Origin of the sequence: Dorea longicatena (assembly GCF_025150085.1) — a bacterium.
In the GTDB taxonomy this organism is placed as follows: Bacteria; Bacillota; Clostridia; order Lachnospirales; family Lachnospiraceae; genus Dorea_A; species Dorea_A longicatena.
Genome location: NZ_CP102280.1, coordinates 1,641,714 through 1,699,384 on the forward strand (window position 1 = coordinate 1,641,714; position 57,671 = coordinate 1,699,384).

At 42.6% G+C, this 57,671-nt stretch carries 59 protein-coding genes (2 of these 59 cut by a window edge); 5 read left to right on the forward strand and 54 right to left on the reverse strand.

From position 1 onward, the window contains the following. The 12 genes from NQ508_RS07760 to NQ508_RS07815 form a co-directional block, all read right to left on the reverse strand. Positions 1-353 carry the 5' end (the start) of an ABC transporter ATP-binding protein gene (locus NQ508_RS07760; RefSeq protein ID WP_130096282.1) on the reverse strand. 487 nt of this gene lie to the left of the window's left edge, so 353 of the gene's 840 nt are visible here — the first part of the coding sequence; the start codon lies at positions 351-353; the stop codon falls past the left edge of the window. Positions 354-449: 96 nt separating this feature from the next. Continuing rightward, positions 450-1,469, reverse strand: coding sequence for a sensor histidine kinase (locus tag NQ508_RS07765; RefSeq protein ID WP_006427592.1), 1,020 nt, complete (start codon positions 1,467-1,469; stop codon positions 450-452). Next, a complete protein-coding gene (locus NQ508_RS07770) occupies positions 1,466-2,152 on the reverse strand; it encodes a response regulator transcription factor (RefSeq protein ID WP_006427593.1) in 687 nt (228 codons plus the stop codon). Before NQ508_RS07770 ends, NQ508_RS07765 begins: the two co-directional genes overlap by 4 nt. A 128-nt stretch (positions 2,153-2,280) precedes the next feature. Beyond that, positions 2,281-3,819 (reverse strand): 2,3-bisphosphoglycerate-independent phosphoglycerate mutase, encoded by a 1,539-nt coding sequence (gene gpmI, locus NQ508_RS07775; protein ID WP_006427594.1) that lies wholly within the window; start codon positions 3,817-3,819, stop codon positions 2,281-2,283. A 95-nt stretch (positions 3,820-3,914) separates the two neighbouring features. Then, positions 3,915-4,664, reverse strand: a complete 750-nt coding sequence (gene tpiA, locus NQ508_RS07780; protein ID WP_006427595.1) for a triose-phosphate isomerase — start codon at positions 4,662-4,664, stop codon at positions 3,915-3,917. 19 nt (positions 4,665-4,683) lie between these two features. After that, the gene (locus NQ508_RS07785) at positions 4,684-5,877 is read right to left on the reverse strand and encodes a phosphoglycerate kinase (RefSeq protein ID WP_006427596.1); all 1,194 of its coding nucleotides are present in this window, start codon (positions 5,875-5,877) and stop codon (positions 4,684-4,686) included. A gap of 92 nt (positions 5,878-5,969) precedes the next feature. After that, a complete protein-coding gene (gene gap / locus NQ508_RS07790; RefSeq protein WP_006427597.1) occupies positions 5,970-6,983 on the reverse strand; it encodes a type I glyceraldehyde-3-phosphate dehydrogenase in 1,014 nt (337 codons plus the stop codon). Positions 6,984-7,133: 150 nt separating this feature from the next. Next, positions 7,134-7,970 (reverse strand): histidinol-phosphatase HisJ family protein, encoded by an 837-nt coding sequence (locus NQ508_RS07795; protein ID WP_006427598.1) that lies wholly within the window; start codon positions 7,968-7,970, stop codon positions 7,134-7,136. Between the two features lie 47 nt (positions 7,971-8,017). Further along, positions 8,018-9,103, reverse strand: a complete 1,086-nt coding sequence (mnmA, locus tag NQ508_RS07800) for a tRNA 2-thiouridine(34) synthase MnmA (protein ID WP_055181892.1) — start codon at positions 9,101-9,103, stop codon at positions 8,018-8,020. Positions 9,104-9,118: 15 nt separating this feature from the next. After that, on the reverse strand, positions 9,119-9,562 hold the full coding sequence (gene nifU / locus NQ508_RS07805; RefSeq protein WP_006427601.1) for a Fe-S cluster assembly scaffold protein NifU: 444 nt from the start codon (positions 9,560-9,562) through the stop codon (positions 9,119-9,121). A gap of 77 nt (positions 9,563-9,639) precedes the next feature. Further along, positions 9,640-10,836: a cysteine desulfurase NifS gene (nifS, locus tag NQ508_RS07810; RefSeq protein ID WP_006427602.1), complete on the reverse strand. Its 1,197-nt coding sequence runs from the start codon at positions 10,834-10,836 to the stop codon at positions 9,640-9,642. 66 nt (positions 10,837-10,902) lie between these two features. Further along, positions 10,903-11,367 carry an RrF2 family transcriptional regulator gene (locus NQ508_RS07815; RefSeq protein WP_006427604.1) on the reverse strand — a complete coding sequence of 155 codons (465 nt, stop codon included), beginning with the start codon at positions 11,365-11,367 and terminating at the stop codon, positions 10,903-10,905. A 205-nt stretch (positions 11,368-11,572) separates the two neighbouring features. On the opposite strand from NQ508_RS07815, the gene NQ508_RS14265 reads away from it, so the two are divergent. Beyond that, a complete protein-coding gene (locus tag NQ508_RS14265; RefSeq protein WP_242654735.1) occupies positions 11,573-12,829 on the forward strand; it encodes an oligosaccharide flippase family protein in 1,257 nt (418 codons plus the stop codon). Positions 12,830-12,930: 101 nt separating this feature from the next. On the opposite strand, the gene NQ508_RS07825 is transcribed toward NQ508_RS14265, so the two are convergent. From NQ508_RS07825 to NQ508_RS07875, 11 genes are all read right to left on the reverse strand, one after another. Beyond that, entirely contained in the window at positions 12,931-13,470 is a 540-nt protein-coding gene (locus NQ508_RS07825; protein WP_022414956.1) for a hypothetical protein, read from the reverse strand. A gap of 64 nt (positions 13,471-13,534) precedes the next feature. Beyond that, the gene (locus NQ508_RS07830) at positions 13,535-14,077 is read right to left on the reverse strand and encodes an NUDIX hydrolase (protein WP_006427608.1); all 543 of its coding nucleotides are present in this window, start codon (positions 14,075-14,077) and stop codon (positions 13,535-13,537) included. A gap of 199 nt (positions 14,078-14,276) precedes the next feature. Then, complete coding sequence (gene rny, locus NQ508_RS07835) at positions 14,277-15,830, reverse strand: ribonuclease Y (protein WP_044920031.1); 1,554 nt, start codon at positions 15,828-15,830, stop codon at positions 14,277-14,279. 83 nt (positions 15,831-15,913) lie between these two features. Further along, complete coding sequence (locus NQ508_RS07840; RefSeq protein WP_044920053.1) at positions 15,914-16,519, reverse strand: regulatory protein RecX; 606 nt, start codon at positions 16,517-16,519, stop codon at positions 15,914-15,916. A 6-nt stretch (positions 16,520-16,525) separates the two neighbouring features. Continuing rightward, a complete protein-coding gene (gene recA / locus NQ508_RS07845) occupies positions 16,526-17,587 on the reverse strand; it encodes a recombinase RecA (protein WP_006427613.1) in 1,062 nt (353 codons plus the stop codon). Positions 17,588-17,798: 211 nt separating this feature from the next. Continuing rightward, on the reverse strand, positions 17,799-19,193 hold the full coding sequence (locus tag NQ508_RS07850; protein ID WP_173818598.1) for a hypothetical protein: 1,395 nt from the start codon (positions 19,191-19,193) through the stop codon (positions 17,799-17,801). Between the two features lie 9 nt (positions 19,194-19,202). Further along, complete coding sequence (locus NQ508_RS07855) at positions 19,203-20,534, reverse strand: hypothetical protein (RefSeq protein WP_006427618.1); 1,332 nt, start codon at positions 20,532-20,534, stop codon at positions 19,203-19,205. 125 nt (positions 20,535-20,659) lie between these two features. Beyond that, positions 20,660-22,018: a D-alanyl-D-alanine carboxypeptidase family protein gene (locus NQ508_RS07860; RefSeq protein ID WP_006427620.1), complete on the reverse strand. Its 1,359-nt coding sequence runs from the start codon at positions 22,016-22,018 to the stop codon at positions 20,660-20,662. Positions 22,019-22,136: 118 nt separating this feature from the next. After that, entirely contained in the window at positions 22,137-22,715 is a 579-nt protein-coding gene (gene scpB / locus NQ508_RS07865) for an SMC-Scp complex subunit ScpB (RefSeq protein ID WP_006427622.1), read from the reverse strand. A gap of 10 nt (positions 22,716-22,725) precedes the next feature. Beyond that, positions 22,726-23,478, reverse strand: a complete 753-nt coding sequence (locus tag NQ508_RS07870) for a segregation and condensation protein A (protein WP_006427623.1) — start codon at positions 23,476-23,478, stop codon at positions 22,726-22,728. Positions 23,479-23,539: 61 nt separating this feature from the next. Further along, the gene (locus NQ508_RS07875; RefSeq protein ID WP_022415550.1) at positions 23,540-24,412 is read right to left on the reverse strand and encodes a metallophosphoesterase; all 873 of its coding nucleotides are present in this window, start codon (positions 24,410-24,412) and stop codon (positions 23,540-23,542) included. A gap of 117 nt (positions 24,413-24,529) precedes the next feature. Between NQ508_RS07875 and NQ508_RS07880 the strand changes: the two genes are divergently transcribed. Beyond that, positions 24,530-26,317 (forward strand): aminopeptidase P family N-terminal domain-containing protein, encoded by a 1,788-nt coding sequence (locus NQ508_RS07880; RefSeq protein WP_006427625.1) that lies wholly within the window; start codon positions 24,530-24,532, stop codon positions 26,315-26,317. A gap of 220 nt (positions 26,318-26,537) precedes the next feature. Here NQ508_RS07880 and NQ508_RS07885 read toward each other — a convergent pair whose 3' ends face one another. Continuing rightward, complete coding sequence (locus NQ508_RS07885) at positions 26,538-27,719, reverse strand: D-alanyl-D-alanine carboxypeptidase family protein (RefSeq protein ID WP_006427626.1); 1,182 nt, start codon at positions 27,717-27,719, stop codon at positions 26,538-26,540. Between the two features lie 173 nt (positions 27,720-27,892). On the opposite strand from NQ508_RS07885, the gene NQ508_RS07890 reads away from it, so the two are divergent. Next, a complete protein-coding gene (locus NQ508_RS07890) occupies positions 27,893-28,171 on the forward strand; it encodes a type II toxin-antitoxin system HicB family antitoxin (RefSeq protein ID WP_006427627.1) in 279 nt (92 codons plus the stop codon). A 139-nt stretch (positions 28,172-28,310) separates the two neighbouring features. After that, the gene (locus NQ508_RS07895; protein WP_006427628.1) at positions 28,311-28,517 is read left to right on the forward strand and encodes an alpha/beta-type small acid-soluble spore protein; all 207 of its coding nucleotides are present in this window, start codon (positions 28,311-28,313) and stop codon (positions 28,515-28,517) included. Between the two features lie 181 nt (positions 28,518-28,698). On the opposite strand, the gene recG is transcribed toward NQ508_RS07895, so the two are convergent. From recG to NQ508_RS07975, 16 genes are all read right to left on the reverse strand, one after another. Further along, positions 28,699-30,732, reverse strand: a complete 2,034-nt coding sequence (gene recG / locus NQ508_RS07900) for an ATP-dependent DNA helicase RecG (RefSeq protein WP_006427629.1) — start codon at positions 30,730-30,732, stop codon at positions 28,699-28,701. 190 nt (positions 30,733-30,922) lie between these two features. Further along, positions 30,923-32,605, reverse strand: a complete 1,683-nt coding sequence (locus NQ508_RS07905) for a DAK2 domain-containing protein (RefSeq protein ID WP_044920036.1) — start codon at positions 32,603-32,605, stop codon at positions 30,923-30,925. 28 nt (positions 32,606-32,633) lie between these two features. After that, on the reverse strand, positions 32,634-32,993 hold the full coding sequence (locus NQ508_RS07910) for an Asp23/Gls24 family envelope stress response protein (protein ID WP_022415555.1): 360 nt from the start codon (positions 32,991-32,993) through the stop codon (positions 32,634-32,636). 145 nt (positions 32,994-33,138) lie between these two features. Continuing rightward, positions 33,139-33,327, reverse strand: a complete 189-nt coding sequence (gene rpmB, locus NQ508_RS07915; RefSeq protein WP_022415556.1) for a 50S ribosomal protein L28 — start codon at positions 33,325-33,327, stop codon at positions 33,139-33,141. 120 nt (positions 33,328-33,447) lie between these two features. Further along, positions 33,448-33,585, reverse strand: coding sequence for a hypothetical protein (locus NQ508_RS07920; RefSeq protein WP_167528850.1), 138 nt, complete (start codon positions 33,583-33,585; stop codon positions 33,448-33,450). A 54-nt stretch (positions 33,586-33,639) separates the two neighbouring features. After that, complete coding sequence (locus NQ508_RS07925) at positions 33,640-34,029, reverse strand: GerW family sporulation protein (RefSeq protein WP_006427633.1); 390 nt, start codon at positions 34,027-34,029, stop codon at positions 33,640-33,642. Between the two features lie 80 nt (positions 34,030-34,109). Further along, positions 34,110-35,141, reverse strand: a complete 1,032-nt coding sequence (locus NQ508_RS07930; RefSeq protein WP_006427634.1) for a DUF2953 domain-containing protein — start codon at positions 35,139-35,141, stop codon at positions 34,110-34,112. Between the two features lies 1 nt (position 35,142). Beyond that, on the reverse strand, positions 35,143-35,466 hold the full coding sequence (locus NQ508_RS07935; protein ID WP_022415559.1) for a hypothetical protein: 324 nt from the start codon (positions 35,464-35,466) through the stop codon (positions 35,143-35,145). 72 nt (positions 35,467-35,538) lie between these two features. Next, positions 35,539-36,993 carry a peptidoglycan D,D-transpeptidase FtsI family protein gene (locus NQ508_RS07940; RefSeq protein WP_006427636.1) on the reverse strand — a complete coding sequence of 485 codons (1,455 nt, stop codon included), beginning with the start codon at positions 36,991-36,993 and terminating at the stop codon, positions 35,539-35,541. Next, a complete protein-coding gene (locus NQ508_RS07945) occupies positions 36,908-38,380 on the reverse strand; it encodes an FtsW/RodA/SpoVE family cell cycle protein (RefSeq protein WP_022415561.1) in 1,473 nt (490 codons plus the stop codon). Before NQ508_RS07945 ends, NQ508_RS07940 begins: the two co-directional genes overlap by 86 nt. An 8-nt stretch (positions 38,381-38,388) precedes the next feature. Continuing rightward, positions 38,389-40,536: a peptidase U32 family protein gene (locus tag NQ508_RS07950; protein ID WP_006427638.1), complete on the reverse strand. Its 2,148-nt coding sequence runs from the start codon at positions 40,534-40,536 to the stop codon at positions 38,389-38,391. A 79-nt stretch (positions 40,537-40,615) separates the two neighbouring features. Beyond that, complete coding sequence (locus tag NQ508_RS07955) at positions 40,616-41,023, reverse strand: cell division protein ZapA (RefSeq protein ID WP_006427639.1); 408 nt, start codon at positions 41,021-41,023, stop codon at positions 40,616-40,618. A 71-nt stretch (positions 41,024-41,094) separates the two neighbouring features. After that, entirely contained in the window at positions 41,095-42,096 is a 1,002-nt protein-coding gene (ruvB, locus tag NQ508_RS07960; RefSeq protein ID WP_044920037.1) for a Holliday junction branch migration DNA helicase RuvB, read from the reverse strand. Positions 42,097-42,112: 16 nt separating this feature from the next. Further along, the gene (gene ruvA / locus NQ508_RS07965; protein WP_006427641.1) at positions 42,113-42,727 is read right to left on the reverse strand and encodes a Holliday junction branch migration protein RuvA; all 615 of its coding nucleotides are present in this window, start codon (positions 42,725-42,727) and stop codon (positions 42,113-42,115) included. Between the two features lie 10 nt (positions 42,728-42,737). After that, positions 42,738-43,229 (reverse strand): Gx transporter family protein, encoded by a 492-nt coding sequence (locus tag NQ508_RS07970; protein WP_028085834.1) that lies wholly within the window; start codon positions 43,227-43,229, stop codon positions 42,738-42,740. 10 nt (positions 43,230-43,239) lie between these two features. Further along, a complete protein-coding gene (locus NQ508_RS07975; protein ID WP_022415565.1) occupies positions 43,240-43,605 on the reverse strand; it encodes a NusG domain II-containing protein in 366 nt (121 codons plus the stop codon). Between the two features lie 162 nt (positions 43,606-43,767). Between NQ508_RS07975 and NQ508_RS07980 the strand changes: the two genes are divergently transcribed. Beyond that, positions 43,768-44,769 carry an FAD:protein FMN transferase gene (locus NQ508_RS07980; RefSeq protein ID WP_259828543.1) on the forward strand — a complete coding sequence of 334 codons (1,002 nt, stop codon included), beginning with the start codon at positions 43,768-43,770 and terminating at the stop codon, positions 44,767-44,769. A 682-nt stretch (positions 44,770-45,451) separates the two neighbouring features. Here the strand turns inward: NQ508_RS07980 and NQ508_RS07985 are convergent. The 14 genes from NQ508_RS07985 to NQ508_RS08050 form a co-directional block, all read right to left on the reverse strand. Continuing rightward, positions 45,452-45,889: a hypothetical protein gene (locus NQ508_RS07985; RefSeq protein WP_006427347.1), complete on the reverse strand. Its 438-nt coding sequence runs from the start codon at positions 45,887-45,889 to the stop codon at positions 45,452-45,454. Positions 45,890-45,931: 42 nt separating this feature from the next. Next, entirely contained in the window at positions 45,932-46,378 is a 447-nt protein-coding gene (locus NQ508_RS07990; protein WP_242654733.1) for a DUF2752 domain-containing protein, read from the reverse strand. Positions 46,379-46,394: 16 nt separating this feature from the next. Continuing rightward, positions 46,395-47,186 (reverse strand): RnfABCDGE type electron transport complex subunit B, encoded by a 792-nt coding sequence (locus NQ508_RS07995; protein WP_006427345.1) that lies wholly within the window; start codon positions 47,184-47,186, stop codon positions 46,395-46,397. A 13-nt stretch (positions 47,187-47,199) separates the two neighbouring features. After that, positions 47,200-47,775 (reverse strand): electron transport complex protein RnfA, encoded by a 576-nt coding sequence (locus NQ508_RS08000; RefSeq protein ID WP_006427344.1) that lies wholly within the window; start codon positions 47,773-47,775, stop codon positions 47,200-47,202. Positions 47,776-47,789: 14 nt separating this feature from the next. Beyond that, positions 47,790-48,509, reverse strand: coding sequence for an electron transport complex subunit RsxE (gene rsxE / locus NQ508_RS08005; protein WP_006427343.1), 720 nt, complete (start codon positions 48,507-48,509; stop codon positions 47,790-47,792). Positions 48,510-48,527: 18 nt separating this feature from the next. Beyond that, the gene (locus NQ508_RS08010; protein ID WP_006427342.1) at positions 48,528-49,109 is read right to left on the reverse strand and encodes an RnfABCDGE type electron transport complex subunit G; all 582 of its coding nucleotides are present in this window, start codon (positions 49,107-49,109) and stop codon (positions 48,528-48,530) included. Beyond that, positions 49,109-50,038 (reverse strand): RnfABCDGE type electron transport complex subunit D, encoded by a 930-nt coding sequence (locus NQ508_RS08015; RefSeq protein ID WP_044919926.1) that lies wholly within the window; start codon positions 50,036-50,038, stop codon positions 49,109-49,111. Before NQ508_RS08015 ends, NQ508_RS08010 begins: the two co-directional genes overlap by 1 nt. Positions 50,039-50,086: 48 nt before the next feature. Beyond that, the gene (gene rsxC, locus NQ508_RS08020) at positions 50,087-51,409 is read right to left on the reverse strand and encodes an electron transport complex subunit RsxC (RefSeq protein ID WP_006427340.1); all 1,323 of its coding nucleotides are present in this window, start codon (positions 51,407-51,409) and stop codon (positions 50,087-50,089) included. A 231-nt stretch (positions 51,410-51,640) separates the two neighbouring features. After that, on the reverse strand, positions 51,641-52,726 hold the full coding sequence (gene rpsA, locus NQ508_RS08025) for a 30S ribosomal protein S1 (protein ID WP_006427339.1): 1,086 nt from the start codon (positions 52,724-52,726) through the stop codon (positions 51,641-51,643). Beyond that, a complete protein-coding gene (gene ispH, locus NQ508_RS08030; protein WP_006427338.1) occupies positions 52,707-53,564 on the reverse strand; it encodes a 4-hydroxy-3-methylbut-2-enyl diphosphate reductase in 858 nt (285 codons plus the stop codon). Before ispH ends, rpsA begins: the two co-directional genes overlap by 20 nt. An 81-nt stretch (positions 53,565-53,645) precedes the next feature. Further along, entirely contained in the window at positions 53,646-54,302 is a 657-nt protein-coding gene (gene cmk, locus NQ508_RS08035; protein WP_006427337.1) for a (d)CMP kinase, read from the reverse strand. A gap of 32 nt (positions 54,303-54,334) precedes the next feature. Continuing rightward, entirely contained in the window at positions 54,335-55,567 is a 1,233-nt protein-coding gene (locus NQ508_RS08040) for a BaiN/RdsA family NAD(P)/FAD-dependent oxidoreductase (RefSeq protein ID WP_006427336.1), read from the reverse strand. Positions 55,568-55,621: 54 nt separating this feature from the next. Then, positions 55,622-56,536 carry a MurR/RpiR family transcriptional regulator gene (locus tag NQ508_RS08045; RefSeq protein ID WP_022415652.1) on the reverse strand — a complete coding sequence of 305 codons (915 nt, stop codon included), beginning with the start codon at positions 56,534-56,536 and terminating at the stop codon, positions 55,622-55,624. Positions 56,537-57,260: 724 nt separating this feature from the next. Further along, a protein-coding gene (locus NQ508_RS08050; RefSeq protein WP_006427332.1) for an oxaloacetate decarboxylase subunit alpha crosses the window boundary here: on the reverse strand, positions 57,261-57,671 show its end. Its footprint extends 1,005 nt past the window's final position; the window shows 411 of its 1,416 coding nt (coding positions 1,006-1,416); the start codon falls outside the window, past its right edge — the gene reads right to left on this strand; it ends in the stop codon at positions 57,261-57,263.

Consider the following 57,671-nt stretch of genomic DNA (forward strand, 5'->3'; position numbering starts at 1 on the left):
TCCTGAAATATGAATCCAAGATTGTCTTTCCGAAATTCCGCCAGTGCCTCATCACTCAACTCTGTAATATCCGTTTCTCCGTAGTATATATGCCCTGCAGTCACACGGTCAATCGTAGACAGCATATTCAAAAGTGTTGTCTTTCCGGAACCCGATGCTCCCATGATTCCCACAAATTCTCCTTTTTGGACGCAAAAGCTTACCCTGTCTACCGCTTTGGTGATGTTCGTATCACTTCCGTAATATTTTTCCACATCACACACCCGAATCTCTCCATCCGGGATTCTGCCTCCTGCCAGGATTCTGTCTGTTTTTTTCTCTGTTGTCTTGCCATGCTTTCTTATTCTTCTCATCCATATCATCCTTTCCGGTCTTTTTGTAATACTCTTTTTCATCTCTACTTTACCCGTCCGGACCAGAAAGATGTATCGATGTATCTTTCAGTTATCTTACATTTTTGAAAGATAACTGCTGACCGGAAATGTAAGGATCATCTTCGTGCCTTCACCACGGACAGATTCCGCCTCGATGGCAATTCCAAGCTTTTCACACAGCCGTCTGCACAGATAAAGACCCATCCCCGTAGATTTCTTACCATTTCTTCCATTGGAACCGGTAAAACCTTTTTCAAAGATTCTGGACATCTCTTCTTCCCGTATTCCGGTTCCGTTATCTTCTACGATCAGCCGGACACCATGACCGTACCTTTCCGTGTAAATATGAATATACGGATGGACCTTTGGATTCTCACTTTTATATTTCACACTGTTCAGCATAAGCTGGTTCAGTATAAAAAGGATCCACTTTTTATCGGTATACGCAAGATCAGGGCACTCCACTTCCCCGCGCACTCCGTTACTAATTAGATAATACTTATTTTTCATCAAAATTTCAGAAGCCGCCTTCCCAAGGTCTGTCTCTTCGATCATATAGTCTTTGTATACCTTTTCCATTCTAGCATAATACAGAACCATATCTACGTCATTTTCAATCCGTTGATTCTCAAGACCGATCTGTCTGGTCACTTCGTCTTTATGATTCTCACACACAAGCTGGATACTGGTAATCGGTGCTTTGATCTCATGCACCCAGCTTTCGATATAATCCCGATAATCATTCTGTTCATCTTCAAGCATACGGATCCGTTCGATCACAGATTTATTCGATCGTCTGATCAACTCCCGGTAGATCCGATCTTCCAGATATGGTGAAGCTGGCAGCAATTCTCCAAGCAGATATCTCTGATCTACATTTTCCAGAATATGTTCTGCCCTGTCAAAATATTTCTTCCTGCGATAATATCCTGTCACAATCCATATCCCAAGGATGATCCACCAGAAAATGAGAATCAGTGCAGCTGCGTTTCTGTTATACCCTGTAATATAGAAGAACCCCATCAGTAATATCATACACAGGAGGTGCAGCAGACATATCAGAATCTTATCTTTTATATATTCCGAAAATCTCATATGCGGTACCCCATTCCCCGTTTTGTCTCAATGAAATCCGTCACTCCGATGTCAGCCAGTTTTCCTCTGAGTCTTGTAACATTCACACTTAATGTATTGTCATCTATGAAGACTTCATTGTCCCACAGGTATTCGATCATATCCAGTCTCGGAACAATCTCCCCCTTTTTCTGATATAGAAGATGCAGGATCTTCAACTCATTTTTCGTAAGATCTGTCTTTTTTCCTTCATGCTCTATGCAGCCTCCCACAGCATTTAGGATTACACCTTTATATTCCATGTTCAAGGCATTACCCCTTGATTTCTCTGCATTTTTATTGGTAGTTCTTTTTAGTACTACGCCTATTCTTGCCAGCAGAATCGGTGGATTGAACGGTTTTGTGATATAATCATCTGCCCCTTTCAAGATTCCGGTCAGTTCATCCATGGAATCTGTCCGGCTGGTCAGAAATATGATTGGAATATCTGAATGTTCTTTCAGCTTCGTACAGATGTCAAAGCCGCTTTCCCCCGGAAGATTCCAATCCAGAAGTACCAGATCCGGTGCCGGTATCATGCTGCATATCTGCTCTGCCGTATCTTTAAATTCTTCGATTATCTCTGCTTCATAAAAAGCATTTTCCAGGAGCTGTTTTAATTCCTTTCGGATACCCGGATCATCTTCTACAATAACAATCTTCATGTCGTTCTCCTCATGATGTTCCTTTTATAATTATACTGATAAATACAGAACAGATTGTAGAAAATACGCTTTTACATTTTCCACAATCTGTTCATTATAGCATATAACATACGTTGAATATGTTTGTATTATTTCACAAGAAGTGATGTTCCAGTCATCTCAGCCGGCTGTTCCATACCCATCAGTTCGATCAGTGTAGGAGCAATATCTGCCAGGCATCCGTCTTCTTTCAACTTGTATGCAGGATCTGCGTTTACAAGGATGAATGGTACAGGATTGGTTGTATGTGCTGTAAATGGCTCTTTTGTCTCTTCATCGATCATGTACTCTGCATTACCGTGATCTGCACAGATGAACATCTGTCCGTCAGCTTCTTTTAATGCTTCGTAAGCCTTTCCTACACACTCGTCAACTGCTTCAATGGCTTTTACAGCAGCCTCGATCACACCAGTATGACCTACCATGTCAGGGTTGGCAAAGTTAATTACGATAACATCATACTTATCAGACTTGATTGCTGCAACGAGCTTGTCACATACTTCATATGCACTCATCTCTGGCTTCAAATCATAAGTAGCAACCTTAGGAGATTTTACAAGAATTCTATCTTCTCCTTCATTTGGTTCCTCTACGCCGCCATTGAAGAAGAATGTTACGTGAGCATACTTCTCTGTCTCAGCGATACGTGCCTGTTTCTTGCCGTTCTTTGCAAGGAACTCACCAAATGTATTAGTGATTTCTTCTTTCACAAATGCGACCTGTTTATTTTCGATTGTAGCATCGTATTCTGTAAAGCATACAAATGTTGTCTTAATTCTGTCTCCTCTGTCAAATCCGTCAAAGCTGTCGTCACAGAATGTTCTTGTGAGCTCTCTTGCTCTGTCCGGGCGGAAGTTGAAGAATACTACGGAATCATTTTCTTTGATCGTTGCAACCGGTGCGCCGTCCTTTGTTACTACAAATGGTACAACGAACTCATCCGTTACATCTGCATCATAAGAAGCCTGGATTCCCTCTGTAGCAGAAGCAGCTGTCTCGCCTTCGCCTGCTGAAAGTGCCTTGTAAGCCTTTTCTACACGATCCCAGCGGTTATCACGGTCCATTGCATAATAACGTCCGGAAACACTTGCAACCTCTCCTACGCCGATTTCTTTCATCTTAGCTTCTAACTGCTCTACATACTCTTTTCCTGAAGCCGGTGGTGTATCACGACCGTCAAGGAAGCAGTGTACGTATACTTTCTCAAGTCCCTGTCTCTTAGCCAGTTCCAGAAGGCCGAAAATATGTCCGATGTGGCTGTGAACACCACCGTCAGATACCAGCCCCATCAGGTGCAGTGCAGAATCATTCTTCTTGGCATTCTCACATGCAGCCAGAAGTGCTTTATTCTCGAAGAATACACCATCTTCAATTGCCTTTGTGATCTTTGTCAGTTCCTGATAAATGATACGTCCGGCACCCATGTTCATATGACCAACTTCTGAGTTACCCATCTGTCCGTCCGGAAGTCCTACTGCAAGTCCGCTGGCATTTCCTTTTACACATGGATATTCTGACATCAGTTTATCCATAACAGGTGTTTTTGCCATAGCAATTGCATTACCTTCTGTCTTTTCATTCAGTCCATAACCGTCTAAGATCATAAGTACTGTTGGTTTCTTACTCATTTTTAATATCACCTTTCGTCTTAAATATCACTTTTACAGCATAAAACCGCAGGAAGCAGTCAAACGAAAGCCTCCTGCGGCTGATTTTCTAAATCTTATTTGTAGTTTACGATCTTTCCGAAATCAGCTTTCAGAGATGCTCCACCTACAAGTCCGCCGTCGATATCAGCCTGAGCGAATAACTCTGCTGCATTTCCAGCGTTTACAGATCCGCCGTACTGGATACGGATAGCTTCTGCTGTAGCTTCATCATATACTTCAGCGATGCATGCACGAATACCAGCGCAAACTTCTTCAGCCTGCTCTGTAGTAGCTGTCTTACCTGTTCCGATAGCCCAGATTGGCTCGTAAGCGATCACTGCTGTCTTAGCCTGATCAGCTGTTACATTCTGGAATCCAACTTTAACCTGCTGACGGATGAAGTCCATTGTTACACCCTGTTCTCTCTGCTCCAGAGTCTCTCCACAGCACATGATTGGTGTAATACCATGCTCGAAAGCTTTCAGCATTTTCTTATTTACTGTCTCGTTTGTCTCTGCAAAGTATTCTCTTCTTTCAGAGTGTCCAAGAACAACGTATTTTACTCCTGCATCTGTAAGCATAGCCGGAGAGATTTCTCCTGTATATGCTCCGCTTTCTTCAAAATACATATTCTCAGCACCAACCTGGATATTTGTTCCCTTTACAGCCTCTGCTACAGGGATAATGTCGATTGCAGGTACGCAGAATACTACGTCTACATCTTCATTAGCTACTAATGGTTTTAATTCTTCAACTAAAGCTACTGCTTCACTTGGAGTTTTGTTCATTTTCCAGTTTCCGGCTACGATTTTCTTTCTTGCCATCTTTCCAAATCTCCTTATTCTATTTATCGTTAGCTGCTGCTACACCCGGGAGTTCTTTTCCTTCAAGGAATTCAAGAGAAGCTCCACCACCTGTTGAAATGTGTGTCATCTTATCTCCATATCCCAGCTGGTTAACTGCTGCTGCAGAATCTCCTCCGCCGATGATTGTCACAGCGTCTGTGTCTGCAAGTGCTTTTGCAACTGTTTCTGTTCCTTTTGCAAATTTAGGCATCTCGAAGCATCCCATTGGTCCGTTCCATACAACTGTCTTAGCATCTTTTACTGCATCGCTGAAGATCTTAGCTGTCTCTGGTCCGATGTCGAGTCCTTCCCATCCTTCCGGGATCTCTCCAGCTTTTACTACCTGAGTATTTGCATCATTAGAGAAATCATCTCCGACAACGTTATCTACAGGAAGAAGAAGTTTTACACCTTTGGCTTTTGCTTTTTCGATCATGTCAAGTGCATACTGGCAGTAATCTTCTTCCAGAAGGGATTTTCCGACTGTTCCGCCCTGTGCTTTTGCGAATGTATATGCCATTCCTCCACCGATGATCAGAGTATCTACTTTGTCAAGAAGGTTCTCAATTACAGAAATCTTGCTTGAAACTTTTGCTCCGCCAAGGATTGCTACGAATGGTCTTTCCGGATTGTTGACTGCATTTCCAAGGAAATCAATTTCTTTCTGCATAAGGTATCCAACAACTGCTGTATCTACGTATTTTGTAACTCCTACGTTAGAGCAGTGTGCGCGGTGTGCTGTTCCGAATGCATCGTTAACAAATACGTCGCAAAGAGAAGCGAGATCTTTACTGAATGCATCTTCATTCTTTGTCTCTTCTGCTCTGTAACGTGTGTTTTCAAGGAGGATAACATCTCCATCTTTCATCTCAGCTACTGCTGCTTTCGCATTTGGTCCAACAACTTCCGGATCAGCTGCAAATTTTACTTCCTGTCCAAGGAGTTCTGAAAGGCGAACTGCTACAGGAGCAAGAGATAATTCTGGAACCGGCTGTCCCTTTGGCTTTCCAAGATGAGAGCAAAGGATAACCTTTCCGCCATCAGCGATTAATTTTTTGATTGTAGGAAGTGCTGCAACAAGACGATTCTCGTCTGTAATCTTTCCATCGATAAGCGGAACGTTGAAGTCACATCTTACAAGTACTTTTTTCCCTTTTACGTTAATGTCATCTACAGATTTTTTATTAAGCATAGTACTGCCTCCTGGTTATATATTTTATAACTGCAAAAAGGGTCCGGCCCAATAAGACCGGACCCTTTGTGAGTCTTAATTCATGCTCTAAATTATGCTAATTCAGAGAAGTATTTGATTGTTCTTACCATCTGGCTTGTGTATGAGTTCTCATTGTCATACCAAGAAACAACCTGAACTTCTGTAGTTCCGTTTTCCAGTGGAAGTACCATTGTCTGAGTAGCATCGAATAATGAACCATATCTCATTCCAACGATATCGCTAGATACGATTTCATCTGTGTTGTATCCGAAGGACTCTGTAGAAGCGGCTTTCATAGCTGCGTTGATTTCATCAACTGTTACATGTCCTTTTACAACTGCTGTAAGGATTGTTGTAGATCCTGTAGGTGTTGGTACACGCTGAGCAGATCCGATTAACTTTCCGTTCAGTTCTGGGATAACAAGTCCGATTGCTTTTGCAGCACCTGTGCTGTTAGGTACGATGTTAACTGCAGCTGCACGAGATCTTCTGAGGTCACCTTTTCTCTGTGGTCCGTCAAGAGTCATCTGATCTCCTGTGTAAGCGTGAATTGTGCACATGATACCAGACTCGATTGGTGCAAGATCGTTAAGAGCTTTTGCCATTGGAGCCAGGCAGTTTGTTGTACAAGAAGCTGCAGAAATTACTGTATCTTCTGGTTTCAGTGTTTCGTGGTTTACGTTATATACGATAGTTGGCAGGTCGTTTCCAGCTGGTGCGGAAATAACAACTTTTCTTGCTCCTGCTTTGATATGAGCAGATGCTTTTTCTTTAGATGTATAGAATCCTGTACACTCCAGAACTACGTCTACACCAATCTCTCCCCAAGGAAGTTCTTCAGCGTTAGCTTTAGCATAGATTTTGATTTCTTTTCCATCAACGATGATAGAATCATCTGTTGCTTTTACAGTATCAGCTAAAGCGTATTTTCCCTGTGAAGAATCATATTTTAACAGGTGTGCAAGCATCTTAGGAGATGTTAAGTCGTTGATTGCTACAACTTCATATCCTTCTGCTCCGAACATCTGTCTGAATGCAAGACGTCCAATACGTCCAAATCCATTAATCGCTACTTTTACTGCCATGATTAATTCCTCCTAAAGTTTGTTTATTAACTACTTATGCAGTCTACATTGTGAAATCTTTCTCAAGCCCTTTAGAAGCTCTATCAAGACCTCTCAACTGCTAATAATTGTACTTTATCTGATACAAAATTTCAAGAGGTTTTCCTATTTTTATATAAGTTGCTTAAAAACAGGCTTTTGTTCAAAAAATTCTGTATAATATTTAAAGCCGCAGGACTTCAAAATTTCTTCTGCCTTTGCAAAATCATACGCAATATGCTCCGGTTTATGTGCATCGGCTCCAATCGTAATGATCTCACCGCCAAGCTCACGATAACGCTTCAATACATCCGGATGTGGATGTGCGAACGGAAGGCCATACTTCAATCCGGCCGAATTCACTTCCAGACCCTTTTCCTTCTCAATCAATAGTTTCAAAATCTCGTCTATAATATCCGCATAATCTGTATACGAATATTCTTTTTCCCTTGATTTTCCATATCTTACAACATAATCCAGATGACCAAGTGTCTGAAAGCAGTCCGAAGTTCTCACATTTTCCAGCGTTGTCTCCATCATCAGACGGTACGCCTCTTTGTCGGTACGGTCTGTAAAAAGCTTTTCTGCCGCAGGATCAGTATATAATATGTTCCCTTCCGCATCTTTCTTATACGGAACATTGTGAACCGATCCAATCACGAAATCAAACGGATATTTCTTCGTCAGTTCTTCATAATAATCTTTCAGATATGTCCTAAATCCCAGTTCTATTCCAATCCTGATATTCAGTTTTCCTGCATATTCTTCCTGAAGTTTCTGCATTTCCACAAAATAAGCATCCACATCAAAGATACCTTCTTCTCCCCATTCCAGATCATCCTTGTCAAAATGATCCGTAAAGCAAATGGTTTTCAACCCTTTTCTGACTGCCTCATCCGCCATATCGCGTGGACAGGCTTCGGAATCCGTTGAAAACCATGTGTGCATATGCATATCCGCCTGTATCATAACTTATTCCTCTTTATTTTGTATTTTATCAATATTCTTTATGTTTCCTACTTATCCGCAATGATCGTTCCGCCGCCAAGTACGTATTCTCCGTCATATAATACGACAGCCTGTCCCGGTGTGATCGCTCTCTGCGGCTCTTCAAATGTACAGAGGATCTCATCTTCTCCCGTCTTTTCAACGGTACACCATGCACCTCTGTGATTATAACGAATCTTCGCCCACACTCTTTTCGGCTCTGTCAGATCTTCTACCGTCATGAAATTCACCTGATCTGCGCGCACATAACGGGACATAGATTCCTCATTTGATCCCACTACAACTTCATTGGTTTCCGGGCGGATCTCCAATACGAACACCGGATGTCCGAGAGACAGTCCCAGACCTTTTCTCTGTCCCACCGTATAATGAATGATTCCTTTATGTTTTCCGACAACCGTTCCATCCGAAAGCACGAAATTGCCCGGCGTAATCTTTGCATCTGAATTTTCTTCGATATAAGACGCATAATCTCCATCTGACACAAAGCAGATATCCTGACTGTCCGGCTTATGTGCAACAAGAAGGCCTATTTCATCTGCCATTGCACGGATCTGATCTTTTGTATATTCTCCAACCGGCATCAGTGTCTTCGAAAGCTGATCCTGTGTAAGGTTATAAAGTGCATATGTCTGATCTTTTGCCGCAGTCGCAGAATTACGAATTGCATATCTTCCATTCGACAGCTTCTCTACCCTGGCATAATGTCCCGTTGCTATATACTCCGCACCAATATCAAGGCTTCGCTTTAACAATGATTCCCATTTCACATATCGGTTACAGGCGATACACGGGTTCGGCGTTCTGCCATGCAGATAATCATCGATAAAATAATCAATGACATTTTCTTTAAATTCTTTTTTAAAATTCATGACATAATACGGAATATCCAGCGCTGCTGCCACTCTTCTGGCATCATCCACTGCACTGAGTCCACAACAGCCGCCATGTTCTTCCATCGCGGCTTCTTCTTCATCCTGCCAGATCTGCATCGTGACTCCTATTACATCATATCCCTGATTTTTTAAAAGCCAGGCTGCCACGGAGGAGTCAACCCCTCCGGACATCCCGACTACAACTTTTTTCTTTTCCATATAAAGTTCTCCGGCTTAATATTCTTCCTCTTCCGCCTCTTCACCTTCGTGAATATCAGACTTCGGTTTCTTGAGTCCTTCAATCTTGATATCATGCTTTTCTGCATAATCCCATAAAGCTGCGTGGATTGCTTCCTCTGCAAGCAGTGAGCAGTGCACTTTTACCGGCGGAAGTCCATCCAGAGCTTCCATAACTGCTTTATTCGTAACTTCCATAGCTTCCTGGATTGTCTTTCCTTTTACCATCTCTGTTGCCATACTGCTTGTTGCAACTGCGGCACCACATCCGAATGTTTTAAATTTTACATCACGGATGATCTGATTGTCGTCGATATCAAGGTAAATTCTCATGATATCTCCACATTTTGCATTTCCTACGGTTCCAACGCCACTGGCATTTTCAATTTCTCCTACATTTCTTGGATGTTCAAAATGATCCATTACTTTTTCTGAATACATATCTAAATTACTCCTTTTGTCTTTTTATCTAAATGTTTTGACTGTTTTGTCCGAATGTGTTCTGTACACAATCTGAATTATTTCTCGCCCTGTTTTTTCTGTTTTTTAATGAAGTCTTCATACAGAGGAGACATTTCTCTTAAGTGCGCAACGATCTCTTTCAGATTGTCTACAACATAATCGATATCTTCTTTTTCAATTTCTTCGTTCAATGTCAGTCTTAATGATCCGTGAGCGATCTCATGAGGCAGACCGATGGCAAGCAGAACGTGTGATGGGTCTAATGATCCGGATGTGCATGCAGATCCGCTTGATCCACAGATTCCTTTCATGTCAAGTTTGATCAGAAGCGACTCACCTTCTACGAACTGGAAGCTGAAGTTTGCATTATTTGGAAGACGGTCTGTTCTGTGTCCGTTCAGACGACAGTATGGAATTTCATTCAGCACTCTGTCGATCAGATAGTCTCTGACTTCTCTTTCTTTTGCTGTTCTTTCTTCCATGCTGGCTGCTGCACGTTTTGCTGCTGTTCCGATTCCTACGATTCCAGGAACATTCTCTGTACCTGCACGACGCTTTCTCTCCTGTGCTCCACCATGGATAAACGAACGGATCTTTACGCCCGTACGGATGTACATGATTCCGATTCCCTTTGGTCCGTTGAACTTGTGTCCGCTGGCGCTTAACATATCAATATGGCATTCGTCTACATTGATCGGAAGCTGTCCGAAAGCCTGTACTGCATCGGTATGGAACAGAATGCCATGTTCATGAGCGATCTCACCGATTTCCTTGATTGGCTGGATGGTACCGATCTCGTTATTTGCAAACATAACAGAGATCAGGATAGTTGTCGGACGGATCGCTGCCCTTAAGTCATCCAGTTTTACTTTTCCGTCTTCATCTACATCAAGGTATGTTACCTCAAATCCTCTTTTTTCAAGATACTCTGCTGTATGAAGAATCGCATGATGCTCGATCTTTGTTGTAATGATATGGTTACCTTTGTTCGCATAAGCTTCGGCTGTACATTTTAAAGCCCAGTTATCAGATTCAGATCCACCGCCTGTAAAATAGATCTCATTTGATTTTGCACCGATCATTTCAGCGATTGCATCTCTCTGCTGGTTGATCACTTCTTTGTTTGCAGCGGCAAAGCTGTAAACACTGGATGGATTTCCGAATTTTTCTGTAAAATACGGAAGCATTGCTTCTACAACTTCCGGTGCTGTCTTTGTTGTTGCTGCATTATCAAGATATAATAATTTACTCATTTTATCTCCTCCATTTTCTTTGTATATTCTGTAATGTTTTTGTTTATCAGAATTTTTGTCTGCCGATTACTGGCTGCACTTTGGATTTTCACATTCTCCGTCCGGATTAATGCTTTTACTCTCCTGTATCAGCTCATCCAGCATGATCTGATTCACCGTATCATTAATACTGTCATTAATCTTCTGCCATACATACTTTGTCACGCATCCGTCCGATGCCATGCAGCCTTCTCCTGTTGTAGTATCAAATGCCGCACATTTGACCGGCTCCAGACTTCCCTCCAGTGCTCTTAAGATATCTCCGACAGAGATTTCCGACGGTTTTTTCGCCAGTACATATCCGCCAGAGGCTCCACGAATACTTTTCACCAGCCCTGCCTTTTTCAGAAGTGCAACAAGCTGTTCCAGATAGCGTTCTGAAATTTCCTGTCTTGCGGCCACGCTGCCGATCGACACCGGTTCTTTCTCACTATATCTGGCCAGATCTATCATGGCACGCAGTCCATATCTACCCTTCGTGGAAAGTTTCATCTTATCACCTCTTTTTAATCCCCAGTATTTTACTAGGATTTTTACTCCTGTAGAATATCACTGCTTTTTAGTTCTGTCAAGCACTATTCTCGAATAACTTATAAAGATACAATTCTCATATATAAAGGAGCCGATTATGTCCGGAAAGCGCGCTCTCATCCGTGGAACAGCTATTTTGACCATTACAAGTTTTGTCACCCGTTTTATGGGATTTTTCTATCGCATTTTTTTGGGTCATACCTTTGGCGAAGAAAATGTAGGCCTTTATCAACTTGTATTTCCTGTATATGCCCTTGGCATCTCTTTTTCCTGTGCCGGAACCGAACTTGCTCTTTCCCGCTGCGTTGCACAGGAAAATGCTGCAGGCCATCCGGAAAAAGCAAAAGAATTATTAAAAACCGGCCTGATATTTACATTTGTTCTTTCCTGTATTCTGACCATTTTTTTACAGCACAATGCACATATGACCGCCATCTCTTTTCTCCATGATTCCAGATGCGAAGAACTGCTGATTTTATTGTCCTATACGTTTCCTTTTGCTTCAATCCACAGCTGCATCTGCGGCTATTCGCTTGGCTTAAAGCAGACAAAAATTCCTGCTGTTTCCCAACTTTTTGAACAGACATTCCGTATTTTATTCGTGTTTCTTTTCTGTTATTACCGCACCAGCCATCAGCTGGATCTTTCCATCTCTTTTGCCGTTGTTGGTCTTGCTATGGGGGAGATCTTTGCATCTTGCTATTGCCTGTACTCTATACACCACACAGCTTCGAAACAAGTGCAGAATTTGCTTTCTGCAAGTACTTTCTGCATCCATCTTTCCAGGCTTTTCAGACACGCCTTTCCTCTTACTGCCAGCCGGGTATTATTGAACATTCTGCAAAGTATAGAAGCCGTATCCATCCCCGTTTTTCTTCAGTATTCCGGAATGTCTTCTTCTCTGTCTTTGCAGGTATATGGAGTTCTGACCGGTATGGCACTTCCTTGTATTCTGTTTCCTTCTGCTATTACCAACGCTGTATCCTCCATGCTTCTTCCTACAGTGGCCGAAATTCAGGAAATGAAAGAGAAGCGCAGACTTCAGGCTATCATTTCAAAAATCGCTTGTTCCTGCATATTTCTTGGATGTTTCTGTTGTATTTTCCTGCTAATATCCGGGAAATGGATTGGAATCTTTCTGTTCAAAAGTCCGCTTGCGGGTAGTTTTATTCTCACGCTTTCCTGGATTTGTCCGTTTTTATACACTAACACGGTTCTTCTTGGCATGATCAATGGTTTGGGAAAAACTACTTTTTCTTTTATTATCAACTTTTTAAGTCTTTGCATACGGATTGCAGGTGTATGTCTTTTTATACCTATATGGGGCATAAACGGATATCTTACAGGTCTGCTGATCAGCCAGATCTTTTTGTTTTTATGCTGTATACTTCGTCTCGTAATCTACATAAAGAATTTTTCATAAAAAGATCGACACACAGTATGTTTGAAACATTTCATACTATGTGTCGATCTTTATCGCCATGCGTTCGTAAGGAGCTGCCAGTGGCAGGTCCTGTAGATCACCTACAATGTTTTCAGAAACATTCTGATAATGACAGGATTCACATAACATTCTGTTATCATTCCCAACAGCACCAGCATTATCAGTTTTATAGTTTTTCCGGAATTCCACCTGACCACAGGATATTCCAGCATATATTCAAACAATAGTATCCCGGACAAAATATAGAATACGCCCTGTGGCATAACAGCAATCACGCAAAGGACAATCCCTTTAATTCCAAGTCTGGCAATGGCCGTACAGATCACCATTCCAACGCAAAAACCCAACCATATTACTGTTAATATCACCGCACTTTTTCTATACCTTGTTCCAGCTGCCGCCGTAAGAATCAGTAGAAATACCCCTCTGTTTTTTATCAGGTACCAGAAATACTCCTCATATACGATCTCTAACCGATTATATTGTTCCAGAAAAAACTGATTAAAAATTCCAATGTCGAGTATATACTCCTTCATCCAGAGATTCGCACTGCATATTCCCAGTACAAATCCTGTCATTCCAGCCAGAAGCACATATTTTTGTTTTGTCTGTATCTTCACATATCATTCTCCTTTTCTCAGATTCAGATATCTTATTATATGTGCTCTTTGGGTGGATATGATTTTATCCGTGCAGATACTTTGATTCATATGCAAGGATTGCTGCCATAGTTTTTGAATCCTGTATCTTTCCTTCAAAAATCATCTGTTTCAACTCATCTAATTCATAAGCTTTTACATCCACAAATTCATCTTCATCAAGGCTTTGCTCTCCCGGTATCAGATTTCTTGCGACAAAAACTTCGATTCTTTCATCGCAAAATGCAACCGTTGTCCGAATTGTAAGTATCCATTCCAGATTTTCAGAACTGTATCCCGTTTCTTCTTTTAGCTCTCTCGCTGCGCATACAATCCCCTCTTCATTCGGATCATCCAGTTTTCCAGCCGGAATTTCCAATGTGTCTCGTTCCAACGCATTTCGGTACTGTTTTACCATCAAGATCTTTCCATCCTCCATAACCGGGATAACTGCAGCAGCGCCGTCATGATGAATAAAATCCCATTCTTCTGTATTTCCATTTGAAAATTTCATATGATCCTTGTATACTTTTAAAACCGTTCCCTGATACGCCAGATCTCTTCCTGTACGTATTACATCTTCACTCATTCTTACTTCCTCCTGCTATTCTTTCAAAAGTATCTTTTTTAACTTCAGCCACTCTACAGGATCTGCCACCTGTAGAACTTGCCCGTGGCAGCATCTTTCGGATGTTTTGGTAACCGGCTGTTTCTCATACATACTTTTGTACACAAAATAAGAACCGGTTGACCAAAAATCAACCGGTTCCTGTCATTTCATTTATCTTCTACTTGGCATAGTCTGTAACTCGTGATTCACGAATTACATTAACTTTAATCTGTCCTGGATATTCTAATTCAAATTCAATCTGTTTCGCAATATCTCTGGCCAGTAATACCATATCTGCATCAGATACTTGTTCTGGAACTACCATAACACGAATCTCTCTACCTGCTTGAATTGCAAAAGATTTATCAACACCCTTGAACTGGTTGGTGATATCTTCTAATTGTTTTAACCTGTTTGTGTATGTCTCTAATGTTTCTCGTCTTGCGCCCGGCCTTGCTGCCGAAATCGTGTCTGCAGCCTGTACCACACACGCAATCAGAGTTTCCGGTTCTACATCTCCATGATGTGCCTCTACAGCATTGATAACTGTAGGAGATTCTTTGTATTTTCTACAAAGATCCACACCAATCTGAATATGTGATCCTTCTACATCATGATCGATCGATTTACCGATATCATGAAGAAGTCCTGCACGTTTTGCAAGTCTGACATCTAATCCGATCTCTCCCGCAAGAAGTCCGGATAACTGTGCCACTTCAACCGAATGCTTCAGTGCATTCTGTCCATAGCTTGTTCTGAACTTCATACGTCCGAGAAGTTTAATCAGTTCCGGATGAATTCCATGCACACCAACTTCCAGTGCCGCTGCTTCACCCTCTTCACGAATCATCGTGTCAACTTCTTTCTGCGCCTTTTCTACCATCTCCTCAATTCTTGCCGGATGGATACGTCCGTCAACAATCAGCTTCTCCAGCGCGATTCTTGCCACTTCTCGTCTTATCGGATCAAATCCGGAAAGGACAACCGCTTCCGGTGTATCATCAATAATGAGTTCCACACCCGTCAGTGTCTCTAAAGTACGGATATTACGTCCTTCACGTCCGATAATTCTTCCTTTCATTTCATCACTTGGAAGCTGTACAACCGAAATTGTAGTTTCCGCAACATGATCTGCCGCACATCTCTGGATTGCAGTTACGACGTACTCTTTCGCCTTCTTATCTGCCTCTTCCTTTGCCTGCGCTTCTAATTCCTTGATCATCTTTGCAGTGTCATGTTTTACATCTTCTTCAACAGTTTTTAACAAATATTCTTTTGCCTGTTCGGAGGTAAGTCCTGAGATTCTTTCTAGTTCCTGTACACGCTGCTGACTCAGCTCTTCTACTTTCGCTTCACGCTGTCTCAGCTCTTCTTCCTTCGCTGTAAATCCTGCTTCTCGTCTTTCAATGGCCTCTGATTTTTTATCAAGAGCTTCCTCTTTGGAAAGTACACGCTTCTCGTAACGCTGCAATTCCGATCTGCGTTCCTTTGTCTCTTTTTCAAGTTCGTTCTTATTCTTGATAGACTCTTCCTTGATTTCTAAAAGAGACTCCTTCTTCTTGGCCTCCGCTGTCTTTACTGCATCATCAATGATTTCTCTTGCCCTTGCCTCTGCATTACCAATCTTGGATTCTGCATTGTTCTTCAGGTTTGAGACTGTCAAAAAATGACTGATCACAGCGGCCACAACGATAAGTACGACTGCTACAGCAATCACTATTCCTATCGGCACAGGAGCACCTCCTTATTTAATTTTCATTGTACGATTATTACAACAGTTCAATTTTATACTTTTTACACAAATATGTCAAGCTTTCACTCGCAAACTTGTAACACATTGCGGACATCCTGATAACTGAATCCTTTACGCATCAGATAGCCCATCATTTTCTGCTTTTCCTTCGCATCCGCTGTTTCCGGGTTATAATTTCGTTTCCGCATCAGCGCTTCGATCGCCTGTCTGGAATCTTCCTCCCCGTAGTCCGCTTCTTCAAATACCTGTTCTACAATTTCTGATGAAACGCCTTTTTGCACAAGTGCCGCATAGAGTTCTTTTTTGCTTTTCCGTTCCTTCCTGCTGTCAATAAAACTTCTCGCATATTCCACATCATTAATATAACCAAATGACTTCACATACCGGATTGCCGCCTCAACTGCATCTTCCGCATAACCGCCCTGTTTCAATTTAGTCCGAAGCTTCGATTCCGTTCTTCCCATATCAGAAAGCAGATGCATTGCCCGGAGCTTCGCCCTTTTGGTAATAATCTGCTGAAGACTGTCATAGATATCGTCTTCGATCACAGATTCTTCCGCTATATGATAACGGGACAGTTCGCCCTTATACAATGTAAAAGCAAACTGTCCGTCTAAATATACTTTATATCTCGTCTTTGACAGCGGTTCGATCTTCGTAACCGTCATCATAGATTATTCTTCCTCTTTTGTAATTCCTTCTGCAGTTGCAGATTCTTCGTTCTCTTCCACGTCACCTTCCGCTCCAATGTGATAGTGTGCACGGATCTTCTGCTCCAGTTCTTCCATGATCTCCGGATGTTCAGAAAGATATGTCTTCGCATTCTCTCTTCCCTGTCCAATCTTGTCTCCATTGTATGCGAACCAGGCACCACTCTTGCTGACCAGATCACACTTCACTGCAAGATCAAGGATATCTCCTTCTTTGGAAATTCCTTTACCGAACATAATATCGAATTCCGCCTCTTTAAACGGAGGTGCAATCTTATTCTTCACAATCTTTACACGTGTTCTGTTACCAACCATCTCACCGCTCTGTTTCAGAGTCTCAATTCTTCTGACATCCATACGTACAGATGAGTAGAACTTCAGCGCGCGTCCACCGGTTGTTGTCTCCGGATTACCGAACATCACACCTACTTTCTCACGCAGCTGGTTGATAAAGATGACCACACAGTTGGACTTGCTGATTACCGGTGTCAGCTTACGGAGTGCCTGGGACATCAGCCTTGCCTGAAGTCCGACATGGCTGTCTCCCATATCTCCTTCAATCTCCTGCTTTGGTACCAGCGCAGCAACCGAATCCACTACGATGATATCCATCGCTCCGGATCTTACCATTGTCTCTGTAATCTCCAGAGCCTGATCTCCACTGTCCGGCTGTGAAATATACAGCTCATCAATATCTACTCCAATATTCTTCGCATACACAGGATCCAGCGCGTGCTCCGCATCAATAAATCCTGCAATACCGCCTCTCTTCTGCACTTCTGCGATCATATGTAATGCGACTGTTGTCTTACCACTTGACTCTGGTCCGTAGATCTCAACAATACGTCCCTTCGGTACTCCGCCAAGCCCCAGTGCAAGATCCAGACTTAATGAACCGGTAGGAATGGTCTCTACTGCTACCTGTGCTGACGGATCTCCCAGACGCATAACTGTTCCTTTACCGAAATCTTTCTCTAATTTTGCGATCGCCGCATCCAATGCGCGCTTTTTATCTTCATTTGCCATGTTAATTCTCCTTTTTCGTTCATCGAACGAGTGTTCGTCCTTTGGTTAATATAGTATTATACTTCATCCCGAATGTCAATATTTAATTTTCCCCTCATCATTTTTCTCTTGTATATTCTGGAATACTCTACAGAAATGTAAAAGAATACAACCATCTGTGATTCAGATATACTTAACATATCACAGATGACTTCCGGGCGTCAAGATAATCTCATCCCTGATCCGCATCTCCCCAGTCTCTTTCGATGAATTGCGACAGCATTCTTGGCGATTCCATACAAAGTCTGTCCTGCGCTTCCACATATACAGCTACCGCCAAATTTCCATCCCATCCAATATCCTCCTTTTCCCTGTCCATACGGTAAATGATTTTCTTCCCTTCTGCACATTCAAATTCTATCTGATCCAGATAGCGGATTCTGAACATACCATATTCGCACATTTCCCCCGGAACAACCGATTTTTTCCATTCGCGGCATTTTCGTCCGGCATTCCATCTGCTGATTACATAGATCAATATAAATAATAAAATATCTGCTCCTACAGTCAAAAGTGCTGTTTCACCCTCTAAAATCAAACATATTATCACAAGAACTCCTGTATTTGCAAAAAATACCGGCCCGATTCCTTTCATATGTTTCCTGACTTCCTTGCGATATTTCTTTCTGCAATATTTTTTCGAAGCAATATATCCCATTTTGGTCAATTTCAGAACATTCTCCTTATTTACTGTTTTTCCTTCTTCCCGTTCTCTCCATTCCGTCTCGAACCTTTCCTTTTCGTCTCTGTTTTCCTGTTCCGCTCTTAAGCTTTTTCTCTCCTTTTTCAGTCTTTCTTCCTGTTTGATCTTTTCAACCGGAACCCCACTCAGACTTATAACCATTTCTCCAAACATGTACAAATAAAATCCTATACACAGCATATCAGACCATGGCCTTCCGGACACGTGCTGTCTCCACACGAATATGACCATTGATGCATATAATCCCAGCCCTAATATAGCCAGATAATAATAGTATGTAACGATTTTTCGATCTTCTAGTTTTTGTTTTCCTTTCATGATAATCCAACAAAGCTCCAGTGCATATGCAAGAAACAAGCTCAAAAGTATTACACGTTCTCCCGGTCTTTCTTTGATTCCATTTTTATACCACTGCGTGGTTCTGCCATCTACTTTTGCGAATACTTCTCCCAGAAACATATCGGCGTCAAAAGAATGAATCTCAACTTTCATTCCTTCCCGGACATTTTTCAAACCTTTTACCCTGTAAAATATTTTTTTCGTCCCGGTTTCTGTATCTTCCACTGTAACATGCCATACCCCGTCATCTGCATCTACACGCCACACCGGATCTGCCTTCACACATTCCACAATCATTCCTTCCGTACTCTGATATACAGGATTCATGATTCCCGGCATCAGTATCAAAACAATTCCTATCAAGAACCGGACGCCTTTAAAAATAGTCGTCCCCATACTTTCATCGGATTCTACTTCTCCATATCTGACATCTAATTCCCAAAATTTATTCAGTTTTATAAATGATACCGAAAAAAGCATTACCACAACAATTGTCAGATAATACATACATCTGTTATCAAACATACTTTCCTTTTATCCTTCCCATATTTTATCCATATATGGTAACCGTTCAAGTCTCATCTCCATTGCCGTCGGCATAAAAATAACCATAACTGTTTCTCCGTCTTTTACCTTCGCTTCCTCGTCTAGATTCATTCTCCATATTTCATCATGTCCGTCACTGCATCTGAATTTCATATTCTCAAACACGTCTTCTTTTATGCAACAATATTCACACGGGACCCGAGATTCCATCTCCATTTTATAGGATTCCCACTTCTTTCCAAATATTTTTGTTCCCCATATTATCATAACCAGTGCAAAAATAATTCCCGCTACCACAATTCCCCAGATACTTGCATCACTCCCCGAACCTAAGGTAACAAGCCAGGCCAAAAAAGCACTATCTAATCCCACAACTACACATGCCCACTTATCAAACCTGACCTCTTTCATTCCATTTTTATATCTGTACCGGCAATATCTTTCCGAGCTGCTGATACTCATCTGCTGCATCTGATGTACCTGATAAGAAATTTCCTTGTACTTTGGACTTTCCTCTTCTGTATCAGAATCCTCTCCTTCTATATGCCATATATATCTGACTTCCTCCCACAGCTTCCAGTTAGATCCAACATTTGCCTGCCATGCCAGCCTCATTTCCGCAATCACATAAAGGATCAGCATAATGACCTCACTCCAGCTCAATACCCTGCCATATTGCGGATATTTTATAGCCGCCAGTGGAACAAGAATCGTTAATTCAGCTAAGACCGCTGCAAACCAGAACCAGCGTCTTCCTTGTTTCCTTTTTCCATGTTTCACATACTCCCTTCCGGATATGATCAGCATTTCTATTGATTGAAGCATTAACAATAACAATACTGTCTGCGTCTTCACATTTTTATGTTCCATTATTTTCTTATAATATTCTGGAGTTTTACCATCAATTCTGGAAACAAGTGTTCCGTAAAATGAAGACCGGTACGCATCTATTCTTACATGCATTCCCTTTTTCAATCCGATTCCTGACACAACCTTTTCTATGGGCCGCTCCCTGCCGTACAAGGTCACTTCATATATATCAAAATCATCATACTGCGTAACTGTATCAATCAGAACAACATCTTTTATCACGCCCTCCTGTATTTCCATCGTACGGTTACAGGTATCCAGTAACTCATGCATTCTCCATCCATAAATACTTAATGCAGCTAACAAACACACGCAAATCCAGAATACATTTACATATATTTCTATCGTCTCTTCTACTTTAAACCATATATTTCTATACCACCAGCCCGACAGTACAATCCCCATGCCTGCAATTATCATTATATATAATGTTATGCTTCCTCTTCCCATGCTCTCTCCTGTATATCTCTTATCCCAAATATGATTTCAATGTATCATTCCCCGATAACAATGTCAAAATATTTTTCAGGTCTGTTAAGCCAGATGCCGTCACTCCCTTGCCAGGGTACCGCAATTCAAAGCATCACACTTTTTATAATCCAGAATATACACCATGAAAAATCACGTTTTGCTACTGTCTTTTCGTTTTTCAATTCATATTCTGCCACCTTATATCCATCTAAATAATATGTCAACATTCCAATCTTTTCACCTTTTTTCAGCGGTGCATTCCAGTATTTTGCAAGTTCCAGCTTTGCCCGCAATTCTTCCCCGTCTCTCATAAGAATTTTAGAGTTTTCTTCCGCCGGTCTCTCAATTTTCACAGGAACATTCAAGCAATACTGATACGGCTTTTTATCATCCACGCCACCGGCAACTTTTATTTCCGGTATCTGCATTTTTTTATCTATATCCCGATATTGATAATGCTCCAGCCCATACTCCATTAACTTCCTGGTATCTTTCCATTTATATCCTTTATTATTCGGCCATCCGCATGCCAGAAGTGCCACGATAAATGTACGGTCATCCCATCTTAAACTTCCCACGTAACAGTATCCCGCATCTGCCGTAAATCCCGTCTTGCCGCTCAGTGCCCCGTCCATCATATCCAGAAATGCATTATGATTATGACACGAAAATGTACGCTTCCTGTCAGCATCCTGAAACTGATATTCCTTCGTCCGGGTCACTTCAAGAAATGTCTCCTTTTCCCCGGATGTCATAATACAGTACCGCATGATCTTCGCCAGGTCTTCCGCCGTTGTAGAATGTACGCCGCCTTCATCTTCCGCATCCAGTCCGTTCGGCGTAATGAAGTGGGTGTTCTTGCAGCCGATTTCTGCAGCTTTTGCATTCATTTCTTTTGCAAATTCTTCTACACTTCCGGCAATGCCCTCTGCCACAGCCACAGCGCTGTCATTATGCGATTCCAGCATCAGAGAATACAACAGGTCTTTGATGTAGAACACTTCCCCTTTCTGCATCCCAAGATGTACCTTCGGCTGGGACGCAGCCTGATCCGATACTTCTATCGTCTGATCCGGATGTTCCCGCAAGGATTCCAACGCAAGGATACACGTCATGATCTTCGTTGTACTTGCCATCGGACGGACCACATCTGTATCCTTCCCGAACAATACCCGGCCGCTGTCCGCATCCATCAGCACCGCCGATCTGGCATAAAGTTCTGCCGGTTCATCCCCGAACACCCGCTTCGCATTCTGTGCAGCATCATCGTTCTCCGTTCCATTCGTCTGCTTCTGTGCCTCTTTTTTCCCCGATTCGGTCAGAATCTTTCCGGCAGTCTCCGTATTCTCTGTCCACCTTTTATTCCTTGATTCCAGACTCTGTATACGGCATGCCATGCCCATGCCAGCGATCAATACCGCCAGCAATACCACCGATACGATTTTATGCGGCCGTCTTTTCATATTTCTCCACTCCGGGTATATTCCGTTAAGAAAATATATGCCCGGGAAAACAAAAAAATCACTCCACCGGCTGTCTGCCGCGTGAAATGATTTTCCATGTTATTTCCTGCCACATCTTCTATATATCTAATTTTAACTGTACTTCTTCTTCTGCTTCTTCTTTAAACGTCTCTACCTGTTCCGGATTCGGACTTGGAAGGTCATCCAATGAATGAATACTGAACCTTCGCAGAAATTCTTCCGTTGTTCCAAAAAGAATTGGTTTTCCCGGAGCATCCATTCGTCCTCTTTCTGATACAAGATTATATTCTACCAGTTTATTTACCGCATGATCTGACTTCACACCACGTATCTTTTCAATCTCAAGCTTTGTAACTGGCTGCTTATAGGCAATGATCGATAGTGTCTCAAGTAAAACATCCGTAAGGACATGCTTCTTCGGCTGCGATGCCACACGGATCAAATATTCATACATCTCCGTCTTCGTACACATCTGATACGCACCGTCCAATTCTATGATGCGGACGCCTCTGTCTTCCGCCACATATTTATCCATCATTTTATGTATTACTTTACGCGTAGTTTCTTCATCCTGTTCCAGCGCTCTTGCGATCTTTCCGATCTCTACAGAATCCCCCATTGTAAAAAGAATCGCCTCGATGATCCCTTCCATCTGTTTTATTTTTAACTTTGCCATGTTATCTTCCTTATACTTCTTCAACTTTTGATGTAATCATAATCTCATCAAATGGCTGATCCTGCTCTATAAAGATCACGCCTTCCTTCATCAACTGTAAGATTGCAAGAAACGTAACAACCACCTGTACCTTGGAGCTTTGCTTTTTTAATAACGCCCGGAATCCAAATTTCCTGTGCGACCTGGCATATTCCGTCACATAATCAAGCTTGTCCGGAAGTGTTACTTCTTCTTTCTCAATTTTTCCAAATTTACTTCGTACCGGATCAACCTTACTTTCCTGTCTTTTCATTACTTCTTTGAAAATACGGTTAAGCTGCACCAGTGTCAGATCTCCCAGAAGTTCATCCAAGTTCACCGGCGGTACATATCCTTTTACCTCATCCGGAATCGTCGCCGACTTATACATAACCCGGTCACCGTCCAGTTCACGGTCTTTTAGTTCATATGACATGAATTTATACATCTTGTATTCCAGCAATTGTTCTACCAGTTCCTGTCTCGGATCCTCTTCTTCTCCTTCTTCATTCACTTCTTTTGGAAGGAGCATTCTGCATTTGATATCCAGAAGTGTCGCTGCCATCACAAGAAATTCACTCATAATATTCAGATCTTCTTTCTGCATGGCTTTAATATATTCCATATATTGATTCGTGATCTCGACGATCGGAATATCGTAAATGTCTATTTTATTTTTTTCGATCAAATGTAACAGCAGGTCTAACGGACCTTCAAATACCTGTAATTTTACCGGAATCCCCATACATATCCTCCATTATCATAACTTAATTATTATACAGGACATTTGGAAATTACTCAAGTCTTTATCTTTCATTTCCGGATAATTCCAGAACAATCAGCTCCGGCCAGTTCCACAGTCTTAACGGCACCGAATGCGTCCCAAGTCCGCGGCTTACAACTGCTGTCTGTTCTCCTTCCTGGTAAATTCCCCCGGAATACTTTGGAAACAGTGTAAAATTCGTCGAAATGACTCCACCGATCCCCGGGAGTTGTACCACACAGCCGTGATAATGCCCGCCCAGGATCAGATCTGCCCCATATGCCAGATATTCTTTCATATATCCCGGATGATGCGCAAGCAGGATCTGATAATCATCCCCGTGTTCTCCGATACGGTCTGTGATTTCTTTTAACGAAAGTTCTTTCTTTCCAAATCTTGCATACGCTCCAAGCGGGATCTCCAGGCCAGAAAGTTTCACAGGCACTTCGTCCAATTTTACTGTCTCTGATGCATTCTCTAACATGTGGATTCCAGATGCCGTCAGTGCTTTTTTGTACTCTTCATAAGATTGTTCATACTTATCCGGCAGTTCTTTTAATTTCTGTTCATGATTACCATTTGCACAATAAACCGGGCAGATTCCCGGCAGTTTTGCAAGAAAATGAACCGTCTTATCATAAGAATTTCCATCCTTTCTGACCAGCATATCACCGCCGATCAGAATCAGATCCGGATGCTGATTCCGAATACTTTCCAGCAGGCGTTCATTCTCTTCTCCATACATCCGGTTGTGTAGATCGCTTAAGAATATAATCTTTTTTTCCCTTTTGATTCCATTTAATTTCTGTGAGCAGATCCGATACTTCGTCACGCGGAAATCCCGCAGTTCTCTTATCATTTCTATCAGGCAGTACACTATAAAAACTGCCACAATTATCAGAATTATTTTTATCAATTTCTACTTCTCCTTTACATCCGGGTTTATTATATAATTCTTTCTGTTCATTTTCAATTAATTGTGCTAAAATTCATTCTTGTAGGTTATTCAATTCATTATAAGGAGGTTTTTGTTATGAATATACCAGAACGAATCTCCGCTCTTCGCGCATTAATGGAAGAACGAGGATATGACGTCTACATGGTTCCTACCGATGATTTTCATCAGAGTGAATATGTCGGCGATCATTTTAAAGTAAGAGAATATATCACAGGATTTACAGGTTCTGCCGGAACTGCTGTCTTCACAAAGGATGAAGCAGGCCTCTGGACTGACGGAAGATATTTTCTTCAGGCTGACCAGCAGTTAGCCGGAACAGGCGTAAAGCTCTATAAGATGGGCGAGCCTGGCGTTCCTACAGTAGAAGAATTTATTGCTTCTGCATTACCTGAAGGTGGTACACTCGGATTCGACGGACGTGTCGTTGCCATCGAAGAGGGAGCTGCACTGGAAGAAGCCGTTGCTTCTAAAGATGCCAAGATCAACTATTCCGAAGATCTTGTCGGAGAAGTATGGGCAGACCGTCCTGCGCTTTCTGAAAAGCCGGCTTTCGCACTCGGCGAAGAATACACAGGTGAAAGTACAGAGAGCAAACTTGCACGTGTCCGTGAGGCTATGAAAAAGGCAGGTGCCGATGTACATGTTATCGCTGCACTTGACGATGTATGCTGGATCACGAATTTACGTGGAGATGATGTAGATTTCTTCCCATTATTACTTTCTTATGCAGTCATCACAATGGACGAAATGAAGCTTTACATCGATGAACGCAAATTAAATGACGATATGAAAGCTGATCTTGCAAAGAACAACATCACCATCCATCCGTATAATGCAATCTATGAGGACATCAAGAACTTAGACACCGCATCTACGGTTCTGGTAGACCCGAACCGTCTGAACTATGCACTGTTCAACAACATTCCTGGCGGCACAAAGGTTGTTCAGCAGGTGAACCCGACGATTGCAATGAAGGCAAAGAAAAATGATGTCGAGATCAGAAACATCATCAACGCCCATAAAAAAGATGCCGTAGCCATGACAAAATGGATGTACTGGCTGAAGACAAATATCGGCAAGATCGAGATCACAGAGCTCAGTGCTGCTGCCAAACTGGAAACATTGCGTAAAGAACAGGAAGGTTACTTATGGCAGAGCTTTGAACCAATCTGCGCTTCCGCTGAGCATGCTGCGATCGTTCACTATGAACCGACTCCGGAGACAGATGTTCCTCTGACACAGAACGGATTATTCCTGACCGATACAGGCGGAGGATACTTAGAAGGTTCTACCGATATCAGCCGTACTTTTGCATTTGGTGAACTCACACAGCAGATGAAAGAAGATTTCACAACTGTATTACAGTGTAACTTCAATCTTGCACATGCCGTATTCCTTGAGGGAACAACCGGATACAACCTGGATGTCCTGGCAAGAATGCCTGCATGGAGACGCGGCATCAACTTTAACCACGGTACCGGACATGATGTCGGATATCTGATGAACATCCACGAAGCTTCCTGCGGATTCCGCTGCGCAATCCGTGAAAAAGAGCAGGCTCCTCTGATGGCCGGACTTGTCATCACAGACGAACCTGGTATCTATATCGAAGGCAGCCACGGAGTCCGTACAGAGAACGAACTTCTGGTAAGAAAAGGTCCTAAGAATGAATATGGACAGTTCCTGTACTTTGAACCTATCACTTATGTTCCGATCGATCTGGATGCAATCATTCCAGAGATGCTGACAGATCAGGAACGCGAGCAGTTAAACGAGTATCATAAGAAAGTTTATGAGATTGTTGCTCCGCATCTTAATGATGAAGAACGTGAGTGGTTGAAGGAGTATACTCGGGCTATTTAATCTTGGGAACCGGACTCCCGGACCTCCACAAAACTTAATAAGCCATTCCTGTTCAGATTCCGTCGGCAGGAAAATCTAAAGGGACAAAATTCTGCTAAAAACAGAGTTCCGAAATCTGAAACTCGGCATACGCCTCAAACAGTCAAATTTCGAACCTCTAACGCAGAATTTTGTCCCTTAAGATTTTCCAACAACAACCTATTTCGAGCATATACTGCTTTTAAAGTACATACTCTTCCAGCACATTCTCTAATGCGCTTCTATAATTTTGTTTCTCGATTTCTTCTGTCGTGATGATGTCTATGGATCCGATTCTTTTACCGTTCAGGTAATACATTGTTTCACCCACTTTTTCACCTTTTTTTAATGGTGCTTTTACATTCTTATCTTTTCTGGTTTTATTTTCTATCTTAGTCAAATCTGCACCTGTGGTGTCTACATAGGTGAATGCACCTTGCTGGCGTACCTTTACCTGTTTTTCTCTGCCCCCCCTGACTTCAACCGGTGATATCTTCTTTTGTTTCTTTTCTGTGTATTTCTGACATTTGCCGAAACCATAATTCAATAAAGTAATCGCGTCTCTGACTCTGGCTTTGCTGTCATCTGCTGCCATGATCACGGCGATCAGATCAATATCATCTTTTCTTCCGGTTGCGGATACACAGAATTTGGCTTTACTGGTAGAGCCAGTCTTTAACCCGGTTGCATACTCATACTGACGGATCAGTTTGTTTGTATTCGTAAGTCCGAATTCTGATTCGCCCTTTTGGGTTTTATGTATGATATTCTCCATCCAGATGTTACAGTAATCAAAGATTTGAGGATATGTAGTGATCAGTTCTTTTGACATCAATGCAATATCTCTTGCCGTTGTCAGATGACCGTCTGCATCCAGACCGTTGCAATTTACAAAATGTGTATTCTTCATGCCAAGATCCTTTGCCCGTTTGTTCATCTTTGTAACAAATTCTTCTTCGTTTCCGCAGATGTATTCGGCCATCGTCACACATGCATCATTCGCACTTGCCACAGAGATGCATTTGATCAGTGTATCTACCGTCTGTGTCTCCCCAGGCTCCAGAAATACCTGTGAGCCACCCATAGATGCTGCATATTCAGATGTTGTCACTTCATCCCCAAGCTTGATCTGCCCACTGTCCAGTGCATCGAATATTAACAACAATGTCATAACTTTTGTTACACTTGCAGGCGGTAATTTCTCATCCGGATTTTTTTCATATATGATCTGTCCTGTTGATGCTTCCATCAGGATTGCCGACGGTGCACTGATCTGCTCTTGTTGTCTTTTCTCATTCTCTGTATTATTTTCTTGTGAATTTTCCGGTTGATTCTCTTCCGACGGAACTGCATATGCAGGTTGTAAAAAGAGTACAAAAGACATTAGTATTGCGCTGATACATCGTCTATGCCGCATCTTTTTTGATTCCTCGCTGACATTTTTTCGATTATTATTATCTTATTCGGAGAAATTGTATATTATTCCATAACTCTATTGTTTTCCCTCACCAAAAATCATATAATAGACAGGAACACTTTTTGAAAGGATGACAAATTATGAAATTTATATACCCTGCAGTATTTCACAAAACCGAGGAAGGACATTATAAAGGATATTTCCCGGATCTGGAATGTTGTTATGGAGAAGGTGAGACTCTGGATGAAGCCATTGAAAGTGCCAATGAAGCGGCACGTGACTGGATCACACTGGAACTTTCCGAAGATGAACCGATGATCCCATACGTATCTGATATTGAAGATATCGAAGTAAAAGACGGTGAGATCGTCCGCAATATCTCCATGAACATCCGCTTCTACGAAGGCTGGGACGAATAACCTGTGTATAAAATTTTTGAATCTGAAATTTCTTCCAGATTATGAAAACACTTCTAGTGTATTAATTATATTTCTCCACATACTATGGATGTAACAACAAGGAAAAAGTTACAAAGTTACCAGAAGGAGGAGTATAAAAATGGCAAATCGTTCATCAAACAAAGCAGCCGTACCTGAGGCAAAGGGTGCATTAGACAAATTCAAGTATGAGGTAGCAAGCGAACTTGGAGTTCCGTTATCAGACGGCTACAACGGAGACCTGACATCAAGACAAAACGGATCTGTCGGCGGTTATATGGTTAAGAAAATGATTGAACAGCAGGAAAAACAGATGGCAGGCAAATAGTCTGACACCGCCTGCAAAAGCTAGAAACGCAGACTGGAAAATTGCAAAAAATCAACACATGATTTCTATTATTACAAAGTTGTCATGTGTTGATTATTTTTTGTTATATTCACAGAGTCTGCACATTGCGGCTTCTTTGTTATATCCGCCGGATCCATCTGCAGTGATTTCCCCCGTTATGTTATATCACAACTCCTGCCGCATTCTCATAATTCGGCAGTTTTCTGATCCATTCTTCATCTTCTTCCGTAAGCTGATCTGCGGCCTCATTTGCCATTTGAAGGATCTTCGCATCCTGATAGATATCTCCAAGCTTAAAATTCATAAGTCCGCTCTGGCGGATGCCAAAAAGGTCTCCGGGACCACGTAGTCTTAAATCCTCGCTTGCAATCTTGAATCCATCATTTGAGTGATTTAGAATATCCAGCCGTTCTTTCGTTTCCTTTGATTTTGAGGCACTCATGAAGATACAGTAAGACTGATATTTTCCACGTCCCACACGTCCCCTTAACTGATGAAGCTGCGCCAGACCAAATCGTTCGGCATTTTCGATCATCATGACGGTTGCATTTGACACGTCGATTCCAACTTCGATAACTGTGGTTGACACCAGAATCTGAATCTCATTTCTTCCGAACCGGTCCATAATATCGTCTTTCTGTGCCTGCTTCATCTTTCCATGCAGACAGGCCACCTGGATCTGATCACCCATCTCTTCTTGAAGTGCTACTGTATAATCCGTTACATTTTCAGCTTCCATTGTCTCGCTTTCTTCTACCATCGGACAGATCACATAGCACTGGCGTCCTTCTGCGATCTGTTTTTTCATGAAATTATAGGCTTTATTGCGATATCCGGTATCTACCACACAGTTTTTAATCGGAAGACGGTTCGCCGGAAGTTCGTCAATCACTGATATATCCAGATCACCATATAAAATAATCGCAAGCGTTCTTGGGATCGGCGTCGCACTCATAACCAATACGTGAGGTTCTCCACCCTTTAATGCAAATGTTTCCCGCTGTTTTACTCCAAATCTGTGTTGTTCATCAGTTATGACAAGCCCGAGGTTATCATAGCTTACAGCCCCCTGGATCAATGCATGCGTTCCGATAATAATTTTCGCCAGTCCGCATTCAATCCGGTCATATGCACGCCGTTTTTCTTTCGCTGTCATAGAACCCGTAAGCAGTTCAACCTTGATCGGGATATCATAATCTTCGAACATCTTCGTTATATTCTCATAATGCTGCCTTGCAAGCACCTCTGTCGGTGCCATCATTGCCCCCTGATAACCATTGAATGCCGCATTCATCAGCGCAAGTACCGCAACGATCGTCTTACCGGAACCGACATCCCCCTGTACCAGTCTTGACATTGTCTTGTCCGAACCAAGATCTTTCTCAATCTCTTTCCAGACTTTTTGCTGTGCACCGGTCAGTTCAAAAGGCAGATTTTCCAGAAATTTCTGTACCTCCGGCCGGGACTGCATCGGATAATTATTGTCCAGACGTTCATTTTTCTCCTTTAGTCTTCGGATCGACAAAATGAATTCCAGAAATTCTTCGAATACCAGGCGCTCTCTTGCATGATAAAAGACTTCCTTATCTTCAGGAAAATGTATTCCTCTCACCGCATAATTGTATTCTGCCAGACCATATTTCAAACGCAGTGAATCCGGCAGGATCTCTCTTGTAAGATCCAGACCATCCAGTGCCTGCTTCATGGCCTTCATAACCATGTTGTTGGATAATCCGGCCGTCAGACCATATACAGGCTGTAATGTATGCAGCTTCTCTTCGTATTTTGCAGAAGGATAGAACATCTCCGGATGTTCCATGACCAGATCGCCTGTTTTCTTACGGACGACTCTTCCACGCAGTGTGATCACGCCTCCGCCGGATAACGTATTTCTAAGGAAGGGCATACGGAACCAGATTACTTTTAACGTTCCGGTAAGATCTTTTACATGAAGTGTCGTTACCTGCATCCGGCTGTTTCCGGATACCTGTACACGTCCATAGATCGCACCGGTAACTGTCTGAATCTTATCCTCCTCCAGCTCACTGATGGGTACTGCTTCCTCATATACATCGTATCCATGCGGATAATAGCGGATCAGGTCGCCTACTGTATGAACATTAATCTTTTCAAAAAGCTTCTTCGTCTTCTCTCCGATTCCTTTTAAATCTCCGATGTCTGTCTTTTCTATCATACCCTTCTTACTTCTCCTATCTTATAACTACAATCTCACATTGCAAAATCACTTCCGGTTCATGTATGCAGAGAACCGAACCCATACACCTAAAGCATTGTCACTCCCGGTATATAAATTCGGTTCTATACATATCTGTTCCAATTATAAAACTGAACAGATTTTGTTCATTTATAATTCTGCACCTTGCTTACTCTACAGCAAGAACATAATAATAGATCGGCTGTCCGCCAAACTGAATATCCACATCTACATCCGGATACAGTTCTGTGATCTCTTCTGTAAATTTCTCAGCATCTTCTTCTGATACTTCTTCACCATAATAGATACTGATCAGTTCTGAATCTTCATCTACCAGATTAGCGATCAATTCTTTTGTAGTCTCTTCCAGATCTTTTCCAACTGCAAGAATTCCGCTGTCACCGATACCCATGATATCTCCTTCATGGATTTCTTTATCATCAATGTGTGTATCTCTGACTGCGTATGTTACCTGTCCGGTCTTTACATTCTTGATCTCTTCCAGCATTGCCTCTTCATTTGTCTTGGCATCTGCGTCCGGCATGAAATTAATGATTGCTGTAATTCCCTGTGGAACTGTCTTTGTAGGGATTACAATAATCTCTTTTTCTTCTACCAGTGATTTTGCCTGGTTCGCTGCCAGTACAATATTCTTATTATTCGGGAGAATAAATACAGTGTCAGCATTTACCCGATCGATGGCATTTAACATGTCCTCTGTACTAGGGTTCATGGTCTGTCCACCTTCGATGATATAATCTGCTCCCAGTTCTTTGAATATCTCATTCATACCTGCTCCGATAGAAACTGCGATAAATCCCATCGCCTTTCTCGGCTCTGCAGGCTTCTTTTCTTCGTGTGCTGCTTCTTCATTTGCCTGCTGTTCGGCAAGTTTCTCTGCATCACGGATCAGCTTCTCCTGATGTTCTTCACGCATATTATCAATCTTCATCTTGGAAAGCTGTCCATAAGTAAGTGCTTTCTGGATCGCAAGTCCCGGATCATTCGTGTGTACATGAATCTTGACCACATCATCATCTGCAACACATACGATAGAATCTCCGATAGAACTTAAGAATTTCTTGAATTCACGCTCATCGTCCTCCGTAAATTCTTTCTCTGTCAGAATGATAAATTCTGTACAATAACCGAATTTGATATCTGCGGTATCTTCTGCATTTACTTTATTTACCGTTACACCTGTGCTTGGTTCAATTACACTGTAATCAATCTCTTTACCAAGGAATGCATCATATGCTCCTTTGATCACTTCCAGAAGTCCCTGTCCACCGGAATCTACTACACCTGCTTCTTTTAATACCGGAAGCATCTCCGGTGTCTGGTTCAATACATCCTGTGCATGCTCAATAACAGCCGGGATAAACACTTCCAGATCATCTGTTTCTTCTGCCATCTCTGCTGCCTTTGTCGCAATTCCACTGGCAACAGTAAGAATTGTTCCCTCTTTCGGCTTCATAACGGCCTTGTAAGCTGTATCTCTTGCTCTCTGGCATGCTGCTGCAAGTGCAAGTACATCAATCTCTTTTTCTTCTTTGATTGCTTTTGTAAATCCTCTTAAAAGCTGTGAAAGGATAACCCCGGAGTTACCTCTTGCACCACGCAGAGATCCTGAAGAAATCGCCTTTGCAAGATCTTTCATAGCCGGTTTGTTTAATGCTGTTACTTCTTTTGCCGCTGACATAATCGTCATAGACATATTGGTTCCCGTATCACCATCCGGCACCGGGAATACATTTAATTCGTTAATATAATCTTTTTTCGCTTCAATGTTCTGAGCACCTGCAAGAAACATCTTTGCAAGTACGTCCACATTAATCGTTTTCGTAGCCACTTCTTACGTTCCTCCTTAAATCCACAAACTAATCAATGACTCTGACGCCTTCAATATAGACGTTGATCTTATCTACCTGCATACCGGAGAATTCTTCCACTCTGTATTTTACATCACTGATCAGATTGTCTGTTACAGCGGAAATACTTACGCCGTATGCCACAATAATGTGGAAGTCAATACTGATATGGTTATCATCACTTATATTTACATGGATTCCTCTTGTCAGGCTTTCCTTCTTTAACAGATGAACCAGTCCATCTTTCATATTCACAGCTGCCATTCCTACTATACCAAAGCATTCTACAGCTACTGTTCCTGCATATTTTGCAATTACTTCAGGATCGATCGTAATAATTCCTAAATCTGTACTCATACATCCTTTCATAGCCAAAACCTCCACTTCTTTCATTATCTATCAAAATCAAAACACAATATATTTTATTATACCCTGTTCTATCTTCAATTACAATAGTTCTTGTTGCGCAAAAAAACTCAGATTCCACACAGCGAAATCTGAGTTTCAATACATCTTATGCACGCTCAACTTTTCCTGATTTCAAACAAGAAGTACAAACATACATCTTCTTTGTAGCTCCGTTTTCTGTTTTCACGCGAACAGATTTTACATTTGATTTCCACATCTTTGGTGATTTTCTATGAGAGTGGCTGACATTGTTTCCAAAGTGAGCACCCTTTTCACAAATAGCACATTTTGCCATGACTGCACCTCCTAACGCTCATAATAAGTTCTTTGTCCGAACTCGCAACAATAGTTATTCTAGCAGACTGTTGCAAGAATTGCAAGAGTTATTTAATATTTTTTTGTTTACATTTTATTTTTAGCAGCAAAACAGGCAATATCCCACCGCAATACACAGAATAATACACAGGATCTGGCAGAATAAGCCCGGTAAGACCAGAGCCAAAACCATTCCTGCTGCCACCCAGAACAACGCAAATCCTACGATTCTCTTCACAGACACACACCTGCTTTTTGTACATTATATGTATGCTGCTTCAAAAAATTCCGGTTATTTTTCTGCTTCGTCCAGGATCTTATTCACATCGTCTTCTGTAACATTGTCTTCTTTTCTGGATGTGAAACGATCCATCACATCCGGAACCATATCCAAAAGCTTAGTGATCGTATCCTGATTCTTGATATTCACAAGCTTGGTGTGACCATTTTGAATCACCAGCACTGCACTTGGTGTCATCTTTCCACCGATACCTCCGGCACCTTTTTCTTTCTTATCTGCATTGAACGCGCCCGCACCTACCGCAAATGACACATCCACCAGCGGTAAGATGATCGTATCTCCGATATGGATTGCATCTCCTACTACCGTCTTGGATGACACAACTGCGTCCATCCCATGGAACAGCGCCTCTACGGTTCCCTTAAAATTATTTTCAGCCATCTTTTTTCCTCCTCGTACTATCGACTTGCACTGTCTAATCTATACTTGTTCTGTTTATATTCGTCTGATCTATCATCGGATTATAATTGAAACTCCCGGATATCATGGTAAGTCTTTCGGATTTCCCTGCACCACACCAGATTCCACAGGAAACAAACCAGAGGCACCATGCGGAATCCTCCGCGGACCTTTACATCCCCTTTCAGGATCCTTCTTTCAAAATTCGGTTCTATCGATAAAAATTCTCCGATAAATGGGTAGATTATACTGAAAGCTGCAAGCGCCTGCCCTGTATGGCATGGATCCTCGAATCCAAAACGAACGGTACCTTTTATCACTTTTGGTTTCCAGCGTTTCAGCAGTTTCCCTGTTTCTTTTTTGGCCTTTGAAAAAGCTTTCTGATGTACCGGATCTTCCAGTTCTTTTATGATCTTATCTTTCTTTTCCGACAAACTCTCCAGCTTTTCTTCCGCATGTCCGACTGTATGCTTTATCTTATCACAGAACTTTACAATTGTACATTTGATCTTCTCAAATCTTCCGGTTTTTTCTTCCTTTTTTTCTATCTTATCCGTCTTCTCCGGTTTTTCACTGTTTTTTTCCGGTTGAACTTTTTCAGGTCTCTCATGAGTTTTTTGCAAAATGCTTTCTGGGCTTTTTTCAGTCTTTTTTCCGGACCTTTCTTCCATATCCTTCGAAGCTGCCTGGCCGCTTTCCACAATTGTTTTTTCTTCTGCAGACTCTTTTTCCACTTTCGGTAGTCCGCGACTGCTTTCCACTCTCTGTTCTTTCCGAGTCTCTTCCCGATCTGTATTTTCTTCTCCATGAGTTACCTCCTTTTTAGGTTCACTTCCAAAAGATTTCCATGCAATTCTTACACGCCATTTTAGTTCCTGTTCTTCAAAGGATGCATCTATCCGTATCAGGCGCAAAAGCCACGTCACGCGCCCGCGTACGGTACTTTCTTTTATCTCGCCGGGCATCGACGCCTCCATGCGGTATCTGACCGGAACACACAAAAGAATCACCAGAAGTAAAAGTATCAGTCCGAGAAGCACCGCAATTATGATCCCTATTATTTTTAAAATGATCAAAAGAATATGTAACACCATCTTATTTTCCCTGCTCTTTTTCTAATATATAAGACCGTATATCGCATGTACCTGTCTGGTCATATACTTCCTGTACAATCTGTTCTACCAGTTCCACCGCTTCATCATATCCTTTCGTGATCCCCACCACGAACAGTTCCTGCTCCGGGAATGCAGGCTGCTTAAACTGAATCGTCGGATAGATCTCGAGTTGGTTTCTCTCGCTGACTGCCAGTGTGATCACATGCACACCTGGCTGCAGTTTACCGGCTTCCAGCTTACGGATGATTTTTTCTTTTTTCTTTTCCAGCCCTTCTGTCAGGTACAGATGCTTATAGTATCGCATATTTTCCGTCCTTCTATACATTTCTTTTTAACTATATCTCTCATGATATCTGACCGATACCAGATCCTAACTCTAACGATAATACGAATCAAAAATCTCTTTTGCAACATTTACCGCTTTAGCAGTTCCATCCGAAGATTCAATAATCACGCTGACAACCAGTTCCGGATCTTCTACATTCGACATTCCAATGAACCAGGAGTGATCTTTTTCTTTATCCGAACTGTATTCTGCGGTACCTGTCTTTCCTGCCGCCGTATAACTCTGTCCACTTAATACAGATGCCGTACCGTAATCTACTACACTCTTCATATACTCTTTGATCTGAGACGCTTCTTCTTCGGTCATAAGCTGCTTATACTCTTCCTGATCCGTCTCTTTCATAACTGCACCCGATGCATTCGTTACCTTGTCAACCAGATACGGTTTCATCAGCTTTCCTCCATTTGCGATTGCAGATGTAATCAACGCCATATGATACGGACTCACTTGCGTCTCTCCCTGTCCCATTGCCGTCATCATCTTCGTGCCATTCCCGGCTGAACCGTCCAGTGTGAAGCTGCTCTTACTGTATGGAAGATCCGAAGGCAGTTTAGAATCAAACAGAACTTCCTCTGCCGTCTTTTTAAACTTCGACGGGTCTAACGAAAGACCAATATTAGAAAATGATGTATTACACGAATATGCCAGACTGTCCTGCAGATTTACCTGTCCGTGAACATGTCCATTATAACAATGAATCTTAATTCCGCTGTTCTCGATCGAACCCGTACAGTTATAAGAATAAGAGCTGTAATCCGGATTCTCCCGCATAAATTCCAGAAGTGTTACAACTTTAAATGTTGATCCCGGTGCATACTGTCCCTGCGTCGCACGATTCAGCAGCACACTGTTCGTATCTGAACTTAAGCTGTTCCAGTTCTCTTCCACTGCATTCGGATCGAAATCCGGCTTGGATACCATGGCAAGGATCTTTCCTGTCTTTGGTTCCATAGCTACGACCGCACCTTTTTTATCTCCCAGTGCCTGATATGCTGCTTCCTGAAGATCCGCATCCAATGTAGTCACAACCGTGTTTCCCATATTCTTTTTATCCTGGAATTCATTCTTAAGCTTAATCAGAAAATTCTCATCCGATGTCAGAAGATCATAATTTCCCAACGATTCGATTCCTGATTTTCCCTGCACATTGTAACCAACTACATGTGCAAATGCGTTTCCGTATGGATACTCTCTTGTCTCACTTCCATCTGCAGCCGTATCTGTCTTCGCAAGCACATTTCCATTCTTGTCTACGATCATTCCTCTGGTCACGCGCTTTGCATTGGAATTCTGTCTCGCATTATATGGACTGCGTATGATATCCTGACTCTCTTTCACCTGAAAATATCCGATATATCCAAGTAGCACCAGAAACAGTCCCACAAACACATAAGTAACTCTAGCGAATTCTTTGTTTCTTGCGCGCTTTGCCTTGAGCCGCTTCTTTTCGCGCTTTTTGGCTTCTTTTCGCTCTTTGCGGGTCATATTCTGTCTCTCGATATCTTGCCGCATTCTCCTGTCGGCTTCTCTTTGCTCGTAACCGTTCTTTCTTCCTTCTCTCAATATCCTCTTCCTCGTCTTCTCTTAAAATATACAGTCCTTGGATAATTGCAAACATGATCAGTGTACTGATCAACGAACTTCCACCATAACTTACAAGCGGAAGTGTTACACCTGTTGACGGAATGAACTTCGTTGCCCCTCCGATTGTCAAGAACACCTGGAATATGTAACAGGTACCAAGTCCCAGTGCTACCATCTTATAAAACAGATTATGCAGCTGCATTGCAATATTTAAAAACATTACATAGCAGCTTACACAGATCAGAATCAGGCACATTGCATAGATCAGTCCCATCTCTTCCGAAATCGCAGAAAAGATAAAGTCTTCTGCAGATACCGGAATCGTATCCGGCTGTCCCTGATAGAGTCCCGCACCAAACCATCCACCGGTTCCGATGGCAAATAATGACTGTGCCACCTGATAGCCGCCATTATCATAAGTTCCGAATGGATCTCTCCACACATTGACACGCGTCTTAACGTGCGTAAACAAATGATATGCCGCAACTGCTCCTAAGCTTCCTGCGCCAAGTCCGGCAAGAATATACAGTGGTTGATGGGTTGCCACATACAACATAACCAGATATACCACAAATATGATCAGTGCCGCACCAAGGTCTTTCGATACCACCAGGATCAGCACGTGAAAAGCAGCTACGACCGTCGTCACTACGAGATCTTTAAATTCCGTCGAACGCTTAAAACTGGATGCTACAAAGAACACAAATACGATCTTCACCAGCTCCGACGGCTGAATATTGATTCCCGCAACCGTAAAACCAAGCATCGCACCATAGGATACTCTTCCGACAACCACAACCACCGCCAGCGATACAATTCCGACAATTCCATAAAGGATTCTCCATTCTGATAAGAAGCGGACCTTCCGGATGATGATCGGAATTACAAGACAAAGCACAATTCCCGCTGCTGCGATCAGATACTGCTTCGCCGCTTTATCATAATTTAATCTGGTGATCATGATAAATCCAATACTCAAAAGCATGCACATATTATTTACAACCAGACGCGATACTTTTGGATAAATAAAACTATATAACAGGATGGTTCCTCCAAGAAGCGTTACCTGCATCAGATATAACGCCAGAATCTTTGTGTCCTTTTTTTCCAGATACATCACGAGAAATGCTGTCAGATGCATCACGAACATCAACACATTCTGCTTTCTGAGACACCGTTTCTTTTTATCCGGATCATAATACCCGAAAATGCTGAAGCACAGATATGTATACACTGTGATCATCAGAATCATCAGATATTTTGATAACTGTACAATTATATTTACCAACTCTTCACCTACTTTACTCCTCTTTTAAAATGTCCTCTTGTATAGTCCTGCATCGGAGGTTCCGTCTTACACCCTTTTTCGAATGCGAGCGTATATGCATGACAGATCTCTTTCACCTGTCCGCTGCTTTCTGTCGTAAAGTCCAGACGTAATTCTGCGGGTGCCAATGCATGTACCTCTTCTGCCTTATCGGCTAGGAACAGCGGAGCCGAATTATACATCACATTATAGCAGTCTCTGCAATATCGTCTGACTGCAAACTTCTTCTGATAACGATCCGAAATCGAAAGTACACCGCCTTTTCCATCACAGGAAGCACTGGTCTTCTGGATACATCCTGCACTGATCATCACCGGCTGATAACCATATGCGATAAACACCTGCTCCTCTATTCCAATTCTTGCCAGTTCACGGTCATTCAATTCCACTGATGCCGTTCCCCGGGCAATTCCCAATCGTCTCAATTCCTCTTTTGTCTTCCGATTAAATATATAAAGGTTATAATCACTGCGGATTTCTTTCTGATATTCATGCCGTTTCAGCCACGCATAGCTTTCCCAGTTCCGGATCAGAATACCATCATATTTTTTCTCGATCTCTGTATACATTTTTTCATATCTTTTGATTGTATTCTCTCTGAAAATATATGGCATGGCAAGGAAATACTGTACACCGTCTTCCCGTTCAAATTCTACATCCTCCTCCAGATAGATGTACCGGATTTTGCTGTTTACCGCTGTATCAAGCTGAGCTTTGTTCTGTACACTTGCAGATATACAGCATTCTTTTTTGCCTGCTGTTTCTGTTACACCATCCGCATCGCTATCGAATCCCGCTGTTGCTTTTTTCATTCCACAACCGGCATCTTCCCGTCTATACTGCATCTGTATCTGCTCCGTCAGTTCTTCAATACCTTCTCTTCGCAGTTCATTCAATGCCTGCATCGGGAGGAATACATTTCCTTCAATCAGAATCTCCAGATTATCAAATGTAAACTCTGTATTACCGGTTTTGCGCATCTGCTTTTCGATTCTTGCCGGATCTAACGGTTGCTTCTGTGCCGCCTGCACTTCCTGTCCGATACATTCTACAGTAACATCACCGCATGATACTGTTAGTTTAGCACGGTTTCCGACAGAAAGTGTTAAAATACCATTAATTTTTTCTTGTACTTTTATATCCTGCCATGGCTTTTCCTCTGCACTTCCATCTCTTCCATTCTTTGGACGCTTCAAAGATACCATGTCCTTGCCGTTATGCTGATAATAGTAGCCTTCACAATAACCACGTCTCTGATAAGTTGCAAGTAACTCTCTTTTGTCTGCCTCTGATACATGATACGAGGATTTTCCTTTGCCTTCTTTCTGAAGTTTCAGATACTGATCTGCATATTTACGATACATTTTTACAACCGTATATACATATTCCGGCTGCTTCATTCTTCCTTCTATTTTAAACGAATCAATCCCGGCATCGATCAGTTCCGGTAAAATGTCAATTGTGCACAAGTCTTTCAGACTCATAAGATCCGCCGGTTTCTTTCCTTCTGTCTGATAAGGCAGACGACATGGCTGAGCACACTGTCCCCTGTTGCCACTTCGTCCACCAATCATGCTGCTTAGCAGACACTGTCCGGAATAACAATAGCAAAGGGCTCCGTGTACAAAACATTCCATCTCCAGTCCTGTCTGTTTCTTCATATCACGGATTTCCTTTAAAGAAAGTTCTCTTGCCGGTACAACTCTCGTAATTCCGTATCTTTTTAAGAAGTCTGCTCCAAGTGTATTGGTGATCGTCATCTGTGTACTGGCATGCACCGGCATTTCAGGGAAATATTCTCCTATAAACTTAACCGCACCGATATCCTGTACAATCACTCCATCCAGTCCTGCCTTGTAATAAGGAAGCAGGTACGCATACAGTTCATTCAGTTCCCTGTCTTTCAGGAGTGTATTCACCGTCATATAAATCTTTCTTCCATGAATATGCACATATTCAATTGCCTGCACCAGATCTTCTTCCGAAAGATTCTGTGCATATGCTCTCGCCCCAAATTTTGTACCGCCAAGGTATATTGCATCCGCACCTGCGGCCACCGCTGCCCGCAGACACTCCATCGACCCTGCCGGAGCTAATATCTCTACATCTCTGTTCATAGTATCCTATCCTGTCTTTTTCAACTCTTTCTTTTTATTCCAAACTTGTAAAAAAGGCTGTCATACGACAGCCTAATTCTTACTTATTATTCTTAATCTCTGTTTCCAGCTGTACGATCTTCATCTGAAGTTCCTTATTCTCTTCCTTCAGCTTGTCCATCGCTTTCTCTGCATTCTCCAGCTTGATCTGAACGGATATCAGTTCATGCTTTAAGTCATACATCTCTTTATCTTTTGCCTCGATATCACTTTCCAGTGTACCGCCCTGCTTCTTCGCCTTAAAGTAATCATCCGCAATGTTCAGTGCCAACAGAATACTTCTGGTCTCTGCGCTCTGCTTGCGATATCCCTCACTATTGCTGCATTCGTCCAGCTTATGGTTCAGATATGTAGAAACTTTCTGTAAATAGTCTTCACTTTCAAATCCACTTAAAGTAAAAACCTTTCCTCCTATTAATACTTCTGTATAGTTTTTTGATGATGCCATAAGAAGCCTCCTCGAACTTTCATAATTTCTGATAACTATTATAAACTAATCTGTAAGAAAAACCAACTATTTTATTCATTTTCCTTACAAATTCCCAGATGGGCATATGCCGCATCCGTCACGACTCTTCCTCTTGGAGTTCTCTGAATAAACCCATTCTTCAACAGATATGGCTCATATACATCCTCAATCGTACCCGGATCTTCTCCGATCGATGCCGCAAGCGTCTCCAATCCGACCGGGCCACCGCCGAATTTCCCGATCATAGCCAGAAGGATCCCTCTGTCCGTCTGATCCAGACCTTCCTTATCCACATCCAGAAGATCCAGTGCATAATCCGCCACTTCTTCTGTGATGTAGCCGTTATATTTCACCTGGGCAAAATCCCGGACACGCTTTAACAGACGATTGGCAAGTCTCGGAGTCCCCCGTGAACGTCTCGCCATCGCATATGCACCATTTTCATCAATCCCGACTTCCAGAACCTTTGCCGAACGTAAAATGATCATCTTCAGTTCTTCGACCGTATAATATTCCATCCTGGTCACCACACCGAAGCGGTCCCGCAAAGGCGCTGTCAGCATACCTGCCCTTGTCGTTGCCCCTACCAGGGTGAATTTTGGGAGATCCAGACGGATCGATCTTGCCGAAGCGCCCTTTCCGATCATAATATCGATCGCATAGTCTTCCATTGCCGGATACAGCACTTCCTCCACCTGGCGGTTCAGGCGGTGGATCTCATCTACAAAAAGGATATCCCCTTCCTGCAGGTTATTCAGGATTGCCGCCATCTCTCCCGGCTTTTCGATTGCCGGTCCTGATGTGATCTTCATATTTACATTCATCTCATTGGCAATGATTCCCGCAAGTGTCGTCTTTCCAAGTCCCGGAGGTCCATAGAACAAAAGATGATCCAGTGCCTCGCCCCTCGCCTTTGCCGCTTCAATATAAATCTTCAGCATTTCTTTTGCTTTTGCCTGACCAATGTAATCTTCCAGAAGCTGAGGTCTTAAATGATTCTCGATCCTGACATCTTCTTCCAGATTCTCAGTCGTCATAATTCTTCTGCTCATCTGTCTGCCTTACCTTCTACAACATATATTTCAGAGACTGACGGAGAACATCTTCCACACTCATTTCTTCCGTAATCTCTACCTGTCTGACTGCTTTTAATGCCTCGGTATTGCCATACCCGAGTGCAACCAGTGCCTGTACCGCTTCTCCTGTCATCTCATTTGCCATGCCTGCAGATGTATCTGCCGTGTTCTGCACTGCATTCGCGGCATTCTCAAGCGCATCCTCCAGCTTCAACTTGTCTTTTAATTCCAGAATCAGCTTCTCCGCCGTCTTTTTACCGATTCCCGGTGCCGCCTGTATTGCCTTTACATCATTCGACGCAACCGCAAATCTCAGATCATCGGGTCCGAGTGCCGAAAGAATCCCAAGACCGCCTTTCGGTCCGATCCCGCTGACACCGATCAGAAGCCGGAACACACGGAGTTCATCCCTGGTAAGGAAGCCATACAACTGCATCAGATCTTCCTTAACATGCAGATGGGTGTGGATCTTTACTTCTTTTCCAAGAGCCGGAAGCCTGCCCATTGCGGTCCCTGCCATGTAGATTCCATATCCGACACCGCCGACATCTACAATGACTTTGTCTTCTTCCATTCCTTCCAGAATTCCACGTATATATGTAATCATAGTTCCTCCATCAAAACTGTATATTCTTAATTCTCTTCAACATTTCCGCCGACACGATCCCGATCACCAGTCCGGTAATCAGTCCTGCGACCAGAAGCACCGGGAAATAATAACCGACACTGAATGTCTCCACCACAAGCATTGCAACGATCAGCTGTCCCACATTGTGGAACACTCCGCCCGCCACACTGATTCCCATCACACTGAATCCTTTGCTCTTCTTCAAGAGTGCCATTACCGTCAGACTTAACAATCCACCGGCCAGGCTGTAAATGATACTGAAATAATTTCCAAATATGAATCCTGACAGTAGTACTCTGACCACAGACAACAGATATACCTCCGTCAGCTTCATCTTATATAACGCGATCACGATCACCAGATTCGCAAGCCCGAGCTTCACTCCCGGGATTCCGAAATTGATAGGGATCAGCGTCTCCACATAGCTGAATATCAGCGCCAGTGCCGTAAACACTCCAAAATATGCCACTCTATTCTTCACAATGTCCCTCCTAATTTGCCACTGCATCGAATTCACTTTCTTCACTTCCGTCTACCTCAACCACTACTTTATTCGGCAGACAGATAATGCTCTCATGATTCTTTGAAGCTGCTTTCTGATGTACACACAACTGATCCGGACAGTCTGCATCTGTCATCTTCGCTTTTCCGTTCTTTATCGTAAGTATATTCGTACCGCCATTGATCCTAATCTTCTGATCCTTTGCGAGCGGATAGGTTCCTGTCACCTTACCATCCACCTTCACAGTCACGGTATCAGCTCCATCCCCGCCGGCAAATTCATGTACACCGAAAGCTGCACCGGCAATCAAAAGAACTGTCAATATAAGAACCGCATCTTTTTTCTTCCAATTCATACGTTCTCTCCTTGTCTACTAACGGTACTATTCTATCACAAGAAATTGTCCCATTCAACAAAAAAGAAAATATGTTTGGTTTGCATCTGTTTTTTTTCATGTTATACTACAAGTTATGTAAATACATGATAGAAAATCATCAACTACGAGGTTATTAGTATTATGAAATGTAAAAAAAATAATATCATAAAAAAACTCAGTGCGGTTCTCACTGCCTCTGCTCTTCTCTTGACCGGATGCTCCGGCGCAAAAAGCAGTACACAGACCGATCAGGATCTTACTTATACCGACATGCTCTTTGACACTGTCATCAAGATCCAGATCCTTGATCCTGCAGATGAAAGTATTCTGGATGGTCTGAAGAAACTTTGCAAAAAATATGACACAATGTTCTCCACCACCAATACAGACAGTGAACTTTATAAATTAAACCACGCAAACGGTCAGCCCTTCACTGTCTCTTCCGAAACGGCCAATCTTATTCAGGAGGGTATCCATTACAGCGAACTTTCCGGCGGTGCCTTTGATCTCACCATTGAACCGGTATCGGCTCTCTGGGATTTCATGGCAGATAAACCAACGGTTCCATCTTCCGATGCCATTGCCCAGGCCGTAAGCCACGTTGATTACACAAAGATCGACATTCAGGATAACACCGTTACATTGGAAGATCCCGAAGCCGGCATCGATCTGGGAGCCATCGCCAAAGGATACATTGCCGACCAGGTGAAAACATATCTCAAAAAGCAAGGGATAAAACATGCGATCATCAATCTTGGAGGAAACGTTGATGTCATCGGCACCAAACCCGACGGAAGCAAATACAACATCGGAATCCAGAAACCTTTCGATGAATCCGGTGAAGCTATCACCTCTGTACAGTTAAAAGACCAGACAGTTGTAACTTCCGGAATCTATGAACGGTATTTTAAGAAAAACGGAAAACTATATCATCACATCCTGGATCCACGAACCGGATATCCGTGCGAGAACAATCTTTACAGCGTATCGATCATCACAGACTCTTCTACAAAAGCAGATGCACTCAGCACAACCTGCTTTCTACTGGGATACGAGAAAGGAATGGAACTGATCCAGAGTATGGATGGAGTGGAGGCGATATTTATTACGGATGATGAGAAGGTGCATAAAATTGGGATTTAATTCAGGAAGGCATGATTACCCGGACCTGCATAAAAAGTAGGAAGCTGTTCCTGTTCAGGTTCCGTCGTTGGGAAATACTAAAGCGTCAAAATTATGCTAAAAACGGGCTTCCGAAATTTGCAACTCGCCATTCGGCTCAAACAGGCAAATTTCGAAAACCCAACGCATAATTTTGACGCTTAACTATTTCCAACACCTTCTTCACATTCACTGGAACGGCTTCCTACTTTTTATTCCGTGGGTATCAAACGCCTTACGAATTAAATGGCAATTGCCTAACAGTTGTGGTAGCGGAAGGCTACGGTGGTCAGCTGCCAATAAGTGGATTTTCATGACTTTTTGGCAAGCTTGTGTACTGTAGTGGCCTCCACCGAGTTACACTTCCGGGCATTTCATTTATTAACATCCGCTGCCAGTCACGACTTGAAGAAAACAGTATAAAGTGGTTCTGGTGAATGTGGAATGCTCTTAGGAAAAGTTAGAGAGTCAGAATCTCCGTTAAAGGAACGAAGCGAACGTGTTTGAGGCGAACGCCGAGTTTGAGCGTAGTTCCTTTGCTTTTAGGAGATTCTGGCTCTCTTAGTTTTTCTTAGAGCATGGAACCTGAACCAGAACCACTTTATACTGTTTTCTTCAAGGATCGAGAGGCCAACTACGTCAATAAATTAAATCCCAAACAAATTTAATAGCCCACCACCTGACTAAATGCAACCACGCCGAACAGCATAAACAACACCAGATAAATTCCCAGTAATACTGCGAATATGATCAGCTGTGCTCTGCAGAAGTTTCTCCGGTTAATATTACCGTTACTTTCGAATGCCCATACAAAATACATGACTATTCCAACACACGGGATCAGTAATACGATCAATGTCAGTATCCAGTCTTTTAGATCCATTGGAGAGTTGTCTGACTGCTCATTTCTGTTCCGGCTGTACTGCTGGCTGTAGTCATATTGATTATCCTGATATACGAATTTATTATCCTGTGAATCCTCTGATCCGGTTGCTTCCGGTTCTGGTTCCGCCTTCTCTTCCGGCTCTCCTGCCGGTTCTTCTGTTGATTCACCGTAACTGTAGACCTCTTCAGCGGTTACCTGCTTATTTTCTTCATCCATCTGTCATTCTCCTTTGCCTTACTTATTTTTGCGTCTATCTTATCATTTCAGGGCTCCGAACGCAACATCCATGAGCAGTCGAAGCAGATTATAGTGGTAATAACTCATTGGCGGCTGGTCCGGAAAATACCGATACATACGCCACACGTAGTAAATCACCATAAGAACCACACACACGACACAGCCTGTCTTAAACCATTTTCCAATCGGCTTCTTACAGATATAGCGCTTCCATGCAAATATCACCACACCTGTTGCGAATGCATAGATAAACGGATGCATCTTCCATGCTCCTTTGAAGTCCAGATGCAAAAGCCGGATTCCTGCTCTTGTAAGTCCGCATGCCGGACAAGGAAATCCCGTGATCCAGACCAAAGGGCAGATACCCGGCAGAAATTGACTTCCAAATACAAAATAGGCGATTATAAATATAACCGCCCATTTTGCCTTCTTTATATCATTTTTTAATAATACAAATCCGTCTTTCAAATTCTTTTTCATCCTGTTATGAGATAACTTTCTTCGGACATTTTACTGCACAGGCACCACAGTCTTTACATTTCTCGTAGTCGATGTGCGCAATGTTATTTTCCACTGTAACAGCTTCAAACTTACATGCTTTCTCACACATCTTACATCCGATACATCCGGCTGTACATGCCTGCATAACTGCTTTACCTTTGTCCTGTGAATTACATTTTACCAGATGCTTCTGATCATATGGCACGATCTCGATCAGGTGTTTTGGACATACAGCTACACATTTTCCACATGCTTTACATGCTTCTTTATCTACAACTGCCACACCGTTTACAATGTGGATCGCATCGAACGGACATGCCTGAACACAGCTTCCGTCTCCAAGACATCCATAAGAACAGGCTTTCGGTCCGCCATCCTGCATCATGTTGACCATAGTACAGTCGCTCAGTCCGTGATATTCATATTCCTGTTTTGCTTTTTCACAGTCTCCGCCACATTTTACAAATGCAACTTCATGTACCTGTGCACCTGCAGCAACGCCCATGATCTCTCCGACTTTTGCTGCTACCGGAGCGCCTCCGACCGGACATCCGCCGACTTCAGCTTCTCCTTTTACGATTGCTGCTGCAAGTCCGGAACATCCGGCATAACCACAGCCACCGCAGTTATTTCCAGGAAGAACGCCCAGGATGGCTTCTTCTCTTTCATCTACCTCTACCGCAAATTTCTTACCGGCAACGCCGAGGAATACACCAATGAATAATCCGGTGCCTCCTACGATAACTGCCGCAAGAATAATACCTGTAACACTCATTGTCTGCCTCCTCCTAAATTAATCCTGAGAATCCACAGAACGCGATCGCCATCAGACAAGCTGTGATCAGTACGATCGGAGTTCCCTGGAAGGACTCTGAAATATCATTGTATTCTATCTTCTCACGAATACCTGCCATGATCACGATCGCGATCAGGAATCCGACAGATGTACCAATACCATTGACAACACCTTCGATGATAGAATATTCTTTCTGAACATTTGTAAGTGCCACACCAAGTACCGCACAGTTTGTTGTGATCAGTGGAAGATACACACCAAGTGCTTTATACAATGATGGCATACTCTTTTTCAGGAACATTTCTACAAACTGTACTAAAGCTGCGATAAACAGAATGAATACGATTGTCTGCAGATATTCAAACCCCAGCGGAACCAGGATGAATTTGTAAATCAGTCCTGTAAAGAATGATGATAATGTAATAACGAATACAACTGCTCCACCCATACCGGTTGCAGTCTCAACCTTTTTCGAAACACCCAGGAACGGACAGATTCCGAGGAACTGGCTGAGTACAACGTTATTTACGATAGCTGAACCAATTGCAATAATCAATAATTCTTTCATACTATGTACTCCTCCTACTCTTCATTCCCTGTTGGGAATACTTTGCTTCCGCATCCGCCGCATGATGCACAGTCTGTACCGCATCCCTGTGGCTCGGCAATCTTCTTTCCTTTCTGTGCTGCGCGTTTCTTAAGCTTGTTCATACCTGCAACTAAGAATGCAAGAACAAGGAAAGCTCCTGCAGGCAGGATGAAGATTGTTACTGGTACATATCCGCCTTTTCCTGCTGCTGCGTCTGCAAGTGGAAGAATCTGAACACCGAAGATAGCTCCGGTTCCGATAAACTCACGAACGATCGCGATACAGGTAAGACCAAATGTAAATCCAAGTCCCATACCAATACCATCGAAGATAGATGGAAGTACCGGGTTCTTAGATGCATAACTTTCTGCACGTCCAAGGATGATACAGTTAACAACGATCAGTGGGATGTAAAGTCCAAGTGAATCATACAGACTTGGAACGAATCCCTCTAAAAGGAACTGTACAATTGTTACGAAAGATGCTACGACTACGATGAACGCCGGCATTCTGACTGAATCCGGAATCACTTTACGTAACATGGAAATCAACATATTTGACAGTACAAGTACGACTGTAGTAGACAGTCCCATACCTAAACCGTTAATTGCGGATGTTGTTACCGCCAGGGTCGGACACATTCCTAACATCAGAACGAAGGTAGGATTTTCTTTGATCAGACCGTTATATACTCTTTCAGTACATTTATTCATGATATACTACCTCCTAATTTACTTAAATGCATTCTGATAATATCCAAGTGCTGTATTGACAGCTCCTGTTACAGCTCTTGAAGTAATGGTTGCACCACTTAAGGCATCAATCTGTTCTCCGTCGCCACCGTCTTTGGAAACTACGAATTTATCAGCTTTTTTATTCACATACTGATTATAGAATGAAGGCTCTGTAGCTTTCATACCAAGTCCTGCTGTCTCACTGATAGAAAGGATAGACACACCATTGATGGTTCCGTCTTTCTTAATACCAACTGTGATCTGGATATTGCCGCCGAATCCGTCTTTATCTGTTGTTGTGATGACATATCCTTCATCACCTGCTGTACAGACTTCATCAACTGTTGCATTTGTACCCATATCTTTTACAGCCTTACTTGCTGCTTTCTGATCTACATCTTCTGCTTTAAAATCATCAAGCTTCACATCTGAAAATACCGCCTGCCATGCTTCTTTCTTTGTCTTTTCCTGAGACTGGGCAATCGGATCTTTTGTGATCTCATATACAGCTCCGAGTAAGAATCCGGCAATTACAGTAATCAATGTAAGGATCAGTGTATTCTTAACAATCTTATTCATTATTTTTCTCCTCCTTTACCGAATGGTTTTGGAAGAGTAACTCTTTCGATCAATGGCACCAGAAGGTTACTGATGATGATCGCATAAGAAACTCCTTCTGCGGAACCGCCAAACAGACGGAACAGACCTGTTAACACGCCAAGGATAATACCGTATACATACTGTCCTTTCGGTGTGATCGGAGATGTTACATAATCAGTTGCCATGAACCATGCACCAAGCATCAGTCCGCCTCCACAGAGATGTGCTGTGATATACTGTGGATCAAAGAATCCAACATCCGGATTTGCAATATGTCCGAAGATTCCGATAAAGATCACAAATGTAACAATATATGTTCCAGGAATACGAATATCGATCACACCCATCAGGATCAGGAAGATGGCTCCGATCACGATAGCGATTACAGATGTCTCACCGATGGTTCCAGGAATCTTACCAATCAGCATATCCATTGTATTTACTGCGTTACCAGCTTTTAACTGTGCAAGTGGTGTAGCTCCTGTCACACCATCATATACAAAGCTTGTCATCTGGCTTGTAAATGAAAGCAGAAGGAAACATCTTGCTCCGAGGGCAGGGTTCATGAAGTTCTGTCCCAGACCTCCGAATAACTGTTTTACGATCAGGATTGCGAACACACTACCGATCGCACCCATCCACCATGGTGCTGTAGGCGGCATATTCAGACCAAGTAACAGACCTGTTACAGCTGCACTCCAGTCGTTGATCGTAATCTTTTTATGCATTAATTTTTCATATATGTACTCCGTCAGTACTGCTACAACTGTTGTTGTAACCAGCATTCCGAATGCCGGCAGTCCAAAGTTCCATACACCAAATGCAGACGCCGGCAAAAGTGCGATGGCTACCAGAAGCATAATATTGCTGGTAGTCGCTTTGGAACGAATATGTGGTGAAGATGACATTTTCAAATTGTTCTCACTCACTTTTGTTCACCTCTTCTTCTTTCTAGTTTATTTTTTCTTTCTACGGTTCGCCAATGCAATCTTTCTCATAGATCCGATTGCCTGTTTCAGCGGACGTTTTGCCGGACATACGAAACTGCAGGAACCACATTCCATACATTCGAGTCCTTCGTGTTTTGTAAACTTCTCTTCGTCATGATGTTCTGCATAATCCGCCAGTCTCGATGGGATCAGGCGGCTTGGACAGGCTTCTACACAACGTCCACAGTTGATACATGCAGATGGTTCCATCTTAGCCACTTCATCTTTGGTAAATCCAAGAATAGATGAAGAAGTCTTTGTTACAGGTACATCTAATGAGAACATAGAGAATCCCATCATCGGTCCGCCGGAGATCAGTTTCTCAGGCTCTGTTTTAAATCCTCCTGCTGCCTCTACAAGCTCCTGCTGATTGATGCCAAATGGTACTCTGAAATTGCCTGGCTCTGCAACAGCGTCCCCACTTACTGTTACAACACGTTCCATTGAAGGCTTTCCTTCTACAACAGCCTGGTACACGCTTACCATTGTTGCCACATTATCTACAACACATCCTGCGTCTGCCGGAAGCATTGCGGAATTAATTGCGCGCCCTGTTGTAGCGTAAATAAGCTGACGCTCACCACCCTGAGGATACTTGGTCTTCAGTGCCAGAACTTCCATACGAGGTTCATCTTTTGTCAGTTCTCTTAATTTTTCGATACAGTCTGGTTTGTTGTCCTCTACACCAAAGATTCCTTTCGCGTTGTCGAACAGACGGAGGATAATCTTCATTCCTCCAACCAGCTTTTCCGGAGTCTCGATCATTGTTCTGTAGTCAGCTGTGATATATGGCTCACACTCCGCACAGTTTGCAATGATGTAATCAATCTTTTCCGGTTCCTTTGGTGAAAGTTTTACTCTCGTAGGGAAACCGGCACCACCCATACCTACTACTCCCGCTGTTCCAATCGCATTCAGGATATCTTCCTTGCTCATGTCTTCTAACGGAGTTACAGCTGGATATTCCACTTCTTTGTATTCGCCATCATTTTCGATCACGATACTGTTCACTCTTCCTCCTGTCGGATTCAGATGTGGTGCGATTGCTTTTACAGTTCCAGATACAGATGCATAAATCGGAGCAGATACGAATCCTCCTGCTTCTGCTATCATCTGGCCTTTTAAAACATGATCGCCAACGGCTACCACAGGATTTGCCGGAGCACCGATATGCTGTGATACAGGGTACACCAGATCGCCCTTAGGTTTTACATCGACAATTGCCTTATCTTTAGCCAGGCTCTTGCCGTCATCCGGGTGAATACCACCCTTAAATGTTAACAATGCCATCCTTTTTTCCTTCCTTCCTATTTACTCTTTATATAATATACAGGAAATATAGACAAATTTCTATAGAAAGTGACTAATTCCATTGTATATTTTCCTGAACATCTTGTTGCATTTTTAACAAATGCACATACGCACAGAAAACCTGCCAATGGCAGGTTCCCTTTTATCCTCAGGCATAGAAAGGATAGAGGCTTTCCTCTATCCTTTCCTGTCTGTATATCTGATTTGATATTACTCAGCGTCTGTCTCTTCTGCAGCTTCTTCCGGCTGTTCTAAAGCTTTCATGCTCAGGCTGATCTTCTTCTCAGCTTCATTCAGATCAACGATCTTAGCTGTGATTTCCTGTCCAACTGAAAGTACATCAGACGGTTTATCAACATGTGCTCTTGAAATCTGAGAAACATGAAGTAATGCATCTACTCCTGGAGCCAGTTCAACAAATGCTCCGAAGTCTGTCATTCTTGCAACCTTACCTGTAATTACTGTTCCGACTGCATAATCCTCTGCTGCATTAGCCCATGGATTTGTCTCTGGGAATTTCAGGCTGAGTGCGATCTTTGTATCATGGATATCTTTGATCATCACTTCTACTTTATCTCCAACCTGGAAAACCTTCTTAGGATTCTCAACACGTCCCCAAGACATCTCAGAGATATGAAGAAGTCCGTCTACTCCGCCAAGGTCGATGAATGCTCCGAAATCTGTAACGTTCTTTACAGTTCCTTCCATTCTGTCACCTACGTTAATCTTAGCAAACAGTTCTTTCTGTTTTTCAGCACGTTCAGCAACAAGAAGCTGTCTTCTGTCACCGATCACACGATTTCTTCTAGGATTAAACTCGCTGATTACGAATTCAATTTCCTGTCCCTGATATTTACTCAGGTCTTTTTCATATGTGTCAGAAACAAGGCTTGCAGGAATGAATACTCTTGCTTCATCAACTACTACGCTTAATCCGCCGCCAAGAATCTGAGTTACAGGAGCTTTTAATACTTCATGATTCTCGAATGCTTCTTTTAATCTTTCATTACCTTTTTCTGCTGCAAGTCTCTTATATGTCAGCAGAACCTGTCCTTCTCCGTCATTTACTTTCAGGACTTTTGCGCTCATCTTATCACCAACGGATACAACTGTTGTAAGATCAACGTTTGCTTCGTTAGTATACTCATTTCTTGTAATGATACCGTCTGCTTTGTAGCCTATATTCAAGATGATTTCATCAGGTTTAACGTCGATGACTGTACCATCTACAACCTCTCCATTTCTTATTGTCTTAAAAGACTCTTCCAACATTTGTTCAAAAGTTAATTCTGACATTATTTTGAACCTCCTCAATTATTTTATTGGGCGTGGATGCCCCTGCTGTAATACCTACTGATTCCACGGACCTTAATTGATTAATATCCAAATCGTCAAGTGTCTGTATATAGTACGTATTCAAACATTCCTCTTTGCAGATTTCAAATAGCTTCTGAGTATTCGAACTACGCTTATCACCTATCACAACCATAGCATCTACTCTCGCTGCAATTTGACGAGCCTCAGTCTGCCTTTCTTTCGTCGCATTGCAAATCGTATTTAAAACAACTATATCATACCTCTTTTTTGAAATAATTTCAACTAATTCTTTGAATTTATTGTAGTTAAATGTCGTCTGGGCCACGATACATACTTTCTGTTCTTTTTCAGGCAATTCAAATCTTTCTGCATCTTCCGGAGTCTGTATCACAGTCACCTGTTCTCCTGCCCATCCGCGGATACCTTCTACCTCCGGATGTTCGCCATTTCCGATGATCACAATGTACGATCCTTTGGCACTTTCTTCTGCAACAATCTTATGAATTTTCTTCACAAAAGGACAAGTCGCATCTACACATGTAATCCCGCGTTCATCCATGATATCATAAATGTATTTTGCTACACCATGAGACCGGATCACAACCACATCCGCATCCACTGTTTTCAATTCTTCTTCACCATTCAGGACTTCTACTCCATGGCTTCTCAGATCTTTGATCACTTCTTCATTATGGATGATCGGTCCATAAGTGAATATCTTTTCACTTTGATGTTTTTCTATCTGTTTATACACTGTATCTACTGCACGCTTTACTCCAAAGCAAAATCCTGCTGTTTTTGCCAGTTCAACATTCATATAGTGTAATTCCTTTCTGTACCACAGCTCTTTTTCAAATATATTACCATTATCTTCGTCTGCCGCTTTGTGCCGGATTGTCTATTTGCACAAATCTACGATTGCTTTTACCACTTCTTCGATCGTCATGTGTGAGCTGTCTACCAGCACTGCATCCTCTGCCTGCTTTAACGGTGCGATCTCACGGGTCATATCTCTGTGATCACGTTCTTCGATGTCGTGTGCGATTTCTTCCAGATTGCAGTCCTCGCCTTTTTCCTTAAGTTCGTCATACCGTCTCTTCGCCCTGGTCTCTACACTGGCGGTCAGATAGATCTTTACGTCTGCGCCCGGCAGGACACATGTACCGATATCTCTTCCGTCCATAATTACATCCTGTGTCTTCGCCAGGTTCTGCTGCAGTTCCAGTAACTTCTTACGCACTTCCGGAATTGCAGATGTTACAGATGCCATGTTCCCCACTTCTTCATTTCTCAGACGTGATGAAATATCATTACCATTCAGGTATACATGCTGCACACCATCTTCATAGGCGATTGTTACTTCTGCATCTTTACATGCTTCGATCACTTTATCCGTCTCTCCCGGTTCAATGCCCTTATTCAGGAAATGAATTGCAAGGCCTCTGTACATTGCCCCTGTGTCTACATAAATGTATCCCTTTTCTTTTGCTACAAGTTTTGCGATCGTGCTTTTTCCGGCTCCTGCCGGTCCATCTATTGCTACGTTATATCCCATGATGCGTTCTCCTTATTTCTATTTTTATCACTCTATATCTGGATCCCCGTTCCGGCCGCATATGCCGTAGACCACGCGATCTGAAGGTTGAATCCACCTGTTACCGCATCCAGATCCAGTACCTCTCCTGCAAAATGTAATCCCTTCACCAGTTTGGATTCCATCGTTCCAGGATCAACTTCTTTGATTTTAATTCCACCTTTAGTTATGATTGCCTCGTTATAATCTCTTAAATCTGTCAATGTACACGTCAGGCCCTTGATCAGTCTTACAAATCCAAGACGTTCTTCTTTCGTGATCACATTGACCTTCTTCTCGGGATCAATCCCGCTCAGTTCAATCATAACCGGGATCAGTTTCGACGGGAACAGCTTGTGCACCGCGTTCTTAAACTGTCGGTTCTGATTCTCTTCAAATTCCCGGAGCACTCTGTGATCAAGCTGTTCTTCCGAAAGAGCTGGTTTCAGATCAATCTTAAGTGTCAGTTCTTTTGCCTTCAATTTCTTTCCCACATAACTGCTGGCACTTAGGATCAGCGGTCCACTCACACCGTAATGCGTGAATAACATTTCTCCAAAATCATCATACAGCTTTTTCTTGCCGTCAAGAATCGTTACATTAACATTTCGAAGTGAAAGTCCCTGCAATTCAGGCACCCACTCCTCTTTACATTCCATCGGCACAAGCGCAGGCATACAATCCGTCACCGTATGTCCGAGACTTTCTGCAAACCGGAATCCATCTCCGGTTGATCCTGTTGACTGATAAGACAACCCTCCAGTTGCAACGATACAGGCATCCGCATGAATCTGTCTCTGATCTCCAAGTATGATTTTTTCAAAATGTCCGTCTTTTGCGACAACCTTTTTCACAGCTGTCCGCAGATGTACTTTCACACCCAGGCGGTCCATCTCCCGCTCCAGCCCGCGGATCACGTCCGAAGAATGATCCGACACCGGGAACACACGGTCGCCGCGCTCAATCTTTGTCGGCACACCGATTCGTTCAAAGAAATCAATCACCTGCTGATTCGTGTATCCATAAAAACTACTGTATAAAAACTTTGCATTTGTTCTGACCGCATCGAACAGGCCTTCCATATCACAGGCATTGGTAATATTGCATCTGCCTTTTCCCGTGATATAAAGTTTCTTTCCAAGCTTTTCATTCTTTTCATATACCACGACCTGATGTCCACACCCGGCCGCTGCAATAGAGGCAAACATTCCTGCCGCACCGCCTCCGATGACAACTACTTTACTCATCTTCTATTTGTCCTTTTCTATTTGTCTTTTTCTTCATATTCTTTTCTGCCGGTTCTACTCTTTCTCATTTCCGGAAAGTTCGACTCTGTCGTCCACCATATTCAATTCATCTTTGCTATACACCTGATATTCATCCCAGATCTGCTCCAATGTCTCAAGTGTTGTGATAACCTCTTTCTGTTTCTTCATACAAAGAGCTACCACCAGCGCATTGATCACACTCAATGGTGCTACCAGCGAATCTACGATTGACGCCATATCACTTCTTGCGATCAGATTGCAGGAAGAATACAGTGTCATCGGAGAATGTACACTGTCCGTCAACGTGATCACTGTTGCTTTTCTATTACTTGCAAATTCCAGTGCTTTCAAAGTACGCATCGAATATCTGGGAAAGCTGATCCCGATCACCACATCATCCTCGCTGACACGGATCAGTTGTTCAAAAATCTCACTAGAACTGTTCGTATTAACCGCTGTCACATTCTCACAGATCAGATTCAGATAAAAACTTAAGAAACTTGCAAGTGGCGAACAGCTTCGTATCCCGATCACATAGATCCTCTTTGCTTTCAGGATCGTATCTACCGCCATCTCAAATGCTTCATGATCAATTGCTTCCATCGTAAGCTTGATCTTCTCAATATCCGAATGCAGAACCGATGTCAGAATCTCCCCCTGGCTGATCCGTCCATACGTCACTTCCATACGCTGGATGGAATTCAGCTTCATCCTCACCAGTTCTCCCAGAGCTTTCTGAAATTCCGGATATCCGTCATATCCAAGGGCCGTCGCAAATCTCACCACCGTCGATTCACTGACACCGACCTCTCCCCCCATCTTCGCAGCTGTCAAAAAAGCTGCCTTATCATAATCCTCACGGATAAAATCCGCCAGTTTTTTCTGTCCTTTGCTGAATTTGTGATATCTTTCATCGATCATCTTCAGCAGTTCATTCTTTGCGCTCATGCGATGTACCTCTTTTTCAAACAATATTTTCATTATATAGCTTTGTAGGGGAATAGTCAATCGGATGTCGGGTGTGCGGGGACGGGAGATGTGGAGGTTTGGGTGGATGGGCGCTTATGGACGGGAAGAAGATGTAACAAAGAAAGCTTGGGTAAAATCAGACACCGAATACCTGAGGCGAGAAATCTGATGATTTCTCACCTCAGGTATTCTTTCGCTCTGTGCCTGTAGCACAGAGCAAATCCTGATTTTACCCAAACTTTCTTTTAACATCTTCTATTCCCGCCAACAGATGCCCATCCACCCAAACCTCCACATCTCCCTCAGCCATACACTCCGACAACCGAAAGTGAATTTACTGTTACCACCAAGCTATTGGGGCTCCGCCGGAAAACGTTTTTCATCTCGCTTTTCCCACTACTTCCTGAGAAGCCACACTCCCCGCTATCCTCGTATATTTTCGCGAACAGTCAAGTGTAGAAGTTCCTGGTTCAATGCATTCGCAGGATGCTTTGCAAGGAATGGGTGAAAAAAAGACGATAAAATAAGATTTGGGATGTGCTACAAGCACATCCCAAAAGAATACCTGAGGCGGAAAATCATCAGGATTTTCCGTCCGAATGTATTCGGTTCTTATCTTATCGTCTTTTTTTCGCTTACGCCTTGCAAGCACCCGAAGTCGCATTGAATTAGGAACTTCTACACTTGACGTCCTCTCGAAAACCTATACAGGATAACTTCCGTTTTCCGTATCCGCTACCGTCGCATCCACCTTCGTCTGCTGTGCCTCTCTATACTTAAAGAACTCAACAGCAACCTGTGGGAACAGAGCATAAGACAGTACGTCTTCATCCTGCTGGATCCACTGTTCGCATTCTTTGCGGAGTGTATCTAATTCGTCCGGAATCAGGTCTGCAGGACGGCATGTGATGATCTCAGGATCGTCTCCAAGTACTTTCTTGATTACGTCTGGATTCATCGGTTTTACTGTCTGTCCGTATTTTCCACTTAAGAGGTCTTTTGTCTCTTTTGTAGCAACTTTGTAACGTTCTCCCATCAGTACGTTAAATACAGCCTGTGTACCAACGATCTGTGATGAAGGTGTTACAAGTGGTGGTTCTCCAAGGTCTTTACG

Coding starts and splice junctions, on each gene's coding strand:
- NQ508_RS07765 (WP_006427592.1), bottom strand. CDS start 1,469: ATGAGATTTTCGGAATATATAAAAGATAAGATTCTGATATGTCTGCTG.
- NQ508_RS07770 (WP_006427593.1), bottom strand. CDS start 2,152: ATGAAGATTGTTATTGTAGAAGATGATCCGGGTATCCGAAAGGAATTA.
- gpmI (WP_006427594.1), bottom strand. CDS start 3,819: ATGAGTAAGAAACCAACAGTACTTATGATCTTAGACGGTTATGGACTG.
- tpiA (WP_006427595.1), bottom strand. CDS start 4,664: ATGGCAAGAAAGAAAATCGTAGCCGGAAACTGGAAAATGAACAAAACT.
- NQ508_RS07785 (WP_006427596.1), bottom strand. CDS start 5,877: ATGCTTAATAAAAAATCTGTAGATGACATTAACGTAAAAGGGAAAAAA.
- gap (WP_006427597.1), bottom strand. CDS start 6,983: ATGGCAGTAAAAGTAGCGATTAATGGATTTGGACGTATTGGACGTCTT.
- NQ508_RS07795 (WP_006427598.1), bottom strand. CDS start 7,970: ATGATACAGGCGGATATGCATATGCACACATGGTTTTCAACGGATTCC.
- mnmA (WP_055181892.1), bottom strand. CDS start 9,103: ATGGAAAAGAAAAAAGTTGTAGTCGGGATGTCCGGAGGGGTTGACTCC.
- nifU (WP_006427601.1), bottom strand. CDS start 9,562: ATGTATTCAGAAAAAGTAATGGATCATTTTGAACATCCAAGAAATGTA.
- nifS (WP_006427602.1), bottom strand. CDS start 10,836: ATGAGTAAATTATTATATCTTGATAATGCAGCAACAACAAAGACAGCA.
- NQ508_RS07815 (WP_006427604.1), bottom strand. CDS start 11,367: ATGAAACTTTCCACGAAGGGTAGATATGGACTGCGTGCCATGATAGAT.
- NQ508_RS14265 (WP_242654735.1), top strand. CDS start 11,573: ATGGGATTTTTCTATCGCATTTTTTTGGGTCATACCTTTGGCGAAGAA.
- NQ508_RS07830 (WP_006427608.1), bottom strand. CDS start 14,077: ATGAGTGAAGATGTAATACGTACAGGAAGAGATCTGGCGTATCAGGGA.
- NQ508_RS07840 (WP_044920053.1), bottom strand. CDS start 16,519: ATGACGGTTACGAAGATCGAACCGCTGTCAAAGACGAGATATAAAGTA.
- recA (WP_006427613.1), bottom strand. CDS start 17,587: ATGGCAAATGAAGATAAAAAGCGCGCATTGGATGCGGCGATCGCAAAA.
- NQ508_RS07850 (WP_173818598.1), bottom strand. CDS start 19,193: ATGTTTGATAACAGATGTATGTATTATCTGACAATTGTTGTGGTAATG.
- NQ508_RS07855 (WP_006427618.1), bottom strand. CDS start 20,534: ATGGGAAGAGGAAGCATAACATTATATATAATGATAATTGCAGGCATG.
- NQ508_RS07860 (WP_006427620.1), bottom strand. CDS start 22,018: ATGAAAAGACGGCCGCATAAAATCGTATCGGTGGTATTGCTGGCGGTA.
- scpB (WP_006427622.1), bottom strand. CDS start 22,715: ATGGCAAAGTTAAAAATAAAACAGATGGAAGGGATCATCGAGGCGATT.
- NQ508_RS07870 (WP_006427623.1), bottom strand. CDS start 23,478: ATGGGGATTCCGGTAAAATTACAGGTATTTGAAGGTCCGTTAGACCTG.
- NQ508_RS07880 (WP_006427625.1), top strand. CDS start 24,530: ATGAATATACCAGAACGAATCTCCGCTCTTCGCGCATTAATGGAAGAA.
- NQ508_RS07885 (WP_006427626.1), bottom strand. CDS start 27,719: ATGTCTTTTGTACTCTTTTTACAACCTGCATATGCAGTTCCGTCGGAA.
- NQ508_RS07890 (WP_006427627.1), top strand. CDS start 27,893: ATGAAATTTATATACCCTGCAGTATTTCACAAAACCGAGGAAGGACAT.
- NQ508_RS07895 (WP_006427628.1), top strand. CDS start 28,311: ATGGCAAATCGTTCATCAAACAAAGCAGCCGTACCTGAGGCAAAGGGT.
- recG (WP_006427629.1), bottom strand. CDS start 30,732: ATGATAGAAAAGACAGACATCGGAGATTTAAAAGGAATCGGAGAGAAG.
- NQ508_RS07910 (WP_022415555.1), bottom strand. CDS start 32,993: ATGAAAGGATGTATGAGTACAGATTTAGGAATTATTACGATCGATCCT.
- rpmB (WP_022415556.1), bottom strand. CDS start 33,327: ATGGCAAAATGTGCTATTTGTGAAAAGGGTGCTCACTTTGGAAACAAT.
- NQ508_RS07925 (WP_006427633.1), bottom strand. CDS start 34,029: ATGGCTGAAAATAATTTTAAGGGAACCGTAGAGGCGCTGTTCCATGGG.
- NQ508_RS07930 (WP_006427634.1), bottom strand. CDS start 35,141: ATGGTGTTACATATTCTTTTGATCATTTTAAAAATAATAGGGATCATA.
- NQ508_RS07935 (WP_022415559.1), bottom strand. CDS start 35,466: ATGCGATACTATAAGCATCTGTACCTGACAGAAGGGCTGGAAAAGAAA.
- NQ508_RS07940 (WP_006427636.1), bottom strand. CDS start 36,993: ATGACCCGCAAAGAGCGAAAAGAAGCCAAAAAGCGCGAAAAGAAGCGG.
- NQ508_RS07950 (WP_006427638.1), bottom strand. CDS start 40,536: ATGAACAGAGATGTAGAGATATTAGCTCCGGCAGGGTCGATGGAGTGT.
- NQ508_RS07955 (WP_006427639.1), bottom strand. CDS start 41,023: ATGGCATCATCAAAAAACTATACAGAAGTATTAATAGGAGGAAAGGTT.
- ruvB (WP_044920037.1), bottom strand. CDS start 42,096: ATGAGCAGAAGAATTATGACGACTGAGAATCTGGAAGAAGATGTCAGG.
- ruvA (WP_006427641.1), bottom strand. CDS start 42,727: ATGATTACATATATACGTGGAATTCTGGAAGGAATGGAAGAAGACAAA.
- NQ508_RS07975 (WP_022415565.1), bottom strand. CDS start 43,605: ATGAATTGGAAGAAAAAAGATGCGGTTCTTATATTGACAGTTCTTTTG.
- NQ508_RS07980 (WP_259828543.1), top strand. CDS start 43,768: ATGAAATGTAAAAAAAATAATATCATAAAAAAACTCAGTGCGGTTCTC.
- NQ508_RS07985 (WP_006427347.1), bottom strand. CDS start 45,889: ATGGATGAAGAAAATAAGCAGGTAACCGCTGAAGAGGTCTACAGTTAC.
- NQ508_RS07995 (WP_006427345.1), bottom strand. CDS start 47,186: ATGAGTGTTACAGGTATTATTCTTGCGGCAGTTATCGTAGGAGGCACC.
- NQ508_RS08000 (WP_006427344.1), bottom strand. CDS start 47,775: ATGAAAGAATTATTGATTATTGCAATTGGTTCAGCTATCGTAAATAAC.
- rsxE (WP_006427343.1), bottom strand. CDS start 48,509: ATGAATAAATGTACTGAAAGAGTATATAACGGTCTGATCAAAGAAAAT.
- NQ508_RS08010 (WP_006427342.1), bottom strand. CDS start 49,109: ATGAATAAGATTGTTAAGAATACACTGATCCTTACATTGATTACTGTA.
- NQ508_RS08015 (WP_044919926.1), bottom strand. CDS start 50,038: ATGTCATCTTCACCACATATTCGTTCCAAAGCGACTACCAGCAATATT.
- rsxC (WP_006427340.1), bottom strand. CDS start 51,409: ATGGCATTGTTAACATTTAAGGGTGGTATTCACCCGGATGACGGCAAG.
- rpsA (WP_006427339.1), bottom strand. CDS start 52,726: ATGTCAGAATTAACTTTTGAACAAATGTTGGAAGAGTCTTTTAAGACA.
- ispH (WP_006427338.1), bottom strand. CDS start 53,564: ATGAATGTTGAACTGGCAAAAACAGCAGGATTTTGCTTTGGAGTAAAG.
- cmk (WP_006427337.1), bottom strand. CDS start 54,302: ATGGGATATAACGTAGCAATAGATGGACCGGCAGGAGCCGGAAAAAGC.
- NQ508_RS08040 (WP_006427336.1), bottom strand. CDS start 55,567: ATGAGTAAAGTAGTTGTCATCGGAGGCGGTGCGGCAGGAATGTTTGCC.
- NQ508_RS08045 (WP_022415652.1), bottom strand. CDS start 56,536: ATGAGCGCAAAGAATGAACTGCTGAAGATGATCGATGAAAGATATCAC.